Origin of the sequence: Streptomyces sp. NPDC051310 (genome assembly GCF_044455245.1) — a bacterium.
Lineage (GTDB): Bacteria > Actinomycetota > Actinomycetes > Streptomycetales > Streptomycetaceae > Streptomyces.
Genome location: NZ_JBITEO010000016.1, coordinates 115,344 through 166,634 on the forward strand (window position 1 = coordinate 115,344; position 51,291 = coordinate 166,634).

General features: G+C 73.4%; 51 protein-coding genes (1 of these 51 cut by a window edge). 34 read left to right on the forward strand and 17 right to left on the reverse strand.

Annotated elements, in window-relative coordinates:
* The 13 genes from ACIA79_RS23015 to hypE all read left to right on the forward strand — a co-directional run.
* Window positions 1-1,133: the 3' portion of a nickel-dependent hydrogenase large subunit gene (locus ACIA79_RS23015; protein WP_399430215.1), read on the forward strand. It extends 649 nt beyond the left edge of the window; the window shows 1,133 of its 1,782 coding nt (coding positions 650-1,782); its start codon lies beyond the left edge, outside the window; its stop codon occupies window positions 1,131-1,133.
* On the forward strand, window positions 1,130-1,735 hold the full coding sequence (locus ACIA79_RS23020) for a hypothetical protein (RefSeq protein WP_399430216.1): 606 nt from the start codon (window positions 1,130-1,132) through the stop codon (window positions 1,733-1,735). The genes ACIA79_RS23015 and ACIA79_RS23020 overlap by 4 nt, the downstream gene beginning before the upstream one ends.
* Before the next feature lie 98 nt (window positions 1,736-1,833).
* Window positions 1,834-2,493 (forward strand): DUF5947 family protein, encoded by a 660-nt coding sequence (locus ACIA79_RS23025; protein WP_399430269.1) that lies wholly within the window; start codon window positions 1,834-1,836, stop codon window positions 2,491-2,493.
* Window positions 2,490-3,128, forward strand: coding sequence for a DUF6084 family protein (locus tag ACIA79_RS23030; RefSeq protein ID WP_399430217.1), 639 nt, complete (start codon window positions 2,490-2,492; stop codon window positions 3,126-3,128). The genes ACIA79_RS23025 and ACIA79_RS23030 overlap by 4 nt, the downstream gene beginning before the upstream one ends.
* Window positions 3,125-4,558 carry a hypothetical protein gene (locus ACIA79_RS23035; RefSeq protein ID WP_399430218.1) on the forward strand — a complete coding sequence of 478 codons (1,434 nt, stop codon included), beginning with the start codon at window positions 3,125-3,127 and terminating at the stop codon, window positions 4,556-4,558. The genes ACIA79_RS23030 and ACIA79_RS23035 overlap by 4 nt, the downstream gene beginning before the upstream one ends.
* Window positions 4,558-5,085 carry a hydrogenase maturation protease gene (locus ACIA79_RS23040; protein ID WP_399430219.1) on the forward strand — a complete coding sequence of 176 codons (528 nt, stop codon included), beginning with the start codon at window positions 4,558-4,560 and terminating at the stop codon, window positions 5,083-5,085. Before ACIA79_RS23035 ends, ACIA79_RS23040 begins: the two co-directional genes overlap by 1 nt.
* A 45-nt stretch (window positions 5,086-5,130) precedes the next feature.
* Window positions 5,131-5,250: a DUF6893 family small protein gene (locus ACIA79_RS23045; RefSeq protein WP_399430220.1), complete on the forward strand. Its 120-nt coding sequence runs from the start codon at window positions 5,131-5,133 to the stop codon at window positions 5,248-5,250.
* A gap of 143 nt (window positions 5,251-5,393) precedes the next feature.
* Window positions 5,394-5,798: a hydrogenase maturation nickel metallochaperone HypA gene (locus tag ACIA79_RS23050; protein WP_399430221.1), complete on the forward strand. Its 405-nt coding sequence runs from the start codon at window positions 5,394-5,396 to the stop codon at window positions 5,796-5,798.
* A 2-nt stretch (window positions 5,799-5,800) separates the two neighbouring features.
* Complete coding sequence (gene hypB, locus ACIA79_RS23055) at window positions 5,801-6,496, forward strand: hydrogenase nickel incorporation protein HypB (RefSeq protein WP_399430222.1); 696 nt, start codon at window positions 5,801-5,803, stop codon at window positions 6,494-6,496.
* Window positions 6,493-8,907: a carbamoyltransferase HypF gene (gene hypF / locus ACIA79_RS23060; protein ID WP_399430223.1), complete on the forward strand. Its 2,415-nt coding sequence runs from the start codon at window positions 6,493-6,495 to the stop codon at window positions 8,905-8,907. Before hypB ends, hypF begins: the two co-directional genes overlap by 4 nt.
* A gap of 10 nt (window positions 8,908-8,917) precedes the next feature.
* On the forward strand, window positions 8,918-9,244 hold the full coding sequence (locus ACIA79_RS23065; protein WP_399430224.1) for a HypC/HybG/HupF family hydrogenase formation chaperone: 327 nt from the start codon (window positions 8,918-8,920) through the stop codon (window positions 9,242-9,244).
* Entirely contained in the window at window positions 9,241-10,401 is a 1,161-nt protein-coding gene (gene hypD, locus ACIA79_RS23070) for a hydrogenase formation protein HypD (RefSeq protein WP_399430225.1), read from the forward strand. The genes ACIA79_RS23065 and hypD overlap by 4 nt, the downstream gene beginning before the upstream one ends.
* A 70-nt stretch (window positions 10,402-10,471) precedes the next feature.
* Entirely contained in the window at window positions 10,472-11,461 is a 990-nt protein-coding gene (gene hypE / locus ACIA79_RS23075; RefSeq protein ID WP_399430270.1) for a hydrogenase expression/formation protein HypE, read from the forward strand.
* 85 nt (window positions 11,462-11,546) lie between these two features.
* Here hypE and ACIA79_RS23080 read toward each other — a convergent pair whose 3' ends face one another.
* Both ACIA79_RS23080 and ACIA79_RS23085 read right to left on the reverse strand, forming a co-directional pair.
* On the reverse strand, window positions 11,547-11,777 hold the full coding sequence (locus ACIA79_RS23080; RefSeq protein WP_344424072.1) for a hypothetical protein: 231 nt from the start codon (window positions 11,775-11,777) through the stop codon (window positions 11,547-11,549).
* On the reverse strand, window positions 11,761-12,012 hold the full coding sequence (locus tag ACIA79_RS23085; protein WP_399430226.1) for a DUF6400 family protein: 252 nt from the start codon (window positions 12,010-12,012) through the stop codon (window positions 11,761-11,763). Before ACIA79_RS23085 ends, ACIA79_RS23080 begins: the two co-directional genes overlap by 17 nt.
* Window positions 12,013-12,731: 719 nt before the next feature.
* Here ACIA79_RS23085 and ACIA79_RS23090 point away from each other — a divergent pair.
* Entirely contained in the window at window positions 12,732-12,938 is a 207-nt protein-coding gene (locus ACIA79_RS23090) for a hypothetical protein (RefSeq protein ID WP_399430227.1), read from the forward strand.
* Window positions 12,939-13,343: 405 nt separating this feature from the next.
* A complete protein-coding gene (locus ACIA79_RS23095) occupies window positions 13,344-14,702 on the forward strand; it encodes an MFS transporter (RefSeq protein WP_399430228.1) in 1,359 nt (452 codons plus the stop codon).
* Window positions 14,703-14,799: 97 nt separating this feature from the next.
* Here the strand turns inward: ACIA79_RS23095 and ACIA79_RS23100 are convergent, their stop codons facing one another.
* Together ACIA79_RS23100 and ACIA79_RS23105 are read right to left on the reverse strand one after the other, a co-directional pair.
* A complete protein-coding gene (locus tag ACIA79_RS23100) occupies window positions 14,800-15,102 on the reverse strand; it encodes a hypothetical protein (RefSeq protein ID WP_399430229.1) in 303 nt (100 codons plus the stop codon).
* Between the two features lie 344 nt (window positions 15,103-15,446).
* The gene (locus tag ACIA79_RS23105) at window positions 15,447-16,052 is read right to left on the reverse strand and encodes a YrhB domain-containing protein (RefSeq protein ID WP_399430230.1); all 606 of its coding nucleotides are present in this window, start codon (window positions 16,050-16,052) and stop codon (window positions 15,447-15,449) included.
* Between the two features lie 558 nt (window positions 16,053-16,610).
* Here ACIA79_RS23105 and ACIA79_RS23110 point away from each other — a divergent pair.
* Together ACIA79_RS23110 and ACIA79_RS23115 are read left to right on the forward strand one after the other, a co-directional pair.
* On the forward strand, window positions 16,611-17,168 hold the full coding sequence (locus tag ACIA79_RS23110) for a DUF3291 domain-containing protein (protein WP_399430231.1): 558 nt from the start codon (window positions 16,611-16,613) through the stop codon (window positions 17,166-17,168).
* Between the two features lie 44 nt (window positions 17,169-17,212).
* Complete coding sequence (locus ACIA79_RS23115) at window positions 17,213-17,764, forward strand: hypothetical protein (protein ID WP_399430271.1); 552 nt, start codon at window positions 17,213-17,215, stop codon at window positions 17,762-17,764.
* A gap of 199 nt (window positions 17,765-17,963) precedes the next feature.
* On the opposite strand, the gene ACIA79_RS23120 is transcribed toward ACIA79_RS23115, so the two are convergent.
* On the reverse strand, window positions 17,964-18,503 hold the full coding sequence (locus ACIA79_RS23120; protein WP_399430232.1) for a hypothetical protein: 540 nt from the start codon (window positions 18,501-18,503) through the stop codon (window positions 17,964-17,966).
* 209 nt (window positions 18,504-18,712) lie between these two features.
* Between ACIA79_RS23120 and ACIA79_RS23125 the strand changes: the two genes are divergently transcribed.
* Together ACIA79_RS23125 and ACIA79_RS23130 are read left to right on the forward strand one after the other, a co-directional pair.
* Complete coding sequence (locus tag ACIA79_RS23125) at window positions 18,713-19,342, forward strand: hypothetical protein (protein ID WP_399430233.1); 630 nt, start codon at window positions 18,713-18,715, stop codon at window positions 19,340-19,342.
* A 603-nt stretch (window positions 19,343-19,945) separates the two neighbouring features.
* Complete coding sequence (locus ACIA79_RS23130) at window positions 19,946-20,122, forward strand: hypothetical protein (protein WP_399430234.1); 177 nt, start codon at window positions 19,946-19,948, stop codon at window positions 20,120-20,122.
* 296 nt (window positions 20,123-20,418) lie between these two features.
* Here the strand turns inward: ACIA79_RS23130 and ACIA79_RS23135 are convergent, their stop codons facing one another.
* From ACIA79_RS23135 to lnt, 5 genes are all read right to left on the reverse strand, one after another.
* The gene (locus ACIA79_RS23135; RefSeq protein ID WP_399430235.1) at window positions 20,419-20,907 is read right to left on the reverse strand and encodes a DUF5959 family protein; all 489 of its coding nucleotides are present in this window, start codon (window positions 20,905-20,907) and stop codon (window positions 20,419-20,421) included.
* A 77-nt stretch (window positions 20,908-20,984) separates the two neighbouring features.
* Window positions 20,985-22,955, reverse strand: a complete 1,971-nt coding sequence (locus ACIA79_RS23140; RefSeq protein WP_399430236.1) for a helix-turn-helix domain-containing protein — start codon at window positions 22,953-22,955, stop codon at window positions 20,985-20,987.
* A 154-nt stretch (window positions 22,956-23,109) separates the two neighbouring features.
* Window positions 23,110-23,907, reverse strand: a complete 798-nt coding sequence (locus ACIA79_RS23145; RefSeq protein WP_399430237.1) for a 3-hydroxybutyrate dehydrogenase — start codon at window positions 23,905-23,907, stop codon at window positions 23,110-23,112.
* 60 nt (window positions 23,908-23,967) lie between these two features.
* On the reverse strand, window positions 23,968-24,447 hold the full coding sequence (locus ACIA79_RS23150; protein ID WP_399430238.1) for an NUDIX hydrolase: 480 nt from the start codon (window positions 24,445-24,447) through the stop codon (window positions 23,968-23,970).
* A gap of 10 nt (window positions 24,448-24,457) precedes the next feature.
* Window positions 24,458-26,080, reverse strand: a complete 1,623-nt coding sequence (lnt, locus tag ACIA79_RS23155) for an apolipoprotein N-acyltransferase (protein WP_399430239.1) — start codon at window positions 26,078-26,080, stop codon at window positions 24,458-24,460.
* A 552-nt stretch (window positions 26,081-26,632) separates the two neighbouring features.
* On the opposite strand from lnt, the gene ACIA79_RS23160 reads away from it, so the two are divergent.
* Window positions 26,633-27,697: an O-antigen ligase family protein gene (locus tag ACIA79_RS23160; RefSeq protein WP_399430240.1), complete on the forward strand. Its 1,065-nt coding sequence runs from the start codon at window positions 26,633-26,635 to the stop codon at window positions 27,695-27,697.
* Window positions 27,698-27,733: 36 nt separating this feature from the next.
* Here ACIA79_RS23160 and ACIA79_RS23165 read toward each other — a convergent pair whose 3' ends face one another.
* The gene (locus ACIA79_RS23165) at window positions 27,734-28,291 is read right to left on the reverse strand and encodes a hypothetical protein (protein ID WP_399430241.1); all 558 of its coding nucleotides are present in this window, start codon (window positions 28,289-28,291) and stop codon (window positions 27,734-27,736) included.
* Between the two features lie 132 nt (window positions 28,292-28,423).
* Window positions 28,424-29,209 (reverse strand): glutamate racemase, encoded by a 786-nt coding sequence (locus ACIA79_RS23170; RefSeq protein ID WP_399430242.1) that lies wholly within the window; start codon window positions 29,207-29,209, stop codon window positions 28,424-28,426.
* A 58-nt stretch (window positions 29,210-29,267) separates the two neighbouring features.
* Between ACIA79_RS23170 and ACIA79_RS23175 the strand changes: the two genes are divergently transcribed.
* Window positions 29,268-30,659, forward strand: coding sequence for a glycosyltransferase (locus ACIA79_RS23175; RefSeq protein WP_399430243.1), 1,392 nt, complete (start codon window positions 29,268-29,270; stop codon window positions 30,657-30,659).
* 12 nt (window positions 30,660-30,671) lie between these two features.
* On the opposite strand, the gene ACIA79_RS23180 is transcribed toward ACIA79_RS23175, so the two are convergent.
* Window positions 30,672-32,072: a TerD family protein gene (locus ACIA79_RS23180; protein ID WP_399430244.1), complete on the reverse strand. Its 1,401-nt coding sequence runs from the start codon at window positions 32,070-32,072 to the stop codon at window positions 30,672-30,674.
* Between the two features lie 294 nt (window positions 32,073-32,366).
* Between ACIA79_RS23180 and ACIA79_RS23185 the strand changes: the two genes are divergently transcribed.
* The 4 genes from ACIA79_RS23185 to ACIA79_RS23200 all read left to right on the forward strand — a co-directional run bounded on the left by ACIA79_RS23185 (window position 32,367) and on the right by ACIA79_RS23200 (window position 36,946).
* Window positions 32,367-32,843, forward strand: a complete 477-nt coding sequence (locus ACIA79_RS23185) for a DUF6643 family protein (protein WP_399430245.1) — start codon at window positions 32,367-32,369, stop codon at window positions 32,841-32,843.
* A gap of 44 nt (window positions 32,844-32,887) precedes the next feature.
* Complete coding sequence (locus ACIA79_RS23190; RefSeq protein WP_399430246.1) at window positions 32,888-33,721, forward strand: MOSC domain-containing protein; 834 nt, start codon at window positions 32,888-32,890, stop codon at window positions 33,719-33,721.
* A 103-nt stretch (window positions 33,722-33,824) separates the two neighbouring features.
* Window positions 33,825-34,421: a hypothetical protein gene (locus ACIA79_RS23195; protein ID WP_399430247.1), complete on the forward strand. Its 597-nt coding sequence runs from the start codon at window positions 33,825-33,827 to the stop codon at window positions 34,419-34,421.
* Between the two features lie 86 nt (window positions 34,422-34,507).
* The gene (locus ACIA79_RS23200) at window positions 34,508-36,946 is read left to right on the forward strand and encodes a right-handed parallel beta-helix repeat-containing protein (protein ID WP_399430248.1); all 2,439 of its coding nucleotides are present in this window, start codon (window positions 34,508-34,510) and stop codon (window positions 36,944-36,946) included.
* A gap of 96 nt (window positions 36,947-37,042) precedes the next feature.
* Here the strand turns inward: ACIA79_RS23200 and ACIA79_RS23205 are convergent, their stop codons facing one another.
* Window positions 37,043-39,412, reverse strand: coding sequence for a hypothetical protein (locus tag ACIA79_RS23205; protein ID WP_399430249.1), 2,370 nt, complete (start codon window positions 39,410-39,412; stop codon window positions 37,043-37,045).
* 227 nt (window positions 39,413-39,639) lie between these two features.
* Between ACIA79_RS23205 and ACIA79_RS23210 the strand changes: the two genes are divergently transcribed.
* Window positions 39,640-40,467 carry a DeoR/GlpR family DNA-binding transcription regulator gene (locus ACIA79_RS23210; protein ID WP_399430250.1) on the forward strand — a complete coding sequence of 276 codons (828 nt, stop codon included), beginning with the start codon at window positions 39,640-39,642 and terminating at the stop codon, window positions 40,465-40,467.
* A 10-nt stretch (window positions 40,468-40,477) separates the two neighbouring features.
* Window positions 40,478-40,945, forward strand: a complete 468-nt coding sequence (locus ACIA79_RS23215) for an SRPBCC family protein (protein WP_399430251.1) — start codon at window positions 40,478-40,480, stop codon at window positions 40,943-40,945.
* A gap of 226 nt (window positions 40,946-41,171) precedes the next feature.
* On the opposite strand, the gene ACIA79_RS23220 is transcribed toward ACIA79_RS23215, so the two are convergent.
* Window positions 41,172-42,305 (reverse strand): PLP-dependent cysteine synthase family protein, encoded by a 1,134-nt coding sequence (locus tag ACIA79_RS23220; protein ID WP_399430252.1) that lies wholly within the window; start codon window positions 42,303-42,305, stop codon window positions 41,172-41,174.
* A 190-nt stretch (window positions 42,306-42,495) separates the two neighbouring features.
* Between ACIA79_RS23220 and ACIA79_RS23225 the strand changes: the two genes are divergently transcribed.
* Window positions 42,496-42,822 (forward strand): hypothetical protein, encoded by a 327-nt coding sequence (locus ACIA79_RS23225; RefSeq protein ID WP_399430253.1) that lies wholly within the window; start codon window positions 42,496-42,498, stop codon window positions 42,820-42,822.
* A 411-nt stretch (window positions 42,823-43,233) separates the two neighbouring features.
* Window positions 43,234-43,773, forward strand: a complete 540-nt coding sequence (locus ACIA79_RS23230; protein WP_399430254.1) for an ATP-binding protein — start codon at window positions 43,234-43,236, stop codon at window positions 43,771-43,773.
* Between the two features lie 279 nt (window positions 43,774-44,052).
* On the opposite strand, the gene ACIA79_RS23235 is transcribed toward ACIA79_RS23230, so the two are convergent.
* Window positions 44,053-45,294 (reverse strand): ROK family protein, encoded by a 1,242-nt coding sequence (locus tag ACIA79_RS23235; RefSeq protein ID WP_399430255.1) that lies wholly within the window; start codon window positions 45,292-45,294, stop codon window positions 44,053-44,055.
* 320 nt (window positions 45,295-45,614) lie between these two features.
* On the opposite strand from ACIA79_RS23235, the gene ACIA79_RS23240 reads away from it, so the two are divergent.
* The 4 genes from ACIA79_RS23240 (at window position 45,615) to ACIA79_RS23255 (ending at window position 49,065) form a co-directional block, all read left to right on the forward strand.
* The gene (locus ACIA79_RS23240) at window positions 45,615-46,289 is read left to right on the forward strand and encodes an endonuclease (protein WP_399430256.1); all 675 of its coding nucleotides are present in this window, start codon (window positions 45,615-45,617) and stop codon (window positions 46,287-46,289) included.
* Window positions 46,286-46,510 (forward strand): hypothetical protein, encoded by a 225-nt coding sequence (locus ACIA79_RS23245; protein WP_399430257.1) that lies wholly within the window; start codon window positions 46,286-46,288, stop codon window positions 46,508-46,510. The genes ACIA79_RS23240 and ACIA79_RS23245 overlap by 4 nt, the downstream gene beginning before the upstream one ends.
* A gap of 316 nt (window positions 46,511-46,826) precedes the next feature.
* Window positions 46,827-48,050, forward strand: a complete 1,224-nt coding sequence (locus ACIA79_RS23250) for an MFS transporter (protein ID WP_399430258.1) — start codon at window positions 46,827-46,829, stop codon at window positions 48,048-48,050.
* A 229-nt stretch (window positions 48,051-48,279) separates the two neighbouring features.
* Window positions 48,280-49,065: a maleylpyruvate isomerase family mycothiol-dependent enzyme gene (locus ACIA79_RS23255; RefSeq protein ID WP_399430259.1), complete on the forward strand. Its 786-nt coding sequence runs from the start codon at window positions 48,280-48,282 to the stop codon at window positions 49,063-49,065.
* Window positions 49,066-49,103: 38 nt separating this feature from the next.
* On the opposite strand, the gene ACIA79_RS23260 is transcribed toward ACIA79_RS23255, so the two are convergent.
* On the reverse strand, window positions 49,104-49,529 hold the full coding sequence (locus ACIA79_RS23260) for a MarR family winged helix-turn-helix transcriptional regulator (protein WP_399430260.1): 426 nt from the start codon (window positions 49,527-49,529) through the stop codon (window positions 49,104-49,106).
* Between the two features lie 87 nt (window positions 49,530-49,616).
* Here ACIA79_RS23260 and ACIA79_RS23265 point away from each other — a divergent pair, with 87 nt between their 5' ends.
* Window positions 49,617-51,170, forward strand: coding sequence for an MFS transporter (locus ACIA79_RS23265; RefSeq protein WP_399430261.1), 1,554 nt, complete (start codon window positions 49,617-49,619; stop codon window positions 51,168-51,170).
* Window positions 51,171-51,291 lie beyond the last annotated feature (121 nt).

A 51,291-nucleotide genomic window follows, 5' to 3' on the forward strand; every position in this document is an offset into this window, starting at 1 on the left:
TCACGGACTACATGACCCGGCTCATGCGGTACGTGGAGTTCATGAAGCGGGTCGTGCCGCTGCACGACGATCTGTTCGACTTCTTCTACGAGGCCCTGCCGGGCTACGAGGAGGTCGGCCGCCGGCGCGTGCTGCTCGGCTGCTGGGGGGCGTTCAACGACCCCGAGTACTGCGACTTCACGTACGCCAACATGTCGGACTGGGGCCGGCGCATGTTCGTCACCCCCGGTGTGATCGTGGACGGCAAGCTCGTCACCAACGACCTCACCGAGATCAACCTCGGCATCCGGATCCTGCTGGGCAGCTCCTACTACGAGGACTGGGCGGGCCAGGAGCAGTTCGTCACCCACGACCCGCTCGGCAACCCGGTCGATCCCCGCCACCCCTGGAACCAGCACACCATCCCGGCCCCGCAGAAGCGGGACTTCAACGACAAGTACAGCTGGGTGATGTCCCCGCGCTGGTACGACGGCAAGGACTACCTGCCGCTGGACACGGGCGGCGGCCCCATCGCCCGCCTGTGGTCGACCGCTCTGTCCGGGCTCGTCGACATCGGGTACGTGAAGGCCACCGGCCACAGCGTCGTCATCAACCTGCCCCGCACGCTCACCAAGCCGGAGACCACCTTCGAGTGGAAGATCCCCCGCTGGAGCAACGCGCTGGAGCGCAACCGCGCCCGCACCTACTTCCAGGCGTACGCCGCCGCCGTGGCGCTGCACTCCGCGGAGATGGGCCTCGCGGAGGTGCGCGCCGGACGCACCCAGACCTGGGAGAAGTTCGAGGTGCCGGACGAGTCCATCGGGGTCGGTTTCACCGAGGCGGTACGCGGTGTCCTGTCGCACCACATGGTCATCCGGGACGGCAAGATCGCCAACTACCACCCGTACCCGCCGACGCCCTGGAACGCCTCCACCCGCGACACCTACGGGACGCCGGGGCCGTACGAGGACGCCGTGCAGAACACGCCCATCTTCGAGGAGAACCCGCCGGAGAACTTCAAGGGCATCGACATCATGCGCGCCGTGCGCAGCTTCGACCCGTGTCTGCCCTGCGGTGTGCACATGTACGTCGGTGACGGCAGGACCGTGAAGTCCATGCACGTCCCCACCGGCCTGAGCGGTCTGTCCGGATGAGCGGCGGCACCAGCGCGGGCGCCGCGCCCGGTGTGACCCCCGCGTCCGACGCGGTGAGCGCGGAGAGGGCCGGCCGGCTGGTCGAGGAGGTCCTCGACCGGCTGGCGGACTCCGGCGACCGCGCGGCGTGCGAGGCCGCCGAGGAACTCGTGCGGGTCCTCATGGAGTTCTACGGGGCCGGTCTCGCCCGCGCGGTCGAGCTGATCGGACGCCACCCCGACGCCACGGCCCGGGACACCCTCGCCGCCCTGCTCGGCGACGAACTCGTCGCGGGCCTGCTGGTCCTGCACGGGCTGCACCCGGACGACGTGCGCCGCCGCATCGACCTGGCCCTCGACGGCCTCCCCCACCCGGTCGAGACCGTCGGCTTCGACGCCGCGACCGGCGTGCTGCGCCTCCGGCTCACCGGGTCGGCGGGCTGCGGCTGCGCCGGCACCCGGGAGGGCATCGAGCAGGCGGCTCAGGCCGCCCTCGCATGCTTCGCGCCCGAGGTGACGGCGGTGGAACTGCAGGAGGCCCCCCGGGAACCCGCCCTCCTCCAGATCGGCGCCGGCCCGCCGCGCGCCGTCGACGGCCGCCGCTCACCGGCCACGGCGCCATGAGCGCGCCCGGGGCCCGGACGGCCCGGACGGAGCCGCCCGGGTCGGACACGACGTCCCACCCGGGCGCGCCCCAGCCGGGCACCGCCGCTCACCCGGGCATGCCCGCGCTGGGGGCGGCGCGCGCGGGGCGGGATCCCCGGCCGCGGGGGCTGCGCCGCTTCGTGGCCCCGCCCCCTCCCCGCGAGGAGCGGTGCGAGCTGTGCGCCGTGCCTCTGGCCGGCGAGCGTCACCGGCACCTCGTCGACACCGAGAAGCGGGCGCTGGCGTGCGCCTGTGGCCCCTGCGCCCAGGTGCTTGACGGCTCCGGCGGGGTTCAGGGCCGCTTCCGTGCGGTCCCCGGCCGCTACCTGAGCGACCCCGGGCACGGCATCGACGAACAGGCCTGGGAACACCTGCGCATCCCCGTCGGCGTCGCGTTCTTCTTCCGCAACTCGGCGCTCGACCGGCTCGTCGCGCTCTACCCGAGCCCGGCCGGGGCGACCGAGAGCGAACTGGACCCGGCGTCCTGGCAGGCCGTCCTGGCAGGCTCACCACTGGCGGGGCTCCTCGAACCCGACGTGGAGGCACTGCTGCTGCGGCGCCACCAGGGCACGGTCGAGTGCTTCCTGGTGCCCGTCGACATCTGTTACGAACTGGTGGGCCGGATGCGCCTGCGGTGGCAGGGCTTCGACGGTGGCGCGGAGGCCCGCGCCGACCTGGACGCCTTCTTCGCCCACGTACGCGACCGTGCCCGTGACGTCCGAGGGAGCGGGTCGTGACCGACTTCGCCTTCACCTGCACCGGGGTGCGCGCCGATCCGTACGCGGCGGGCCCCACCCTGGTGTTCCGGCTGCGCATCGCCGCCTCCGGCCAGGCCCGCGTACACGCGCTTGCCCTGCGCTGCCAGATCCGCATCGAGCCCGTCCGGCGCGGCTACGGCGACGCCGAGGCCGAGCGGCTGACCGACCTGTTCGGGGAGCGGTCACGCTGGGGCAGCACCCTCAACCCGGTGCAGTTCGCCCAGGTCTCGGTGATGGTTCCAGGCTTCACCGGTGAGGTGGAGACCGACCTGGTGGTGCCGTGCACCTACGACATGGACATCGCGTCCACCCGTTACTTCCACGCACTGGAGGAAGGCGAGATTCCGCTGCTGATGCTGTTCTCCGGCACCGCATTCACCGGCGAGCGCGGCTTCCGCGTGGAACCCGTCCCCTGGGACAAGGAGGCCGCCTTCCGCATGCCGGTGAAGACCTGGCGGGAGATGGTCGACCAGCACTTCCCGGGCTCCGGCTGGATCCGGCTGCCCCGGGACACCATGGACGCGCTGCTCGCCCACCGGTCGCGGCGCGCCCTGCCCTCCTGGGAGGCGACCGTCGAGGCGCTCCTCCATGCGGCCGGGGGGACGGCGCGATGACGGCCACGACGACGTTCACCCACGAGACCGAGGCCCGGCTCGCCGTCGCACGCCAGGTCGCCGACGCCGTGCTCTTCGAGGGGTACGTGCTCTACCCGTACCGCGCGTCGGCCGCCAAGAACCGTCTGCGCTGGCAGTTCGGGGTGCTCGTACCACCGGCCTGGACGGCGAGGGCCGAGGAGCACGACTTCCAGCACACCGAACTGCTGATGGAACCCAAGCGGGGGGCCACGCTCGCCGTCGAGGTCCGCTTCCTGCACACACAGCGGCGCACCGTGCAACGGGTGTGCCCGGACGGCACCTTCGAGACGGTGGGCGAACTGCGCCTGGACGACCAGGTGATCGTCCCGTGGGACGAGGGCCACGAACAGGCCGTCCGGCTCACCGTTCCCGTGGACACCCTGGCGGGCGAGGGCATCGTCGTCCCGTTCACCCGCCCCGCCGCCGAGGAGACCGAACCGGTCCCGGACTCCACCGGGCAGGTGGTGGGCCGGCTCGTGCGCCGCCGCGAGGAGGTCACCGGTGCGCTGCGGCTGTCGACGAGCGAGCTGGAAGGCCCGTACCGCACGCATCGCCTGAGCCTGGTCGTGGAGAACACCAGCGACTGGACACCGGGCGGCGACGCCGACCGCGACGCGGCCCTGCCCCGGTCCCTGGTCGCCAGTCATGCGCTGCTGTGCCTGGACTCCGGGCGGTTCCTGTCGATGACGGACCCGCCGGAGTGGGCACGGGGAGCCACCGCCGCGTGCCGCAACCTGCACACCTGGCCGGTGATGGCCGGCGAGCCGGGCCGCGGTGACCTGGTGCTCTCCTCACCGATCATCCTGGAGGACCACCCGGCGATCGCGCCCGAGAGCCCCGGCGTGCTGTACGACGCGACGGAGATCGACGAGATCCTGGCGCTGCGGACCGCCGCCCTCACCGACGAGGAGAAGCGCGAGGCCCGGGGTACGGACGCGCGGGCGGCGGCCGTCATCGAGCTGGCCGACTCCATGCCACCGGACGTCCTGGAGCGCCTGCACGGCGCCGTACGCGGCCTCCGCGAGGTGACCGCCCCGGCCGTCCCGGCGACCGTCGCCGTACCGTCCGACCCCTTCCGGCAGAGCGGGGTCACGCGGCCGGACACCCCCTGGTGGGACCCGGGCGCGGACGCGTCCGTGGACCCGGCCACCGACCACGTCCTCGTCGGCGGACGGCCGGTACGGGCCGGCAGCCGCGTCGTGCTGCGTCCCCGGCTGCGCCGCACCGATGCCCAGGACCTGTTCCTCACCGGCCGGCTCGCCCTGGTGGAAGCGGTCCTGCACGACGTGGACGGCGGCGTGCACATCGCGGTCACCGTCGACGACGACCCGGGCGCCGACATCCGCCGTGAGCAGGGCCGTTTCCTCTACTTCCAGCCCGACGAGGTCGACGTCCCGGAGGAGGCGTGATGGTGTCCTCACAGACCGGCCCGCGCACCCTGGTGGCCGGGGCGGGCAACATCTTCCTCGGCGACGACGGCTTCGGCGTCGAGGCGGCTCGCGTGCTGGCCCGTCAGGACCTGCCCGCCGGTGTCGAGGTCGCCGACATCGGCATCCGCGGCGTCCACCTGGCCTACCAACTCCTCGACGGGTACGACACCCTCGTCCTCCTGGACGCCACGGCACGGGGCGGTGAGCCGGGCACGCTGTACGTGATCGACGCCACCGAGCCGGGCTCCCGGCAGCCGGCCGAGGGCGTCCCCCTCGACGGCCACCGCATGTCCCCCGACGCCGTACTGGCGCTGCTGGACAGCCTGTGCGCGGGTACCGGCGCCACACCGCCGGGACGCACCCTGGTGGTGGGCTGCGAGCCCGCCACCGTCGAGGAGGGCATCGGGCTCAGCCCGCCCGTGGCCGCCGCCGTCCCGCAGGCGGTGCGCCTGGTGACCGAACTGGTGACGGAACCGCTGCGCGACGAAGCCGTCGTCCGAGACTGACCCACCCCGCACGACACCCCCACACCGACCTTCACGGAGAGCACCATGAACAAGCGCCTCATCGGCGGTGCGGCCGCCGCCACCGCCGCCGCCACCGCGCTCGCGGCCATCGTCGCGAACGTCCTGCCCGACGTCCGGCGCTACCTGCGCATCCGCCGGATGTGACCCACCGGCCGCCGCCCGGTGCCGTCCCAGGGGACCGAACGGCCTACGCAGCCGTGTGACCCCGGCGCGCCGGTCGGCGCGCCGCCGGGCCCCAGTCGTGTAATGGGCGCCGGAGAGACATCCCCGGGCCCGGACGGAGACCGATGCACGAGATGTCCGTCGCCCTGTCCGTGGTGGACCAGGTCGAGCAGGCGGCACGGTCCCGCGGCGCGCGGGGCGTCCAGCATGTGCACCTCGACATCGGCGAGCTGGCCGGAGTGGTCTCCGATTCGCTCCGCTTCTGCTTCGGACTCGCCTGTGCCGGGACCGTCCTGGAAGGCTCCGAGCTCGTCACCCGTTCCGTCCCCGGCAGTGCGCGGTGCGCGCCGTGCGGGCGGACCTGGGACACCGGGATGCCACCGGACATGCTCTGCCCGGACTGCCGCGCGGCCGCCACCGAGCTGGTGGCGGGCCGCGAACTGCGCATCACCGAAGTGCGCTGGGCCGCGGACACCGCTGCTCCCGACTCCCCCGGCGCAACCCCCGCAACCATCCTCGAGGAGAGCTGACGATGTGCCGTGTGGTCGACCTCCAGCAGGCGGTGCTCGCCAAGAACACGATGGCGGCCGGCATCCTGCGCAGTGAACTGACGGCCAGGGGCACGACCGTGGTGAACCTCCTGTCCAGCCCCGGCAGCGGCAAGACGGCCCTGCTGGAGCGGGAGCTGACGATCGCCCGGGAACGCGGCGTCCCGGCGGCCGCCCTGACGGCGGACCTCGCGACGGAGAACGACGCGGTACGCCTGAGCCGTTCCGGCATGCCGGTCAAACAGGTGCTCACGGACGGGCTGTGCCATCTGGAGGCGGACATGCTCGCCGGGCACCTGCACAACTGGCTTCCGGAGGACACCCGTCTGCTGTTCGTGGAGAACGTGGGCAACCTCGTGTGCCCGGCGTCGTACGACCTCGGCGAGACGCTGCGCGTCGTCCTCGCCTCGGTCACCGAGGGCGAGGACAAGCCGCTGAAGTACCCCACCGCGTTCGGCCTCGCGCACCTGGTGATCGTCACCAAGGCCGACCTGGCCGGTCCCGCCGAGTTCGACGAGGCCGCCTTCCGGGCCCATGTGCAGCAGGTCAACCCCGGCGTGGAGGTCGCCCTCAGCTCCGTACGGAGTCGGCAAGGCGCCGGTCTGCTGGTCGAGCGGGCCCTGGCGGCGGCCGAGGGGGCAGAGGTGCACGCGCCGGTGATGGCACAGGCCCGGGCGTGAACGCGACGCCCGAGGTGGCCGCGCCACGACAGGTGGTGACCGCGCCGCCCGTGCGGCGCGTGCGGGCCGTCGTGCGCGGGGTGGTGCAGGGGGTGGGCTTCCGGCCGTATCTGTACGGCCTGGCGTCGGAGCTGCGACTCGCCGGCCATGTCACCAACACCGGCGACGGTGTGGTCGTGGAGGTCGAGGGCGAGGCGGTGGACGTCGACCGGTTCTGCGCGCGCATCGCGCCCGAGGCCCCGCCGCTGGCCGTCGTGGAGTCCGTGGACACCACCGACCTGCCCCCCACCGGCGGCAGCGGTTTCGGCATCGTCCCCTCCCGCACGTCCGGTCCCGTGCGCACGCTGGTCGCACCCGACACCGCCACCTGCGGCGACTGCCTGGCCGAACTCGCCGATCCCGCCGACCGCCGCCACCGCCACCCCTTCGTCACCTGCACGCACTGCGGACCGCGGTTCACCATCGTCACCGGCCTGCCGTACGACCGCGAGCACACCACGATGGCGGGTTTCCCGCTGTGCGCCGCCTGTGACCGCGAGTACCACGATCCGGCCGACCGCCGCTTCCACGCGCAGCCCGTGGCGTGCCCCGCGTGCGGCCCGCGCCTGCGGCTCGTCACGGCCGCCCCGCACCCGCGGCCGGAGGGCGAGGACCCCGTCGACGCGGCGCGCGCGCTGCTCGCCGCGGGGGCGATCGTCGCCGTCAAGGGCATCGGCGGGTACCACCTGGCCTGCGACGCCACCCAGGCGCGCGCGGTCGGCGAGCTGCGCCGCCGCAAGGCACGCGGTGGGAAACCCTTCGCGCTGATGGCCCGGGACGTGGCCGATGTGGGGCACCTCGTGCACATCGGCCCTGCCGAGCGGGAGTTGCTCACCGGCCGTGTCCGCCCCATCGTGCTGTTGCGGCGGCGCGCCGGTGCCACGGACGCACCGGCGGCCCTGGTGCCGGCCGACGCCGTCGCGCCCGGCAGTCCCGACCTCGGGGTGATGCTGCCGTACACACCGGTGCACCATCTGCTGCTCGGCCCGGGCGGGCCCCGGCTGCTGGTGATGACCAGCGGCAACCTCTCGGGCGAACCCATCGTCACCGACGACGACGAGGCCCTGGAACGGCTGTCCGGCCTGGCCGACGCCTGGCTCGGGCACGACCGGCCCATCCACGTACCGTGCGACGACTCGGTGGTGCGCGTCTGCGACGGCGAGCCGCTCGTACTGCGGCGCTCCCGCGGCTACGCCCCGCTGCCGCTCACCCTGCCCGTGCCGGTGGTTCCCTCCCTCGCGGTCGGCGGCGACGTGAAGAACGCCTTCTGCCTCGCCGAGGGCCACAAGGCATGGCTGTCCGCCCACGTCGGGGACATGGACGACCTCGCCACCCAGCGCGCGTTCGACCGCGCCGAACGGCAGCTGGAGTCCATCACGGGCGTACGCCCCGAGCTGCTCGTCACCGACACGCACCCCGCGTACCGCTCGGGCGCCTGGGCGCGCAGGCACGCCGGGGGGCGCCCGGTGGTGCGGGTCCAGCACCATCACGCGCACGTCGCCGCCGTCATGGCCGAACACGGCGTGGCCGAGGGCGACCGGGTGATCGGGGTGGCGTTCGACGGCACGGGCCACGGGGACGACGGGGCCGTGTGGGGCGGGGAGTTCCTGCTCGCCGACTACGAGGGTCACAACCGGTTCGCGCACCTGGCCTACGCACCGCTCCCCGGGGCTGACGCGGCCGTCCGTCGGCCGTACCGCATGGCGCTGGCGCATCTGTGGGCGGCGGGCATCGCGCTGGAAGCGGACCTGCCGTGCGTCGCCGCCTGTCCGCCGGAGGAACGGGCGGTGCTGGAGAAGCAGTTGGAGCGCGGGCTGAACTGCGTGCCGACGTCCAGCATCGGGCGGCTCTTCGACGCGGTCTCGTCCCTGGCGGGCGTCTGCCACCACGCCGAGTACGAGGCACGGGCCGCGATCGAGCTGGAGGCGGCCGCCGTCGCTGCGGGGCACGAGGACGAGGACCCGCGTTACGTCTTCCGCCTGACCGGACGGGACGGGAACGGCGCGTCGCCGGTGTCCGCCGATCCGGCGCCTTTGCTGGCCGCGGTCGTCGAGGACGTACGGCTGGGCGTCCCCGCACCGGTCGTCGCGGCCCGCTTCCACGCGGCGGTGGCCCGGCTGGTGCGCACGGTCTGCGGGCTGGCCCGCGAGTCGTCCGGCCTGGAGACCGTCGCCCTGTCCGGCGGGGTGTTCTCCAACGCGCTGCTGTCGTCGGCCTGCGCCCGGGGTCTGCGCGGGGACGGCTTCACCGTGCTGCGCCACCACAGGATCCCGCCCAACGACGGGGGGCTGGCCCTCGGCCAGCTCGTCGTGGCCGCCCGCGCCACGGCCCGTACCGGATCGGCGGACACGGACCGCGCGGCGCGAGAGTGAGGAGACACATATGTGCTTGGCGGTACCAGGGAAGGTACTGGAAGTCGAGGAACGGAACGGCACCCGCATGGCCAGCGTCGACTTCGGCGGTGTGGTCAAGGAGGTGTGCCTGGAGTACCTGCCGGACCTTCAGGTCGGTGAGTACGCGATCGTCCACGTCGGTTTCGCCCTGCAACGGCTGGACGAGGAGTCGGCCCGCCGGACGCTGGAGCTGTTCGAGAACCTCGGCCTGCTCCAGGAGGAGTTCGGCGACCCGTGGGAGCAGGCCGCCGCGGAGGCGGGCGGGGACGGACACGGGACGGACGGCGCCGCCGCGGCCGGGGAGGCGCTGCGGTGAAGTACATCGACGAGTTCCAGAACCCGGAGCTGGCGGCACGTCTGCTCGACGAGATCAGGGCCACCGTGACCAGGCCCTGGGCTCTGATGGAGGTGTGCGGCGGTCAGACGCACACCATCATCCGCCACGGCATCGACCAACTCCTGCCGGAGCAAGTGGAGTTGATCCACGGCCCGGGCTGTCCGGTGTGTGTGACCCCGCTCGAGGTGATCGACAAGGCTCTGGAGATCGCCTCGCGTCCCGAGGTGATCTTCTGCTCCTTCGGTGACATGCTGCGGGTGCCGGGCACCGGGCGTGACCTGTTCCAGGTACGCGGAGAGGGCGGCGATGTCCGGGTGGTGTACTCGCCGCTGGACGCGCTGCGGATCGCGGAGGAGAACCCGGACCGGGAGGTCGTCTTCTTCGGCATCGGCTTCGAGACCACCGCGCCGCCCAACGCGATGGCCGTCCATCAGGCGCGCAAGCGCGGCGTCGGCAACTTCAGCCTGCTGGTGTCGCACGTCCGGGTCCCGCCCGCGATCGAAGCGATCATGCAATCGCCCGACTGCCGCGTCCAGGGTTTCCTCGCGGCCGGTCACGTGTGCAGCGTGATGGGGACGGAGGAGTACCCCGGTCTCGCCCGACGATTCGGGGTGCCCATCGTGGTCACCGGCTTCGAGCCGCTCGACATCCTCGAAGGCGTACGGCGCACCGTGCGCCAGTTGGAGCGGGGCGAGCACGCGGTGGAGAACGCCTACGAGCGTGCCGTCCGGCCGGAGGGCAACCCCGTCGCGCGCGCCATGCTGGACGACGTCTTCGAGGTGACCGACCGGGCCTGGCGCGGCATCGGCGTCATCCCCGCCAGTGGGTGGCGGCTGTCCGCGCGCTACCGGGACCACGACGCCGAGCACCGCTTCCAGGTGGGCGACATCACCACCCGTGAGCCGGCCGAGTGCCGCAGCGGAGAGGTGTTGCAAGGGCTGCTGAAGCCGCACGAGTGCGAGGCGTTCGGCACCACGTGCACGCCGCGCACCCCGCTCGGGGCCACCATGGTCTCCAGCGAGGGCGCGTGCGCGGCCTACTACCTGTACCGGCGGCTCGACCTGCCGGCCCGCCCGGTGCCGGTCACGGCCCCGGCGACCACCGCCCACACCCTGGAGGGCAGCCCCGTTGTCTGACACGTACACAGGGCCGGACGTCCTGTCCTGGACCTGCCCCGCCCCGCTGCGGGACCGGCCGCGGGTGGTGATGGGCCACGGCGGAGGCGGCGCGATGTCCGCCGAGCTGGTGGAGCAGGTCTTCCTTCCCGCCCTGGCGGGCCCGGCGCCCGGTGGGCTGACCGACTCGGCCACGGTGGAGCTCGGCGGGGCGCGGCTCGCCTTCTCCACCGACTCGTTCGTGGTGCGGCCCTTGTTCTTCCCGGGTGGCAGCATCGGTGACCTCGCCGTCAACGGCACGGTCAACGATCTCGCGATGAGCGGGGCCCGGGCCGCCTACCTGTCGTGCGGCGTCATCCTGGAGGAGGGCGTCGAGATCGCCACCGTGGGCCGGGTGGCCGAGGCGCTGGGGGCCGCCGCCCGCACCGCCGGTGTGCGGGTGGTGACGGGCGACACCAAGGTCGTGGAGGCCGGTCACGGCGACGGCGTCTACATCAACACCGCCGGTATCGGGCTGGTGCCGCCCGGTGTCGACCTGCGTCCGGAGCGGGTGGTACCCGGTGACGTGGTCATCGTCAGCGGGGCCATCGGCCTCCACGGCGTGGCCATCCTGAGCGAGCGGGAGAACCTGCGGTTCGAGGCCGATGTCGAGAGCGACTGCGCGGCGCTCGGCGGCCTGGTCGAGGCGATGCTCGCCGTCACCCCGGATCTCCATGTGCTGCGCGACCCCACCCGCGGGGGTCTGGCCGCGTCGCTCAACGAGATCGCTGCGGCCTCGGGCGCCGGGGTCGTCGTCCAGGAGCGTGCCGTCCCGGTGCCGCCGCCGGTGGCCGGCGCCTGCGCATTCCTGGGCCTGGACCCGATGTACGTGGCCAACGAGGGCAAGCTCGTGGCGTTCGTGCCCCGGGACCACGCCGACGCGGTCCTCGCCGCGATGAGGGCGCACCCCCTGGGCGCCGAGGCGGCGGTCATCGGTGAGGCGGTGGCCGAGCACCCGGGGATGGTCGTGGCCCGGACGGGCCTGGGCGGGACGCGGGTGGTGGACATGCCGCTCGGGGAACAGCTTCCACGGATCTGCTGAACGGCGCCCGCCGCCGGGCCCGCCGTCATCGGTGCCTCCTGGACCGGTGGGCCCGGCTCCCGCCGGAATCCGCACGCCCGTGGGCTCAGGCGGTCGGGCCCCGCCTGCCGGGGCGGGTGTCCAGGGTCCAGGTGTGGGTGCAGCCGGGGCACTGGAGATGGACCCGCGCGCCCTCGTTGGCTATGAGGTAGCGCCAGTGGTCGGAGCAGTTGCGCCGTTCCGCGCAGGTGACGCAGTCCCGGGCGTCGTCGCATCCCGGACACGGGACCCAGGCGCGGCGGGCCCGGTCCGCCTGCGGATCAATGGGAAGCCGCATCGCCCGCGTCCCGTCCGGGCAGCACGCCGGCCTCGACCAGCATGGCGTACGTACGCTCCTGCTCGGCGTCCAGACCCGAGTACAGCAGGCGGTGCGCCTCGTCCTCCGAGCGGAGCACGGCCAGGGGGTCCCAGTCGTCAGCGAGGGCGGCCACCACCGCGGCGCGCCGGCGGGACTCCTCCAGGGTGAGGTCGAGCGAGAAGGCCACAGGGTCGGGGCCGGGGCTGTCGTTCATGCGCGGAGCACTTTCACACGGGATGTCACTGGTCCCAGCCACCTGTACCAGCGGGGGTCTCCGTGCCGGAAGGCATTGTGACGGACCTCATCCGGGGTGGAGCCGGGCGACGCACGGCCGGGATGCCGTCCGTCGGCTGTTTCGCGGGCGGGTGCGACGACCCACGCGGCCCGGCCGATTCCTTCGCCGGTGGCCTCGCTCCCACGCCCCGTGGTGACCCGCGCCTGCCCGCGGGGGTGCGACGCCCTCCTGACGCCCTGGCCTGTCGCCAAGGCGATCGGCACGCACACGGAAATCTCGACGCTGTGACGCGTGCACGTCATTCGACGGTGGGGCTTGCCGTCGACAGGGAGAGGCGCGGCGTCACGCCGCGTGCCGGCTCCTTGCGAACGCCGCCTCGGTCGCCGCTGTCTGCGAAGAAGACCGTGCAGGCCGAGGCGACAACTCCAAGGACAAGGCCGAGGCGGCCGAGGCCACGGCGGTCGCGCGCAAGGATGACGCGGTCGGGCCCGCGACAAGGCCGCGGATCTCAGCGCCGTCGTGTGGGACGCGGCACAGAAGGCGGACGCGGCCCGTGCCTAGGCGGACGGCCAAGGAGGCGTACGCGCAGGCTCACGAGTCCGACAGCAACGCCCAGGAGTCGCGGGCGGCGGCCGACGCGGCCGACGCGCACGCGGCCAGCGCCGAGGCAACCGCGGGCCGGGCCCGAGCGGCGGCGGATGCGGCACGGCGAGGCGGCGGCCGAGGCAGATGCCGCGGCCACTCGTGCCGAGGCGGCTGCCGAGCGGTCGCGTGCGCACGCGGATGCCGCTCAGGCCGGCGAGGCCCGCTACGAGCGCTACCTGGCGCTCGGGGACGAGCTGGGCCTCGGCGAGGACGTCGTCGACGACATGGATTTCAACGTCTGGACGGACTTGGCGGACTGACGCGCGCCGCTACGACAGCGACGTCCGATTCAGGACACACGGGCGCCCTTCGCACACAGGGGCGCCCGTCGTCACGGAGCGCACGACCCGGCCGAGGTCTCTCCGCGCCCTGTGCCTGAATCGTGTCATGGCCCCCGGTCTCACCGTGAGAGTCCACCTCGTGTGGCCGTGGTCCACGCGATCAGTGCTTCAGCCAGCGAGACCCCCCGGGGGGGACTGCTCTGCGACAGCCTTCTCGGCAGTCTCGACGAGGCCGGTGCGGAGAGCCCGTCACCGCCTCCATGGTGGCCCCGCGCACACCCACACCAAGAACTATGGTGTCCCACCACATACGCGTCTGACCTGCGCGTTCCTACGGTGTGGCGACACGGAATCGTCCCCGCCAACTGTCCGGAAGTGGTGTTCATGGCCGCCCCCGCATCCGCTCCACCAGCCCCGTCCAGCCTCAAGCGCATCGTCGCCGCGAGTCTCATCGGCACCACCATCGAGTGGTACGACTTCTTCCTCTACGGGTCCGCCGCCGCGCTGGTGTTCAACAAGCTGTTCTTCCCCGGCTCCGACCCGCTCGTCGGCACCTTGCTGTCGTTCCTGACGTACGCCGTCGGCTTCGCCGCGCGGCCGCTCGGAGCGCTGGTGTTCGGGCACTACGGCGACCGGCTCGGGCGGAAGAAGCTGCTCGTCCTCAGCCTGCTGCTGATGGGCGGGGCGACCTTCGCCATCGGGCTGCTGCCGACGCACGCGACGATCGGTTCCGCCGCCCCCGTACTGCTCACCGTGTTGCGGCTGGTGCAGGGGTTTGCGCTGGGTGGTGAGTGGGGCGGGGCCGTACTGCTGGTGTCGGAGCACGGGGACGCCCGGCGGCGCGGGTTCTGGGCGTCCTGGCCGCAGACCGGGGCGCCGGCCGGGCAGTTGCTGGCCACCGGTGTGCTGTCGGCGCTCACCGCCCTGCTGTCGGACGCCGCCTTCACCTCGTGGGGCTGGCGCATCCCGTTCCTGCTGTCCGGTGTGCTGGTGATCGTCGGCCTGTGGATCCGGCTGTCCGTGGACGAGTCGCCCGTCTTCAAGGCCGCGCTGGCCCGGGCGGAGGCCCGCACGGCCGAGACCGGGCAGCTGGAGAAGATGCCGCTCGTGGCCGTGCTGCGGTACCACTGGCGCGACGTGCTGGTGGCGATGGGCGCCCGGATGGCGGAGAACATCAGCTACTACGTGATCACCGCGTTCATCCTGGTGTACGCGACCACGTCGGCGGGCCTGAGCAAGCAGACCGCCCTCAACGCCGTCCTCATCGCCTCCGCCGTGCACTTCGCGGTGATCCCCGCGTGGGGCGCCCTGTCCGACCGCATCGGGCGGCGCCCGGTGTACCTGATCGGGGCGATCGGCGTCGGGGCCTGGATGTTCCCCTTCTTCGCGCTGATCGACAGCAAGAGCTTCGGCAGCCTGCTGCTCGCCGTGACCGTCGGTCTGGTGCTGCACGGGGCGATGTACGCACCGCAGGCGGCCTTCTTCTCCGAGATGTTCGCGACGCGCATGCGGTACTCGGGCGCCTCCATCGGTGCGCAGTTCTCCTCGGTGGCCGCCGGTGCGCCCGCTCCCCTCATCGCCACCGCGCTGCTGGCCGACTACGACAGCTCCACGCCGATCGCGCTGTACGTCATCGCCGCGGCGCTGCTCACCGTGGTCGCCATCGGGTGCGCGCGGGAGACGCGCAGCCGCGACCTGGCGGAGGACGCCGCCGAGGATGAGCAGGCGGTGGCGGTTCGCTGAGGCTGTACGGGCCGAAGAGGCCGCTTCATCTGGCGGTGGCGGTCGTCGGTCCGGCGCACAGGTCGTCGGGGAAGCCGGCTCACCGCCCATGGGTCGGTCATTCGGGGCAGGCGTTCGACCGTGCGGCGCCTCCGAGGAAGGCTGAGGGACGTCCCGCACGGACGTAGTCCCTGTATTCGGCGCCGGCAACGCCTTCGTTGACCCACCTGCTGCGGTCGGCGCCGATCTTCCCTTCCGCGATGGCCAAGGCCGCGTGAGCGCCGACAACCACCGCGAGCTGGAGTCCGAAGTCCTCCTCGCGGACTGGCTGCCCCGGAGTGTCGGTAGGTCCGAGAAACTGCTCGATCGACCGCCCGCGTTCGAGGGCACCGAGGGCGAAGGGTTCGACCAGGAACCGCATGGGGGCAGCGTAAGCGTCGCGCACGGGAAAAGGTTCTGGCTCAGCTTCCGTGCAGCGGCCACGGTGAGTGACGGATGAGCGCCTCCGGGCCCGATTCGAAGTCGCCCACGCGTTGACGCGCACTGCACCACGGCTGGCGCCGCTCGCCCGGGATGTGGGGCCTGGTCGACCGGGTGCACAGCTCCTCTCCACGCTTCCCCGCCGACGTACCGAGCGCCGGACGAAGGGTGGTGGTTCAGCTGCGAGTTCGGATCCTAACGGTCAAGCATCAGATGTTTGGCCGCGCCAACTTCTCGCTCTTGCGTAAGCGAGTTCTCCTCGCTTCGTGAGGGCAAGTGCTGCGGTCAGGCACCTCGACGGTTCTCGACTCCGCGGATGGTCACCACGGACGAAAACGGGTCAGTAGGCGGCACCAGCTCTCTGGAGGAGGCCTCTACAAGGTGCGCCGGAGCATCGCCATGTTGCAAGGCGGTCACGTACTCGATGATCTGAGCGTGGGAGAGCACTGGCACCTTTTGGCGCAGGGCGTGCATGGCATGAACCCTCCCGCGAGCGGCTGCCACCGCCCGGAGCTCATCGTGCAGATCGTCCACTGCGGTCCGCATGACCTGCCTTCGAATACGGACTCGGTAGTCCGCCTCCCACGCGTCCGTCACTGCGGAGACGACACCGATCTGGTGCAGGCTTCCGTCGACGCGATCAACAAGGTACGGCCCATTCCCGGCCAGCGCGAAGTCTGGATTCCGGGTGCGCAGATACTCCTCGGATGTCCAGGAAACGATCCATACCAGCTCATGCCGCTCTACATGCGACACAGCCATGCGCATCGGGTCAAGCCCGACCGACAGCTCCCGCTGGTAGTCGCGTTCCAGCTCTTCCTCAACGATCTGAACTGCGGCATCTCGCTCAATCACTTTGTCAGCATCCCGTACGCCCTGGATGGCTACCACCAGGTTTCCCGCTCGCTTCACGGCTTGGCAGACCACGGTGGACGCACGTGAACGGCACCAACAGGCACTGCTGATTCTCCGAGCGACGGGGTAACGACGATCACCTACGGTGACCCGCCCAAGCCGGCTCGGCATCGCCCGCCTGCACCACTTTCTCCAGGCCGCATAGGCAGACCGCCGCCCCGGCTGCTGTGCATGCGCCAACACCTCAGCAGACCCGTACGGGACAGCCCTCGGGTGAATCGAAGCCATCCACCTGAGCCTGACCTTTCCCCGCACCGGGCAAGCCGGCGCCGCCCGTCTCACGCAGCGGACCACGGCCGACCCTGGAAAAGGCCTGTGCGCAAAGCCACTTGAGCAGGGAAATTGCAACTTCGACATGATGCGAAGAGGCAGCTACCTTCATCTGGTCTTCGGTGGTCATCCACGGTCGCACGGGGGTTCCTTCAGGCTGAGCCAGCCGCGACGGGATGAGTGGGCCACGCCCCGCGAACCCTCGCCCCCATGCGTAAGCCACCGAACCGGATCCCGCCAGGCAGCCCAACCAGGGAGAGACGCATGCCCCATCTTGCTCTGTACACATTCGGCGTCCTGAAGTCACCTCTCGCCGATCCCGCACCTCTTACGCGCGAGTTCTACGACATTGGTGAGGCCGTCTACCAAAAGTTCAGTCAGCACCCCGGATACCTCGCGCGTGCTGAAGCGGCAGACATTGACCAGGGCGCGCTCTTCGAGGCGGACTGGGGTGCATGGGGAGAGCTCGCCGTACCGACCTGGTACGGCAAGGGCCGTACGGTGGAAACCACCGCCCTGGCCACGACCCTCTCACTCTGGACCGACCTGCGCCCCGCTTTCGACGCCGTCTACACCGGTCTGCACCGTGAGGCGCTGAACAGGCGTTACGACTGGTTCGAGAGGACTGGGCACCCGAATCACGTGTTCTGGTGGGTCTCGGACGGCGTGATACCCACCTGGCAGGACGGGGTTTCCAGGCTGGAGCACCTCCACGATCACGGCTCCGGGCCGTGCGCCTTCACGTTCCACCACTCGTTCGCCCCGGACGGAACGGCGACCAGAAGTAAAGTCATCGGGCCGAAGAGCGACCAGGTTCGCTGACATGGAAGCCGGAACGATTGGATTCGCTGTCCAGGGGGGGCGAACTGGTGCGCCCAGTGCTGTTGGTGGATGTGGACGGACCGCTGAACCCGTACGCCGCCAAGCCGCATCGGCGGCCTGAGGGCTATGAGACGCACCGGTTGCTGACGCCTCGGTGGGAAGCTGCCGAGCGGCGCCGGCTGACCGAGTGGGGGCTGCCGAACCGGCCCGTGAAGCCGCTGCGGGTGTGGCTCAACCCGGATCACGGCCCGGCGCTGACTGCACTTCCCTTCGACCTGGTGTGGGCGACGACGTGGGAGGAGGAAGCCAACGCCTTCGTCGCGCCACTCCTGGGATTGCCCGAACTGCCCTTCATCCCCTGGCCGTCGCCGCGGGCCGAGCCCGGGGACGGGGTGTTCTGGAAGACGCCCGAGATCGTCGCGTGGGCGAAAGGCCGTGCCTTCGCCTGGGTTGACGACGACATCACCGAAGCGGATCGCACCTGGGTGAAGAACCACCATGACGGTCCTGCCCTACTGCACCGGGTCGACCCCCGATACGGCCTTGCCGTCGACGACTTCGCCCTGCTGGCGGCATGGGCAACCGGCCTGGACTGACCCCGCAGCCGGCCGCCAGCCGGCTGCGGCGCCGTCATGCGTGATCGTTACGAGGCAGCCCTAGCCGCTGCTGTTCGATGTCGGCGAGCCGGGACAGCCCTTGAGACTGTCCTGGAGCATGGGGCAGCGGATGCATGCCTCTCGGCACTTCGCTCTGAAGCCGGTCGGTGAGGGTGGCTTGATCGCTGGGAACTGATGGTCAAGGAAGGAGCTGTCGAGTTGTGGTCCAGGCGACCAGTCGCTCACGGGCTGGGCCAGGAGCCAGGTAACCGACCAGGCTTTCCAGGTGGGCGGTCAGGTTCTTGTGCCGCCGCAGCTCGCGGATCAGCTCGATGGGCAGGTCGCGCCAGCCCTCGGCGAGATCAGCGGCTTGTGCGGGCGTGAAGGTCAGTGCGTGGAGCGTGTCGGACGCCAGCGCCTCGGGACTCCAGTCGGGGTCCGTGCCGTCGGGGCCGAGCCGGTCGATCACCCACATGCGAAGCATGAAGTCTTGCTGGGCCACCCGCGCGGAGCGTCCCTCGGCGTGGTCGAACGTGCGCCGGTTCGCGAGCAGCGACAGCTTCGCCCACTGGCGCCGGCCTTCCGGAGGATGGCTGGAGTTGTATGCCTGGCCCTGGGCGGCGACGCGTGCCGTCTCAAGTTGCCGGCCGCGGGCGTGGTGGATGAACGTATCCAGCTGGTCGAGCGTCCATGTGCTCAGACCGCGGCCAGGATCTTCTCGGCATGCGTCGCTCTTCACGGCCCCCGCTCCTGGTCGTGGCATGCCGAGGCGGATGGTGGCCTTCCTGGACCGCCTGTCGATCCGGGCGAGCTTAGCTTGTTCTTCATCTACCGGTGTCTCGTCTCACTGAAGTTCGGTTACGTCTCATCGAAGTTTGAGCGAGTACTCCTGCGCACGTGAGTACGACTACTCACGTGCGAGGGGCGGCATGATCACAGACTTGGCGCATGAGACGAACCCCTGCCCTGACGAGCACGGTTACCCGCTTTCCGCGCCGCCCACGGCACACGCTCGTGATCACAGCTTTTGCCGCTCTGGCGCTCGCCGCCTGCGGCACCCAGAAGACAAGCGCCGACGGACTGCAAATCGAGCCCGCTAACACCGCCGAGGCCCGGCCCGGTCTCACGGAGATACTGGACAGGGTCGAGCAGTCGTGTCCCCCGAGCGCCCCGCCGGAGCCGCCGCCGAGCGGTCCGGCACTGCCACTGCCGCCCGGTGCGGTGGAGACACCGCCGGACGTCGAGCCCATCGCCCCCACGGCGGGGCCGGAAGTGGAGTTGAACGCTCGTGACTGGTGCGCGAGCAATCTCCATGAGGAGCGCATCGTCCAGGCGCTCTGGGATCTGGTGGATCCCACCCCCGCCAAAGTCAGGACGATTCTGAACGACCTCGGCTATGTCGACGAACGCATTCACGACCTGAAGCAGTCGGGTGCGACCACACGGTTCTTCCTCGACCTGCGTGACAAGGGCGGACGGCTCTGCTTGGAGGGCTCTGCGGCCGGCGAGGAGACCGTCGTCGACAAGTGTGTAGCCCCCGTGTCCGGCCCGTTCACGTCAGGAAAGCGGAATCAGTGAGTACCTGCTTGGCGTGATCGGAGCCCGGCGCCGCAGTCACTCGAACTCGGTGCGACGGACTGTGATCGGTCAGTCTTCGGTGAGATGCGCTCAAGGTTTGGTACGACAGGACAACCGGCCTCGAACAGCGTCTCGAACTGAGTCGCTCACCTGGGGATTTGCCGGACGTGGGGGCGGCCTTCATCTGATCATGTGCTCCTACGAAGGTGCACTGACCACGACGAAGGCCGTCAGGGTGAGTCTCCTGCCTGATGCTGTCCGGAGGGAAGCGTTCGTGGAGGCGTCACGCTTCCGGGGCGCGTTCTACGAGTGTCTGACCGCTCGGCGCGACGAGTCGTTCGAGCTGTCGGCGTACTCCTGAAAATGCGCACCTGGGTACGGATGAACGTGCTCAGGCCCTAACGATTCAACGGAAGGCGTCGGCGTTCTCCGAAGTTCACTGCCGGAACGGGCGAGCCGGGGGCACGTTCATCCGTACTCGGCTGTGCACGTTCACATGTACGCCGACACGAGCTGGTCGACGCGGTGCTGTGTGCGGACGGGGCGGTGAAGCCTCCGGTGGACTTGACGCTGTTGCCCGAGCATCGTCGTGGGCACGGAGCGATGTACGGCGGCCTGAACCACGGCCGGATCGACGTGCACCGTCCGGTCGATCTGGCGTCCTCGGCCAGCCGGGTCATCGCCTGGCGGACCGTGAACAGCTCCCGGCCCGGCAGGGCCGCCGACTCGTCGTTCCACGAGCGCATCGGCTCGATCTCCAGGGCCGGTCGCCGATCGTGAACTGGCTCTGGGTCTGCTGTTCGACGACCTGCCGCAGCTCGGCCACGATCTCTTCGTAGCGGGACTGGCTGAGGGCTCCGGCTTTCTCGGTTTCCTCGGACATGGTTGTCACCATCCCAAGTGCGGGCCGGGGCACGGCGCTTCAGGCCGTGACGGGACAACGTCCGTTCCCAGCTCATTGCGCCGCTCGAGGCCGTTCCGCCGCCTGCGGATCCGCCGGGAGATCCCGCGGCGACACCCACGAAGCCTTCCTGACCCTCGGATGCGCACTCATCCGCTTCCGGCGACGTGTCTCCCTACCCTGACAGCATCGGAACCCAGTGATCCATCACCTGGCGCAGACGCCGGCGATGGTCGGCAATCCAGTCGTCCGGCGGGACGAGCGGGACCCGCACGGTGACCATGGACCCGGACTCGTCCTCCACGACAACCTCCGGACAGCCGCGCTCGCCCGTGAGCTGGATGAAGAGGGACGGCCCGCTGCTCCTCTCCATCCAGGCCACGTCTTCGCCGGCGTCAAGCCGGTCCAGTGCGTCGGCCCAGTTCTCCAACCTCGCGACGTACAGCGCCAAGTCGATGCGGCCGGACACGAAGGGCGTCTTGACGACGATCTCCGCGTCGAGCCCGGCGGTCCACCTGGGACTGCGTCCCAGAACGCTGACCGAGACGCTGTTGCCCTCGTCATCAGCGAGCGAGATGAGCTCCCTCGGAGGACTGTCGCCCACGGCTGCCCTTTCGTCGGTGAGTACCGAGCGATCCTCGCCCGACCTGCGGCCATCCTTCATCTCATTTTGTTGGAGCCCTCAGCCATAGAGCGACGTGTGAACGGCCGGTCGTCCCCACGCGCGGGCGGGCGGCGGTTTCAGCGTGCGACCGCGGCCGACATGAAGTGGAGCCGCAGCGCCAGCTGCACCTCCAGGGCGCGGGCCGGGGACTGCCAGTCGGGGCCCAGGAGCCGGGCGATCCGGTCCAGGCGCTGGGCCACGGTGTTGACGTGGACGTGGAGCGCGTCCTTGGTGCGGACGGGGCTCATCCCACTGGCGAAGTACGCGTCCAGCGTGCGGAGCAGGTCGGTGCCACGGCGCCGGTCGTACGCGACGACCTGGCCGATCGTGCGGTCGACGAAGCCGGCGATGTCGCGCGAGTCCGCCAGCAGCAGCCCGAGGAAGCCCAGGTCCTGGGCCGCGGCGCCCTCGCCCGAGCGCCCGAGCAGCCGGAGTGCCTCCAGGCAGCGGCGGGCCTCGGCGTACGCCGGGGATATCGCGCCCGGCCGGGCGGCGGGCGCGTCGACCGGTGAGGAGGCGCCGACGGTGACCGGTTCGCGCAGGGTTCCGCCGAGGTGCTTGGCCACATGGCGGGCCAGGCCGGCTGCGGTGTCGCCCGGGCCCAGCGGAAGCAGCAGGACGGTGCCGCCGTCGCGCGCGGAGGCCAGCCCGTGCCGGGTCGCCGCCAGATGGGACGCGGCCGACCACAGGCGCTGCCGGTCGGCGCTCTCCCGTACGGCGGCGTCCTCCGGCGGGGTGCCGTGACCCGGCGCCCCGTCCCGACCCGTCGCGCTCCGTCCTCCGGTGTCCCGCTCGGGGGCGGACCCCTCGGCCGTGGCCGGCGCCGACCGGTCGATCCGGGCGGCCAGCACCACGTGCGGGGCATCGAAGTCGGTACGGAGGCGGGCGGCGCGCTCCCTCAGCAGCCGCCGGTCACGCTCCGGCGCGTCCAGCAGGTCGTCGAGCAGTTCGCCGCGCACCCGCTGCTCCGCCTCGCCCGCCGAGCGGCGCGCGAGCAGCAGCAGGGAGGTGACCATGGCGGCGCGCTCCAGGGTGCGCCGGTCGACCGGGTCGAGGTCCGGGTGGCCCCGCAGGACCAGTGCCCCGAGGACCTCGCCGCCCGCCGAGACGGCCGCGACCCAGTCGTCCCCGTGCCGCACGGCCCGGCCGTCGCCGTACGCCGGGCCGGGGAGCGGGCCTTCGGTGAACCCGACGGTTCCGCCGAGGACTTCGGAGAGGGCGGCGGCCACGTCATGGACGCCGCCCCCGCGCAGCACCAGTTCCGTCAGGCGGTCGTGGACCTCGGAGGCGCGCTCGATGACTCCGCTGTGGGCGCGGATGATCCCGTTGGCCCGCTCCAGCTCGGCCAGCGCCGACCGGGTCTCGGCGAGCAGGTTGGCCGTGTCGATGGCCACGGCGGCGTGCGCCGCGAACGAGCCCAGCAGCGCGACCTGTTCGCGCTCGAAGACGCGGGCGCGGCGGTCCGCGGCGAAGAGCACGCCGATGACCTGGCTCCCCAGCGTCAGCGGCACGCCGAGGATCGCCACGAGCCCTTCGTCGCGGACGCCCGAGTCGATGGTGCGGGTGTGGCGGAACCGTTCGTCGTCGAAGTAGCTCTCCGTCACGTACGGCCGGGCGGTCTGGGCGACGAGCCCGCCGAGCCCCTCCCCCATGCCCAGGCGCAGTTGCTGGAAGCGGGCGGACACCGAGCCTTCGGTGACCCGCATGTAGGTGTCGCCGGCGACCGGATCGTTGAGGCTCAGGTAGGCGACCTCCGTTCCGAGCAGGGAACGCGCGCGCTGGACGATCGCGCGCAGCACGGCGTCCAGGTCGCGCAGTCCGGCCAGGTCGTGTGCCGTCTCGAACAGCGCGGACAGCTCCGCCTCCCGGCGCCGCCGTCCCTCCAGCTCCGCCCGCACGCGCAGCGCGAGCTGCTTGGCCTGCTCCAGCGCGGCCAGCGCCTCGGGGCCGGCGCCGCTGGCACGGGCGAGCAGCGCGGGCCGGTCGTAGGCCTCGGCGGCGGCCCCGCGGGCGAGGAGCTCCAGGTAGGAGAGCTGTTCGTCGGACATGGTCACAGGGATACCTGCCGTACGGGGGGTCGCACCAGCCCTGTGGAAAACCCGGCGGCGGGCCGGTCGGCGGGGCGGCGGACCCCCGGGGCCTTTGGCCGCGCCGCGCACGCCAGTGCCGGCCGTGCCGCCCCCGCCCGTGCCGTGACCGTGCTCAGTGTGCGGTCCAGCCGCCGTCGAGGACGAGCGACGTTCCGGTGATGAACGACGCCTGCGGCGCGCAGAGGTAGGCGACGGCCTCGGCGACCTCCTCGGGCTCGATGAGCCGCTTGAGCGCCGCGTCCTTCAGCAGCACGTCGGAGACGACCCGCCCGGCCGGGATGCCGTGGGCGGCCGCCTGGTCGGCGATCTGCGCCTCCACGAGCGGGGTGCGGACGTAGCCGGGGTTGACGCAGTTGGAGGTGACCCCGCGCGGAGCGCCTTCGAGGGCGGCTGTCTTGGACAGCCCCTCCAGGCCGTGTTTGGCGGCCACATAGGCGGACTTGTAGGCAGAGGCGCGCAGCCCATGGACGGAGGAGATGTTGACGATACGGCCCCACTCCTGCCCGTACATGTGCGGCAGCGCTCCCCGGATCAGCCGGAACGGTGCCTCCAGCATCACGGCCAGGACCGTGCGGAAGACCTCGGGCGGGAAGTCCTCGATCGGGCTCACGCGCTGCAGCCCTGCGTTGTTGACGAGGATGTCGGTGCCCGCTGCGGTCTCCTCGGCGGCGTCGAGGTCCGTGAGGTCGAGGACCTGGGGTTCCACCGCACCGGACAGTCCCCGGGACGCCTCGGCAAGCGCCGCGAGTGCGGCGAGGCCGTCGGCGTCCCGGTCGACGGCCTTGACCTTGGCCCCCGCGGCCGCGAGCCGCAGCGCGCAGGCCCGGCCGATGCCGCTCGCGGCACCGGTGACGAGCGCGGTGCGGCCGCCGAGGTCGAGGGAGGTGACGGTGGGCTGGGGTGCGGTCATGTTCCGCACCTTATGGAGCCGTGCCACCCCGACGTATGTGTTCCGGCTCCATACTTCCGCTTATCGCGCAGTGGTGGCGAACCACGTGGGCTCGTCGGCCAGGGCCTGCTTGATCCGGAAGAGATCGCCTTCCCGCAGCGGCGGCAGCGCGTCGAGGGGGAACCAGCCGACGTCGAGCGACTCGTCGTCGTTGACACGCGCCTCCCCCGCGACGGCGCGGCAGCGGAATGTGGTGTCCATGTACTGGCACCGGTCGCCGTTGGGGTACGTCACCGGTTCCGGCAGCGCCTCGACCAGGACGACCCGCTCCACCACGCACTCGACGGCGGTCTCCTCGTACACCTCGCGCACGACGGCGAGCGCCGGCTGCTCCCCCGGCTCGGGAATGCCGGTGATGAGCGTCCACCGACCGTTGTCGGCCCGTCTGCCCAGCAGCACCTGCCCTTCGTCGTCGAAGACGACGGCGGAGACGCCCGGCAGGAAGAGCAGCTGGTGTCCGGCCGTGGCCCGGACGGCCCGGATGAAGTCAGGGATCGCCATGCCCACGACCTTAGGCGGAGACCTGCCCGGTCCGGGCGGCGCGCCGGCTGCGGAGCGCCCCGGCCGCGGCCCAGCCGAGCCCGGCCGCGGCGAGCGCCACCAGGGCGGCCTCCGGGAGGGTGCCCAGCCGGGTGGCCGGCGTCAGGGACGAGCGCAGCGGCACCTCGGCCACCAGGGCGTCCGGGGTGAACATGCGGGTCTCCTGGGCGACGGTGCCGTCCGGCCGGATGACCGCGCTGACACCGCTGGTCACCGGGACGACAACGGCGCGGCTGTGCTCGACCGCCCGTACGCGCGACATGGCGAGCTGCTGGTAGGTCATCTCGCTGCGCCCGAAGGTGGCGTTGTTGCTCGGTACGTCGATGAGCTGGGCGCCGTGCGTGACGGTGTCGCGCACGGCCCAGTCGAAGGCCGCCTCGTAACAGGTGGCGAGGCCGACCCGGGTGCCGGCGAGGTCGAAGACGCCCACCTCCCGGCCGGGCCCGAAGTCCCGGCTGACGCGGTCGACGTCACTGTTGAAGAGGCGCACGAAGGACCGCATCGGGATGTACTCGCCGAACGGCTGCACATGGCGCTTGTCGTACGTGTCGGCGGGGCCGCGCTGCGGGTCCCAGGCGATGAGCGTGTTGCGCAGCGGGCCCGTCTCGGGGGTGAGCACGGCGCCGATGACGGTGGGCGCGCCGATGGCGCCGACCGCGCGGTCGATCACGGCGCGTGCGTCGCCGTTGCGGTAGGGGTCGAGGTCGGAGGAGTTCTCCGGCCACAGCACGAAGTCCGGCCGGGCGACCTTGCCGGCGGCCACGTCGGCGGCGAGCTGCTCCGTGCGGCGCGCGTGGTTGTCGAGCACGGCGCGGCGCTGGGCGTTGAAGTCCAGCCCCAGCCGCGGCACGTTGCCCTGGATGGCGGCGACGGTGGCGGTGCCGTCCTCCGCCGTGTCCGACACGAGCGGCAGCGCGGCGAGGGCGGCGGTGACCGGCACGAAGACGGACAGCAGGGCCGTGGCGAGCGGGCCGCGCGGGACGGAGCGGGCCGCCCGGTACGCGCGCAGCGCGCGGACCGCCTCGTACAGGCCGAAGCCGCAGAGCGCGACCGCGAAACCGAGCACGGGCGTACCGCCGACCGCGGCCAGTGGGAGGAACATGCCGTCCGCCTGACCGAAGGCGATCTTCCCCCAGGGGAAGCCGCCGAAGGGGACGCGCGCGCGTGCCGCCTCGCCGAGGATCCACACGGCGGCGGCGAGGACGGGCCAGGCCGGCAGGCGCGACACCGCCGCGACACCGAGGCCGGCGACACCGATGAAGAGCGACTCCGCAGCGACGAGCGCGAGCCACGGCACCGCGCCGACCTCCTCGCCCGTCCAGACGAGCAGCGGGAGGAGGAAGCCCAGTCCGGCCAGGTAGCCGAGGCCGAAGCCGGCCCTGAGGCGGCGGCCGCGCAGGGTCGCGCCCAGCAGGGCGAAGGCGGGCAGGGCGAGCCACCAGAGCGGGCGGGGCGGGAAGCTGAGGTACAGCAGGACCCCGGACAGGACCGCCGCTCCCGGCCTCATCAGCCGTCGCAGGAGCCGTGCGCTCCGCCGGTGCTCGGCGGCGTCGGGCGGAGGTGCGTCGTCGACAGGGGTCACGGTGGCGCTCACGTGCGGAGTCTACGGCGGCGCCCGCGGCGGACGGGAGGGCGGTCCGACGCGCGGGCGGCACCGGGAGCGGGCAGGCGGCTCGGGCAGCGGGCGCGTGGCCCCGGAGGCGGGAGGCCCCCGCAGCGGGGCGGCGGGCGGCTCCGGCAGGCGGGCGGGAGGGGCGGCCCCGACGGCGCGCGGGCGGCTCCGGTAGGCGGGCGGGAGGGGCGGCCCCGACGGCGCGCGGGCGGCTCCGGCAGCCGGCGCGAGGTCCCGACGGCGCGCGGGCAGTCCCGGCGGCGCGTGGTCCCGGCGCCGCGCGAGAGAGGCGGTCCCGGCGCCGGGACGAAAGCGCCTCGGCGGCTGAAGATCGTTTCTGCACAGCCCCTCCACACTTCGGGCCGGCTGCCGCTACGGTGAGCGCCGGTCCTGTCCCACCAGGGACCCGTCAGTCGGGGGGTCGACGGGATGATCACTGCGCCGAAACCTGTGCCGGAGCCTGGGCCGGACTCCTGGGCGAGCTGCGGGGCGGACTCCGGGGCGAAGTCCGCGCCCGTATCCCTGCCGGAGCCCGTGCCCGCGTCCGTCGCGGAGCCTGCCGCCGAGCGCGGCCGGACGGCCGATGTCGTGGGCGCCGCGCTGCTGGCCGGCTGCGCGGTCTCGGCGCTGGTCAGCGCTGCCGGCCGGGACGCCCGCCCGGAGGGGGTGCTGCTCGCGGTGCTCGCCCTCGCGGCGGGGTACGCGTGCGGGCGGATCGCCGGGGCGCTGCTGCCGGTCGCGGCCGGGGCGGCCGCGGCCCTGGCGGTCCTGGGCCTGATGACCGCCGCGCGGACGGGGCTGTCCGGTCTGCCGGGTGCCACGGCCGTCGGCGGTCCGCTGCCCGGCGACGCCGGTGCGTACGCGGCGCTGGCCGCGCTGGCCTCGGGGGCCGCCTGCTGCGCGGCCGCGGCGGCCCGGCGCCCGCCGCTGCGCTCGGCGCTGCGGCTGGTGGCGCTCGGTGTGGCCGGCACGTCCCTCGCTCTGGGTTCGGTCGCCGGGTGCCTGGCGGGCGCGGCGGTGCTCCTCAGTTCCCTGGCCGCGGCACGGGTCCGGCGGCGGGGTCCCGTGCTGGCGGGCTTGGCGCTCTGCGTGGGGCTGGTGGTCTGCGGGTCGTGGGCGGTGGCCGAGGACGTCCTCGCGCCGGGGGCGGCCGGTCCCGTCGAGGGCACGCTGACCTCGTACCGGGTGCAGCTGTGGCGGGACGCGAGGGACGTCGTCCACCGGGAGCCGCTGCTGGGGGCGGGTCCGGGCCGGTTCGGCGAGCTGAGCACCACGGCCCGGCAGTCGCCGCGGTCCAGCGGCTCCAGCGGCTCCAGCGGCTCCAGCGGCTCCAGCGGCTCCAGCGGCAGGCCGCACTCGGCACCCCTCCAGCAGGCGGCCGAACAGGGCGTGGTGGGCATCGCCGTGATGAGCGGGGTGTGGGGCTGGCTGCTGTACGGCCTGTGGCGCTCGCCGAGACCGACGCCGGTGGTGCTGTCGGCCGCCGCGGCGCTCACCGCGCTCGCGGTACTGGCCGCCGTCGGCAACGCGCTGAGCTTCACTCCGGTGACGACGGCCGCCGGGCTGCTGGCCGGTTTCGCGACGGCGCGTTCCCGCTGACGGCCGACGGCGGGCCGGGCCGGCAGCCGCCCCCGGTCAGTCGCCGTGGTGACGGTGCCGGTGGAGGAGGCGGTGGCGGATGAAGTGGACCGCGCCCTCCGCGTTGTCGACCGTCACCGTGAAGCTGCGGCCGTCGCCCAGGGTGAGGACCAGGGCCTCGCCCCGGCGGACGACGACCGCCGTGCCCAGCTCGGGACGCCAGCGGTAGCCCCAGCCTCCCCACTGGCGCGGGGTGACGGACGGGGCGAACTCGGCGCCCACCACGTGCTCCAGCGGGATGCGGCGGCGCGGTACGCCCATGTGGCCGCAGCGCACTTCCAGGGCGTGGTGGTCGACCGTGATCTCGACATGGACGAAGGCGAGCGTGCCGAAGAGCACCAGCAGCCCCGCGGACACGCACCCGACCACCGCCATCAGCAGCGCCGGGACGCCCGAGGTCCACGGGGAGGCCACGGCCAGCTGGATGCCGAGGGCCACGCAGGCGGCTCCCGCGGCGGCGAGCAGCCACTGGACGCGGTTGGTCGCGCGGCCCGTCCAGGTCTCGTGCCCGGGGTGGGTGGGGGCCGGCTCGCCGCGGGGGTGGTGGTCCCTCATGCGTAGCAGCGTACTCACGTTCCGCTTCCGCGGCCCTTCGTGCCGGAGCCCGGCCGGCGCACCGCCGGGGCACGGCCAGGGCAGGGTGCCTGCGGCCTCGGGCAGGGCCGCGGAAGATCCGTCGGTCGGCTGTCAGCCGGTGGGTGCGACGGTGGCCAGCAGGCGGCCCTCCGCGTAGGTGAGCGCCGCGTCCGGGAGCCGGGAGGGGCGGCCGCTGAGCAGCACGGCGAGGGAGGTGCTGGGGGTGGCGGCCGGTGCGGGTGCGGCACCGATCCGGCGCAGCGCCTGGGCGGCCACGGCACCGGCGGAGCCGTGCAGCACGACGGGCGGCAGGCCGGCCGGCTGGACGGCGGCACGGATGCGCTCGGCGACGAGTTCGTAATGCGTGCAGCCCAGGACGACGGCCCTCACATCGTCCGGGGTGAGGGCGGCGGCCGCCGCGATCGCCCGGTCGACGGCGTCCTCGTCGGCGTGCTGCACGGCGTCGGCGAGACCCGGGCACGGCACCTCGGTGACGTCGACCGACCCGGCGAACTCCCGGATCAGGTTCCGCTGGTACGGGCTGCCGGTGGTGGCCGGGGTCGCCCAGATGGCCACGGGGCCGCCCCCGGCGGCCGCGGGCTTGATGGCGGGAACGGTGCCGACCACCGGAATCCCGGGCTCCAGCTCCGCGCGCAGCGCTGGCAGCGCGTGGACGGAGGCGGTGTTGCAGGCCACGATCAGCGCGTCGGGGCGGTGCGCGGCGGCGGCCCGGGCGGCGCCGAGGGCGTGCTCGGTGACGTACTCGGGCGTACGGGGTCCCCAGGGCATGCCGTCGGGGTCGGAGGAGAGCACCAGATCGGCGTCCGGCCGCAGCCGGCGCACCACGGCGGCCGCCGCCAGCAGGCCGATTCCGGAGTCCATGAGCGCGATCTTCACCCGGTCACCCTAGCCGACGGCCCTTGCGCTCCCGTCGTTGTGGGGCAGACTGCGACGAATGAGCACCATTGCGTGGATCGCGCTGGGGTCGCTGGTGGCGTGGGCCTGGCTGCTGCTCGGGCAGGGCTTCTTCTGGCGGACGGACCAGCGGCTGCCCCGCCGTGAGGACCCGGCCCGCTGGCCGTCCGTCGCCGTGGTGGTACCCGCGCGGGACGAGGCGGAGGTCCTGCCGGTGAGCCTGCCCTCGCTGCTGGCGCAGGACTACCCGGGGGCGGCGTGGATCGTGCTGGTCGACGACGGCAGCAAGGACGGGACGGGCGATCTCGCCCGCGCGCTGTCCGCGCGGTACGGGGGGCTGCCGCTGACGGTGGCCTCGCCCGGCCCGCCGGAGCCCGGGTGGACGGGGAAGCTGTGGGCCGTGCGCCACGGGATCGCGGTGGCATGCGGGCGGCCGGCGGCGGGCGCCCCGGAAGCCGCGCGCGGCCACGGAGCGGTGGGGCGCCCCGAGGCGGCCGGCGACTACGGAGCGGTGGGCAGCCCCGAGGCGGCGGGCGGCGGGCCGGACGCGGTGGGCGGCCACGGAGCGGAAGGGCGCTCGGAGGCGGCCGGCGACTACGGAGCGGAGGGGCGCCCCGAGGCGGCGGGCGGCGGGCCGGACGCGGTGGGCGGGCCCGAATACCTTCTCCTGACCGACGCGGACATCGCCCATGAGCCCGACAGCCTCCGGGAGCTCGTCGCCGCGGCCACGAGCAACCGCCTCGACCTGGTCTCGCAGATGGCACGGCTGCGGGTGGCCGGCGGCTGGGAGCGGCTGGTGGTGCCGGCCTTCGTGTACTTCTTCGCGAAGCTGTATCCGTTCCGGTGGACCAACGAGCACGGCGCGCGGACGGCCGCCGCGGCGGGGGGCTGCATGCTGCTGCGCACGGAGATGGCGGACCGGGCGCGCCTGCCCGAGTCGATCCGGCAGGCGGTGATCGACGACGTGTCCCTGGCCCGGGCGGTGCGGCGGGCCGGCGGGCGGCTCTGGCTGGGCCTCGCCGAGCGGCTGGACAGTGTGCGCCCGTACCCGCGGCTGGCCGATCTGTGGGGGATGGTGTCCCGCACCGCGTACGCGCAGCTCCGCCACAACCCGCTGATCCTGGTGGGCACGGTGGGCGGGCTGCTGCTGGTGTACGTGGCACCGCCCGCCGCGCTGTGCGCGGGCGTGTTCGGGGGCGACGCGGCGGCGGGTGCGCTGGGCGGCGCGGCGTGGGCGGTCATGACGGGGACGTACATCCCGATGCTCCGCTATTACCGCCAGTCGCTGTGGACGGCGCTCCTGCTGCCGGTGACGGCGGCGCTCTACCTGGGCATGACGGTCGATTCCGCGGTGCAGCACCACCGGGGGCGCGGGGCCGCCTGGAAGGGCCGTACGTATCCGCGCCCGCAGGCGGTGCCGGAACGCCGGTAAGGGGCGCCCCGGTCAGTCCTTCCGGGCGGGGGTCCAGGTGAGGCCCCAGCCGTAGGTGGTGTCGACGGTCTCCTGGTGGGTGATGCCGGGCTGCGGGAGCAGGTAGCGGGCCTCCCGGCGGACGACGAGGTCGCCGTTGTCCTGCGTGATGAGGGCGAGTGCGCAGACGCGGGAGTTGACGGTGCAGGCGTCGAGGGAGAAGTCGACGGGGGCGCCGTGCTGCGGGTACAGGGTGACCGTCGCGTTCAGGCCGGCGAAGCTGGTGGCCCCGTCGTAGACGGTGACGAAGATGAGGATGCGGCGGAACCGGTCCTTGTGGTCGAGGTTGATGGTGAGGTTCTCGCCGGTGGCGACGGCTCCGGTGCGGTCATCGCCGTCGAGGTGGATGTACGGCGGCCGGTGCAGGGAGCCGAAGGAGTTGCCGAGCGCCTGGACGACGCCTTTGCTGCCGTCGGTGAGTTCGTACAGGGCTCCCAGGTCGAGGTCCACGTCGCCGGTGGCGAGCTTGGCGAACCAGCCCCGGCCCGAACCGGCGGAGCGGGCGGTCCAGTCGAGGTTGACGCGCATGGCGCCCGAGGTGCCGCCCTGCTTGGTGAGCGAGACGGAGGGGGCGCTCTTGGTGAGCGTCACCTTGGTCAGCGCGACCTTGCGGGCGGCGGGCGCCGGTCCGCCGGGTGCCGGACGCCCGGGTGCCTCGGTCCGCCGGTCGGCGGGCCCGTCCCGCCGCGCCGCGGGCGGAGGCGTGGTCGCGCGGCTCCGGGGCGCGGGCACCGACGGCCGGGACTCCGGGGCGGACGGCCGGGATGCGGGCATGGGGTTCCGGGCGGCGGGCGGGCGCGGCGCGGAGGGCGGAGAGGCGGACGGAGGGTGCGCCGGTGCCAGGTGCTGCGGCTCGTCGACGGTGATGCCGAAGTCCGTTGCCAGGCCGGCCAGTCCGCTGCCGTACCCCTGCCCGACCGCACGGAACTTCCACGCCCCCTGCCGCCGGTACAGCTCGCCCAGGATGAACGCCGTCTCCACGGTGGCGTCCTGGCTGTCGTACCGCGCCACCTCCGTACCGCCGGCCGCGTCCAGCACCCGTATGGACAGCCCCGGCACCCGTCCGAAGGGTCCGCCGTCCGCCGAGGCGGCGAGGACGAGCCTGTCCACCGCGGGCTCCACGCGAGCGAGGTCGACGGTGAGGGTGTCGGTCACCGCCGCGCCGGAGGTGCGCTTGCCTTCGTGGCGCACCGCGCCGGAGGCGTGCGCGGGCTGGTTGTAGAAGACGAAGTCCGCGTCGGAGCGCACCCGGCCCGCCACGAGCAGCAGAGCCGACGCGTCGACGTCCGGCACACCGGGGCCGGAACGCCAGCCCAATTCGACGCGGAGACTGCGCGTCGGCACGACGACATTGGCTCCTTTAATCATGGACATGACTACCCCTTCGCCGGTCCGACGCCTGGCGATTTATGTACCCGCCAACGTAATCGAGGAGACGCGGCCCTGTCCGCGGAAGCGACGGGAAGGCCCCCGGAGGCGGGAAGGGGGCCCATCCCGGGGGCCGTGCGCCCGACTGCCGGTAACCCCTCCTCAGCATGGGCTTTACCAGAAGGGGCGCCCCTTTTTGCCACCTTCGGTCACATTGGGGATCGGTCGCCTCTCCGTACACGTAAATCAACCCTCTTACCGGACTCCCCAAAAGCAGATCGTGGGCTTAACTTATGTGCCATGACCTCCCCCCGCTCCTACGGCGGCGCTTACTACGGCGCGCCGTCGTTCCCGGACACCCCGATCTACGACTCCCTCGTCGCGGAGCGGGGCACGCCTCAGATCGCCCCGATCCGAGTGCCTGCCGCGTACGACACCGGCAACAGCTACCTGCCGGCGCTGCCCGCGGCGCTCCCCGCCCTCCCGGCGGCCCCCTCCCAGCCCATCCCGTCCTACGGCGGCTCCTACGGCTACCCCCAGCCGGCCCAGATGCAGGCGCCGCAGCCCGCTCCGCTGCACCAGGCGCCCGCTCCCTACATCCCCCAGCAGGCGACGGCGCCGCGCGGCTACGCCGGCCCGCAGCCCCCGCAGTACCCGCGGCCGGTCGCCACGGGGTACGAGGCGATGCGCCCGGCGGCGCCGCGTCCCGCACCGGCGCCCGCGCCGGCCCCGTACGACGACCCGTACAACCGCCCGTACCAGGGCGGCGGATACTGACCGTACGGGCACCCGTGCCGGGGAGCGGCTGGCAGGATGAGGCCATGCCGACTGCAGAACTGAGCTCCCTGCACATCCATCCGGTCAAGTCGCTCGGCGGGTTCGCACCCGCCGAGGCGGTGGTCGAGCCGTGGGGGCTCGCCGGGGACCGCCGCTGGATGCTGATCGACGCCTCGGCGAAGACGGTCACCCAACGCCAGCACGCCCGGATGGCGTTGGCCTCCGCCGCGCTCGGGGAGGGCGGCGGGGTCACCGTCTCCGCGCCCGGGCGCGAGCCGCTGTCGGTGGCGGTGCCCTCCGGGGCCACCGGCACGGTCGTGACCGAGATCTTCGGGACGAAGGTGGAGGCCGTACCGGCCGGGGCCGCCGCCGACGCGTGGTTCAGCGCCTACCTCGGCGAGGACGTGCGGCTGGTGCACCTGGACGACCCTGCGCGCCGCCGCCCCATCGACCCCGACTACGCGCGGCCCGGCGAGACGGTCAGCTTCGCCGACGGCTTCCCGCTCCTGGTCACCACCACGGCCTCGCTGGACGCGCTGAACTCCCTCGTGGCCCAGGGCGACCACCCCGACGAGGGGCCGCTGCCCATGGAGCGCTTCCGCCCGACCGTCGTGGTCGACGGCACCGCGCCGTGGGACGAGGACCGCTGGGCGCGGATAGCGATCGGCGAGGTCACCTTCCGGGTCGCCAAGCCGTGCGGCCGCTGCGTCATCACCACCACCGACCAGAGCACCGCCCGGCGCGGCAAGGAGCCGCTGCGCACGCTCGCCCGGCACCGCCTCATCGACCGGCGGATGGTCTTCGGCCAGAACCTGGTGCCGGAGGGCACCGGCACCCTGCGCACCGGGGACCCGGTCGAGATCCTGGAGTACCGGTAGGGCGGGAGCGCCGGCGCATGGTGCGTACGGCGGAGGGAACCCGGAGGGTCCGTACGCGCGTTGACGGACACGGAAGGGGGTGCCGAATTCCGTGCATGCGGTCATGGGGCTCTGGCGCTGGCGGCACAACGCCCTGTGCCGGACCACCGATCTCGCCGAGGCGTGGGTGGCGTTCGCCGCCCTGGTACTGATCTGTCTGGTGGCCCCCGCCGCGGGCTGGCTCTCCGGCGCGGCGACCCTCGCGTCCCTCCAGGAGACGGCACGGCTGCAGCAGGCGCACCGCCATCCGGTCACCGCGGAGGTGCTGGGCCCCGCGCGGGGCGGCGACGGCGGGGCGCGGGAACCGGGGGCCTCGGCGGACCACCGGATACGCACGCCGGTACGGGCGGGCTGGACGGCGCCGGACGGCACCCTGCGGACCGGGACGGTCACCGTCGCGCGGCAGAGCGCGCAGCCGGGCGCCACGGTACGCATCTGGACGGACGGCCGGGGCCGCCCGGTGAACCCCCCGATGAACACGGCCACGGCCCGCGAGCACGCCGTGCTGGCCGGCGCCGGTGTCGCCGTCGCGTCGGCGGCGCTGGTCGAGGGCGTGCGGCGGTCGGTCGTACGGCAGCTGACACAACGGCGGTACGCGCGCCTGGACCGCGAGTGGGCCCGGACCGGTCCGGACTGGGGCAGGACGGGCGCGGGCAGCTGACCGGTCAACCGGCCCTCGCCGCGCGCGCTACGGTGGTGCGACCGTTTCGGGGAGCGACACGACGAGGTGGGGGGCTCAGCAGCACCATGGCACAGGGCACGGTCCAGGTGACGCACACCGGCACATCGCGGTGGCGGCGCCGCACGGGCGAGTACGCCTCTCTCGCCGCGGCCCTGGAGGCCGCCGGCGACGGCGACGTCCTGACCATCGCCCCCGGTACGTACCGGGAGAACCTGGTGCTGCGGCGGGCGGTCACCCTGCGCGGTGCGGACGGCGCGGCCGGTGCCGTACGGATCGCCCCGGCCGACGGCGTACCGCTGACCGTGCGCGCCTCGGCCACCGTGCAGGACCTGCACGTGGAGGGCCAGGACACCGCGGCGCCCGCACTGCTGGTGGAGGACGGCACCCCGGAACTGCTGGACCTGCGGATCGTGACCCGCTCGGCGTCCGGACTGGAGGTGCGCGGCGCGGCGCGGCCCACCGTACGGCGCTGCACCGTCGACAATCCGGCGGGTGTCGGGATCGGTGTACTGGACGGCGCGGGCGGTGTGTTCGAGGAGTGCGAGGTGGTCTCCGCCGGGCAGTCGGGCGTCACCGTGCGCGGCGGCGCGCACCCGCGGCTGGAGCGGTGCCGCGTCCACCACACCGGCGGCGCGGGCCTGTCCGTGACCGGCGAGGGCAGCGGCCTGGAGGCGATCGGCTGCGAGGTGTACGAGACCAAGGGCAGCGGTGTCCAGGTCAGTTCGCGGGCCGCCGCCCACCTGACGGACTCGCAGGTGCACCGCACGTCCGCCGACGGCATCACCCTCGACACGGACGCGGTGCTCACGCTCTCCGACTGCGACATCCACGACGTCCCGGAGAACGCCGTCGACCTGCGGTCGCGTGCCGTCCTGACGCTGACGCGCTCGACGGTGCGGCGCTTCGGGCGCAACGGCCTGTCGGTGTGGGACCCCGGCACCCGGGTGGACGCCAACCAGTGCGAGATCCACGACAGCACCGGTGACTACCCGGCGGTGTGGGTCTCCGACGGCGCGACGGCCGTCCTGGAGGCGTGCCGGGTGCACGACGTCCCCGATGCGCTGTTCGTGCTCGACCGCGGCTCGCGCGTGGACGTCGTCGACAGCGATCTGGCCCAGGTGCGCAACACGGCCGTGTCGGTCAGCGACGGTGCCACCGCGCAGCTGGACGACTGCCGCATCAGGGAGGCGTCGACCGGCGCCTGGTTCCGGGACCACGGCAGCGGCGGCACGCTCAACGGCTGCACCATGGACGCCGTGCAGACCGGCGTCATCGTCACCAAGGGCGCCGATCCGTCCGTGGAGCGGTGCACCGTCATCTCGCCCGCCGAGGCCGGGTTCTACGTCTCCGCGGAGGGCCGCGGCACGTTCCACGGCTGCCGGGTGACGGGCAGCGGCGGGTACGGCTTCCACGTCATGGACGGCTGCCGTACGACGCTGAGGCGGTGCCGCACCGAGCGGTGCGCGCGCGGCGGGTACGAGTTCGGCGAGGACCGTCCCGTGATGGAGGACTGCACCAGCGACGAGAGCGGGCTCACCGCCGCGCCCGCGGACGCCGTCCCGGCCGCGGCCCCCGCGGGCGTCATGACGGCGACGCAACCGGCCGGCGGGCTGCTGTCCGGCGGGCTGCTGGGGGCCGTCCCCGCGCAGGCACCTGCCGCGGCGGCCGGGCCGGTGCCCGCCGACGCCCCGGTGCGCGGCTCGCAGGAGGTCCTGGGCGAACTGGACGCCCTGGTGGGCCTCGACAGCGTCAAGCGGGAGGTCCGCACCCTCACCAACATGATCGAGGTCGGCCGCAAGCGCCAGGAGGCCGGGCTCAAGGCCGCGTCCGTACGCCGCCACCTGGTCTTCACCGGCTCCCCCGGCACCGGCAAGACGACCGTCGCCCGGCTGTACGGCGAGATCCTCGCCTCCCTCGGGGTGCTGGAGCGGGGTCATCTCGTCGAGGTGTCCCGGGTGGACCTGGTCGGCGAGCACATCGGATCCACCGCCATCCGCACCCAGGAGGCGTTCGACCGGGCACGCGGCGGGGTGCTGTTCATCGACGAGGCGTACGCGCTGGCCCCCGAGGACTCCGGGCGGGACTTCGGGCGCGAGGCGATCGACACGCTGGTGAAGCTGATGGAGGACCACCGGGACGCGGTGGTGGTGATCGTCGCCGGCTACACCGCGGAGATGGAACGGTTCCTGACCGTCAACCCCGGTGTGGCCTCCCGCTTCTCACGGACCATCGCCTTCCCCGACTACGCGCCGGCCGAGCTGGTGCGGATCGTCGAGCAGCAGGCCGAGGAGCACGAGTACCGGCTCGGCGCGGGAACGGGCGAGGCACTGCTGAAGTACTTCACGGAGCTGCCCAAGGGGCCCGCCTTCGGCAACGGCCGGACCGCGCGGCAGACGTTCGAGTCCATGGTGGAGCGGCACGCGGGCCGGGTCGCGGAGCTCACCGAGGTGAGCACCGACGACCTGAGCCTGCTCTTTCCGGAGGACCTGCCCGAGCTGCCGTAGGGTCCCGGCCTGCTGTGAGGTGCCGGGCTGCCGTAGGGGCCCTGGCTGCCGTGGGTGTCCCGGGCCGCCGTGCGGTCCCTGGCTGCCGGGGCGTTCTCAGCCGCCGTGGGGTTTTGGGCTGCCGTGGGGTTCCGTCTCCGCGCGCTGCTGCGGGAGCGGCAGCGGCAGTGCGGGCGGCAGCCGGTCGAGCAGGACCGCGCGCTCCTTGGCGAACACCGGGTCGGCCTGGTAGTCGGAGTGGCCCAGGACCGGCTCGGGCAGCGGGTGTTCGTGGGTGCGGCCGTACACCACCGGGTCCCGCAGCGCCCTGTGGTCGACCTCCGGCTTGTCCCCCTCCGCGGGCAGGTTCACCGGGCCGCCGATCGGGTCGGTCCGGCGCCACAGGTTGCGCCAGCAGTGCAGATCCCGGTGGAGGGCGCCCAGGGGCCCGGGGCCGAAGTAGGCGGGGAACCACCGGCCGTACAGCCGCTCCAGGGGCGATCCGTACGTGAGCAGGGCGACGCGGCAGCGGGTGGCGGCGGGGAGCTGCCAGACGGCGGCCGCGGCGAGCACGCTGCCCTGCGAGTGGCCGGAGATGACCAGGCGGCCGCCGGTGCGGCCCGTCCAGGACGACATCCGCCAGGCCAGGTCCGGCACGGCGCGCTCGGCGTAGCAGGGCGGCGCGAACGGGTGGGCGGCGCGCGGCCAGAACGTGCCGACGTCCCACAGGATGCCGATGGTGCGCCGGGCGGAGGCGTCCTTGTAGGCACGCCGGCCCCAGGTGACGAACAGTATGAAGCCGAATCCGACGAGCCAGGAGCCGAGGGCCTGCGCGGACTCGGCCACGCCCTCGACGAGCGGGTGCGTCCCGGCGAACGCCTTGCCGGGCACGGTGCCGCTCGCCCGGGAGCCGACGACGGCGAGCGCGCCCAGCAGCAGCGTGGCCCCGGAGACGAGGCCGACGAGGCCGGGGGCGGCGTCGGTGAGCGCGGCCCGCGCCCGGACGGCGGCGATGCGGCGGCTGCGGACGGGGTCGGGCCGCTCGCCGTCGTACTCGGCCTCCACGACGGGGACGAGACGGCGTGCGGTGAGCGCGGTGCGCAGGGCGAGGAGCAGCACCGGGACGAGCAGCAGGAGCAGCAGGACGGGGATCACGGACGCCTGCCAGCTCAGCAGCACGGGCGGGCCGACGATGGGGCCCTGTCCGGTGCCGGGCGTGGCGGGTCCGTCGAGCCAGTCGGCGACGCGCTGGGCGATCCCGCCGGTCATCACGCCGCCGAGCGCGCAGGCGAGCATGGCGACGGCCGGGCCGCCGAGCCCGTGGAGGACGGTGCGGGTGTGCGGCGCGCGGCGGTGCAGGCGCAGGGCGACGGCGGCGAGGGCCACCACGAGGAGGCCCTGGGCGAGGACGATGAAACTGAAGGCGGTGTCGCCGGGGAGGGTGCCGGTGGAGCGCCAGCCGGGGCGGGACCAGCCGGCGTACAGCAGGGTGAGGGCGAGGAGCGCGAGGGACACGCCGGGCAGCCAGGCGACCAGGACGCCGTCGAGGCGGTGGTCGAGCCGCCGCTCACTGCGGCCGCGGCGGCACACCACCGCGACCACGACCACCGCGCCGAGCAGCAGGGCCCCTTCGAGGGCCCAGCCGAGGGCCTCGCGGGTGGTGCTCGCGGCGCCGCGGTCGTGGCGCGCCGCGGCGGCACCGACGGCGGCGGCGACCGTGAGGAACCCGGCGGCGGTGTGCGCGGCGCGCAGCCGGGCGACGAGCCGGCGGCCGTACCAGAAGCCGGGGCGGCCGAGGGCGGGGCGCGGCCGGCGGCCCGGGGTGCCGTCGCCGTCCTGTTCGCCGCGGGGCGGGCGCTGGGCCTCGTACGCGCTCCAGGTGCGGTGGGACAGGTACCACAGCAGCCCGACGAGCGCGGCGGGCAGCAGCGCGGCGAGCGCGAGGCGGCGGCCCGGCTGCGACCACCAGCCGCCCTGGGACACGGACAGGAAGCCCAGCCAGGAGCGCTCGTCGGCGCAGCGTGCGGATCCGGCGCACTGCCAGGCCGCCAGGTCCAGCGCGACCTCGCAGGCGGCGGCGGTGAGCAGTACGGTGAGGCTGAGTGCGACCAGGCGGACGAGCACGCCGTAGAGCCGGACCGCGGTGGATTGCCCCTCGGCCGGGGGACGCATCCAGTGCGCCAGGTTGACGACCATGAACGGCAGGAGCAGCAGCCACAGGGCGCGCGATCCGTTGCCGGAGGTCAGGTTGCACCAGCAGTACGCCTCCTGGACCGGTCCGTGGCGGAACCGCTCCGGTTCGTTCTCGGCGTCCCGGTCGGCGGTGCGCCGGTGGATGGCGGCGGTCTCGTCACCGGTGACGCGGACGGTGCGGGGGTCGTCGAGCATCTCCGCAGGGGTGGTTCCGCCGACGCCGTGGACGAGGAGTTCGAGCGCGGCACCGGGGGCCGGTCCGGCGGGCTCCGTCTCCGTGGTGGCAGGGGGCACTTCAGTGGCTCGCTCTCTGCGGGACGAGGAGGGATGGCGGTGCGGGGTGGCGATGCGGGGGATGGGGGTGTGCGGGATGGTGGCGGTGCGCCCCACCAGGATCGTCCATCGGGGCCACGCCGCGCAGGCCCCTCGCGCAACCTCCCCGCCGTCCCGGGCGGAGCGGCCCGTGGCAGGATGAGGGGCCTTGCCAGCCTGTCGACGACCTGGAAGGACCGGCCCCTGCGGTGAGCGACCACCAGAATCTCCTCGCGGAGCAGCGGCGCGCCTTGATCCTGGACGAGGTGAGGCGGCGCGGCGGGGTGCGGGTGAACGAACTCACCCGCCGGCTGAACGTGTCCGACATGACCGTACGCCGGGATCTGGACGCGCTGGCGCGCCAGGGCGTGGTCGCCAAGGTGCACGGCGGTGCGGTGCCGGTGACGGAGGCGAGCACGCACGAGCCGGGCTTCGAGGCGAAGTCCTCGCTGGAGCAGAGCGCGAAGGAGGACATCGCGCGGGCGGCGGCCGCGATGGTGGGGCCGGGCAGCGCGGTGGCCCTGTCGGGCGGTACGACCACGTACGTCCTCGCGCAGCACCTGCTGGACGTGCCGGACCTGACGGTGGTGACCAACTCGGTGCGGGTGGCCGACGTGTTCCACGCGGCGCAGCACACCGCGCCGGGCGGCGCCCCGCGGCCGGGTGCGGCGACGGTGGTCCTCACCGGCGGGGTGCGTACGCCGTCGGACGCGCTGGTCGGCGCGGTGGCGGACCAGGCGATCCGCTCGCTCCACTTCGACGTGCTGTTCCTCGGCGTGCACGGCGTCTCGGTGGAGGCGGGGCTGTCCACGCCGAACCTCGCGGAGGCCGAGACCAACCGGCATCTGGTCCGCTCCGCGCGGCGTGTCGTGGTGGTCGCGGACCACACCAAGTGGGGCACGGTCGGGCTGAGTTCCTTCGCCCGGCTGGACGAGGTCGACCACCTGGTGACCGACCCGGGGCTCTCGCCCCGGGCGCGCGCCGAGATGGCGGAGCACCTGCCGGGGCTGATCGTGGCGGGCGAGGACGAGGCGTAAGGACGTTGCCATGGGTGTGTTCCGGGTCGAGCGGGAGACGCCGGCGGGCGTCGCGGAGGCGTGGCGACGGGTGACGGACTGGCGGGCGCACGCGCGGCTCGTGCCGTTGACGCGGGTCACGGCGGCGACGGCCGGGGAGACCCGCCCCGGGAGCCGCTTCACCGCGCGGACGGGGGTGGGGCGGTTCGGGTTCGACGACCCGATGGAGGTCGTGCGCTGGGAACCGCCGGAGCCCGGCCGGGCGGTGGGCCGCTGCCGGCTGGAGAAGCGCGGCCGCGTGGTCACCGGGTGGGCCGAGATCGCCGTCCGGGAGACGGCGGCGGGCGGGACGCGGGTGACGTGGACGGAGGACGTGCGGCTGCGCGGGCTGCCGCGGGCGGGCGACGCGCTGCTCGCACGGGCCGGGCGAGTGGTCTTCGGTCGGGCGCTGACCGGTCTGCTCCGTGGGCGTACGGGGAGCGGCGGGGCGGCCACCTGACGGGGCGGCGGCTGCGGCGGCCGGCGGCGCGCGCGACGGCACGCCGGGCCACGGCACGCGAGTTGCGCGTGGCGGACGCCGGCCGGCGGGCAACCGCGCCTGGGCTGCGGCGAGCGGGCAACGGCTCGGCGGGCCGGCGACGGCGACACGCGGCCGCGGCTCGCGCACAGGCCGGCCCGGTCGGCGGTCGTGGCGTCAGGTGGGCGGGCCGGCGCGGGGCGGGAGGTCAGTCGGGCCAGACGCCGGTGCGCAGGAACTCGTCGATGGTGGCGCTGTACGGGGCGATGTCCAGGCCCTGTCCGGCCAGCCAGTCGTCGGAGTAGTACTTGTCCAGATAGCGCTCGCCGGGGTCGCAGATCAGCGTGACGACGCTGCCGGTGCGGCCCTGTGCCACCATCTCGGCGACGATCTTCAGCGCGCTCCACAGGCCCGTGCCCGTGGAACCGCCGGCCTTGCGGCCGATGGCGTCCTCCAGCGCGCGTACGGCGGCGACGCTCGCCGCGTCGGGCACCTTCATCATGCGGTCGATGGCGCCGGGCACGAAGCTCGGCTCCATCCGGGGCCGGCCGATGCCCTCGATCCGGGAGCCGCAGTCGCTGGAGGCCAGCGCGTTGCCGGTGGTCCACCCCTCGAAGAAACAGGAGTTCTCCGGGTCCGGGACGCAGATGCGGGTGTCGAACTGCATGTAGTGCACGTAGCGGGCGATGGTCGCCGATGTGCCGCCCGTGCCGGCGGTGGCGACGATCCAGGCAGGCTCCGGATAGCGTTCCAGGCGCAGTTGCTGGTAGATGGACTCGGCGATGTTGTTGTTGCCGCGCCAGTCGGTGGCGCGCTCCGCGTACGTGAACTGGTCCATGTAGTGGCCGCCGGTCTGCGCGGCGAGCGCCGCGGCCTCCTCGTACATCTTGCGCGAGTCGTCGACGAAGTGGCACCGGCCGCCCTGGAATTCGATGAGGCGGATCTTCTCGGCGCTGGTGGTGCGCGGCATGACGGCGATGAACGGCACGCCGACGAGCCTCGCGAAGTACGCCTCGGAGACGGCGGTCGAGCCGCTGGAGGCCTCGATGACGGGCTTGTCGGGGCGGATCCATCCGTTGCACAGGCCGTAGAGGAACAGCGAGCGCGCCAGGCGGTGCTTGAGGCTGCCGGTGGGGTGGGTGGACTCGTCCTTCAGGTAGAGGTCGATGCCCCACTGCTCGGGCAGCGGGAAGTGCAGGAGGTGCGTGTCGGCGGACCGGTTGGCGTCGGCCTGGACCTTGCGTACGGCGTCCTTCAGCCAGGACCGGTACGCGGGGTCGCTGCGGTCCACGTCGATGGTCCCGGCCGCCCCGGCCGGCTCAGCTTGCTCAACGGTGCTCACGCGCGCCACTCCTCGGTTTCCGCCACTGCCGCCCCTTCCTCGAACATACCCTCCCCACCTGCGCAAACGATGACTTTGATGCCCTATAGGGCGGGCTTGGGGACCGTGCTCCCTACGCGCCCTGGTGTACAGGCGGGTCGTTGTGCAGACTGACCGGACCGGCAAGCTGCGCGAAGGGGGCGGCAGAGTCATGGCTGAGCCTGATTTCAGCGCCACGGGCGTACGGATCGAGCGGTGGCCGCGTTCGCTGACGACGGCGGGCGAGGTCCTGATCAAGGACGGCAAGCTGGCGCTGCTGACCAGTTACGGGCGGGTGATCGACAGTGCGCCGGTGCGCGCCGTCCGGGCGGGCAGGCCGTGGTTCGCGGGCCGGGACGGAACCACGGTGGCCATGCTCAACGGCCACCGGTACCGGCTCACCATGGGGCAGCGCAGCCGCAGGCCGGACGGCACCGCGACAGCGCTCGCCGGGCGTTTCCTGGAGGCGGTCCGCAGGGCCGGCACCGGCCGGGGCTGACGCGGCCGGACGGGCGGCCCGGCGTCGGGGGCCCGGGGGACGGCCGAGCACGGCGCAGCACGACGAGTGCGATGAGCTCGACGAGTGCGATGAGTGCGAGCGGCATGTGCGACGAGTGCGAGCGACGTGTGCGAGCGACGTGTGCGACGTGTGCGACGAAAACGACAAGCGCGATGGCGAGCGGGACCGGCGCGGGAGCCGGATCCCGTGCGGCGGGCGCGACGGCAGGGGCCGAGGTGCAGTCAGTGGCCGCGAGTTGCGCGGCGGTCACCCTTGGGCCACGCTGGTTTGACATCACTACTCAGGGTGCACCGGCGGTGACGCTGCGATCCAGCCCGCCGGATCAACAGCCAGCCATCAACTGGATCCGATCTCCGTCTTCTTCCGGACCTATTTCGGGGAGTCGCAGCCGTGATCAGCCAGGCAAGCAGGCAGTGCACGGTAGAGCTCCAAGCCCTGCCGTCGCGGATCGGTCAGGTCCGCAGAATCGTGTCGGCGCAATTGCGCTACTGGAACCTCGACAGTCTGATCGAGAAAGCCGCACTCGGTGTCACCGAGCTGCTGACCAACGTTCACCAGCACGCCGAGCCGGACAAGGTCTGCACCGTCGAGCTCGAACTGCTCCTCGACCGGCTGACGGTCTCGGTCCACGACCACGACCCCCGCCTCCCGGTACCCAAGGCCAACCCCTCGGACGCGCTCGCGACGTCGGGGCGCGGACTGGCGTTGATAGAGGCGTTCAGCGAGAGCTGGGGCGCCCGCCCGCAGGGCGATGCGGGGAAGGTCGTGTGGTTCACCCTCCCGGCGCCTTCGGCCACGCCGATCGCGATCCCCGCACTCCCCGTGTACGGAGCCGCCACCAGCGGTCCGTTCACGGAGCCGGTGCCTTTCGAGCCGGTCGACACCGTCCTCGAGCGGCCCGCGGTCGCCCGGTCCGCGGTGCCGGGCTGACCCGGCGACGGTACGGGCGGCGCGGTACGCGGGACGCGGTACCGAGTCCGAGTGCGCGCGGTACGCGGTACCGGGTGCGCGCGGTACGCGGCAGCGAGTGCGTGCGGTGCCTCCGTCCGGGATGGCGGTGCGGTGCGCGGTACCGCGTGGGTCCGGTGCTCCGGAGGGCGGTGCGGCAGTGCGGCGGCACGGGCGGTCACGTCCGGCCGCCCGTATTGCGGCCCGGCCGGAGAGCAACGCCGTCCGCCCGCCGGGCCGAGGGCCCCGTACGGACACCGCCTAAGAGGCGTCCAGCGGGGCCGGGGGACGGCCCAGCGCGGCGAGCGGGTCGTCGAGGACCGGCTGCCAGGCCAGTTCGGCCGCACCGGCGAGACTGTTGTGGTCCAGGGTGCAGCCCAGGATCGGCACGCCGCCGCTGCGCCCCCACAGACTGCGGTCGGCGACCACCGCACGGAGCCGTTCCGGATCGGCGGCCAGGAGTTCGCGGTGCAGGCCGCCGAGGATGATCCGGTCCGGGTTGAGGATGTTGACCAGGCCCGCCAGGCCCAGACCGAGCCGGTCGATGAGCTCCTCCGTGGCGGCCCGTACCGCCGGGTCGCCGCCCTCCGTACGGAGCAGGTCCCGGGCCTGCTGCAGGAGCGACACCTCGGGGCCGGGCTCGCGCCCGGCGGCGGTGAGGAAGGCGAGCGGGTCGGCCTCGACGTCGAGGCAGCCGCGGCTGCCGCAGTAGCAGGGGCGGCCTTCGGGGTTGACCGTGAGGTGTCCGACTTCGAGGGCGAGGCCCGAGCTTCCGGTGTGCAGGCGCCCGTCGAGGACCAGGGCACCGCCCACGCCCCGGTGCCCGGTGGCGACGCACAGCAGGTGCTGCGCCCCGCGTCCGGCGCCGTGCCGGTGCTCGGCCAGGGCGGCCAGGTTGACGTCGTTGCCCGTGAAGGCGGGCCCCTCGATCCCCGCCGCGCGCACCTGCTCCGCGAAGATGTCCCGGACCGGGGCCCCGGCGGGCCAGGCGACGTGCAGCGGGTTGAGGGCGGTGCCTTCCGGTTCGGCCACCGCCGACGGCACGGCGAGCCCGGCGCCCACGCAGCGGCGCCCGCTCTCGCGCAGCAGCCCGGCGCCCGCCTCGACGACGGCCGCGAGCACCTGGGCGGGGTCCGCGGTGACGGTCACGCAGCCGGGCGCGGTGGCGACGATGCGTCCGCCGAGACCCACGAGGGCGGCGCGGAAACCGTCGGCGTGGACCTGGGCGGCGAGGGCGACCGGGCCGTTCTCGTCGACGGTGAGCCGGTGCGAGGGACGGCCCTGGGAACCGGCGGCGGCACCGGGGCGGGAGTCGACCCGGATGAGCCCCAGCGCCTCCAGCTCGGCGGCGACGGCACCGGCAGTGGCACGGGTGACGCCGAGCTCGGCCGTGAGCACGGCACGCGTGGGCGCGCGCCCGGTGTGCACCAGCTCCAGCGCGGGGCCGAGCGCGCTGCGGCCCCGGTCCAGCCGTGATCGGGTCATGGTCGCCTTGCCGTTCATGGGGGCGAGTCTCCCATGGTCCGGCATGCGGACGGTCCTGCCCGTCCTGACCGGTCGCCGGTCCCTCTCGCGGCCCCTCTCACGGCTCCTACGTGATCCTCCCGTCGCCCTTTCGCCGCCCGCCCCGATCCGCCCGCGGCCCCTTTCCCGTCCGTCCCGCCCCGATCCGCCCACGGCCCCTTTCCCCGCCGGCCTCGGCCCGCCCGAGGTCCTCTCCCGGTCCGCGCCGGCCCTTCTCGCGGCGCGAGCCGACCAGGCCGCTGTTTCGGGTGGTCGTGGACGGGTACTGCGGGTGGCTGACGCAAGGTGCGGGAGGTTTCATGTCACGGACCGACACCGAAGCGACGGTGCGGGCCCTGCTCGACGGGCGGGGGCGTACCTACGCGGAGGAGGCCGGGATCCGCCTCAAGGACACCCCGCAGCCGCTGTACGAGCTGCTGGTACTGGCCCTGCTGCTGAGCGCGCGCATCCGCGCGGACACCGCGGTCGCGGCGGCGCGCGCCCTGTTCGCCGCCGGGATGCGGGACGCACGGCACATGCGTGACGCCGGCTGGCAGCAGCGCGTGGACGCGCTCGGCGAGGGCGGCTACCGGCGGTACGACGAGCGCACGGCCACCCAGTTGGGCCGGGCCGCCGAGCTGGTCCTCGACGCGTACGGCGGCGATCTGCGCCGGATGCGCGAGAAGTCCGGCGGCGACCCGGAGCGCCTGCGCGCGCTGCTGCAGGAGGTGCCGGGCATCGGGCCCGCCGGCGCCGACATCTTCCTGCGGGAGGCGCAGGGCGTCTGGCCGGAGCTGGCGCCGTACCTGGACGACAGGACGCTCGACGGGGCCGAGCGGCTGGGCCTGCCGACGGACCGCGAGGAGCTGGCGGGCCTGGTCGGGAGGATGGAGCTGCCCGCGCTGGCGGCGGCGCTCGTGCGCGCCGCGCTGGACCGGCACGTCGTCGACGACGTCCGCGAGACCGTCACCGAGACCCAGGGAGGATCCGGATGAGCACCGCCGACCGCGGCGAACTTCCGCTGCCCGATTACGACGAGCTGTCCGTCGGAACGCTGGAGCACCGCATCCGCGAGCTGAGCGCCGAGGATCTCACGCAGTTGTTGCACTACGAGCACGAGCACGCCGACCGCCCGATGGTCGTCCAGGTCATCACGGCCCGGAAGCACCTGCTGGACCAGGGGGTCACCCCGTCCGGCGGTGACCCGGGGGCATGACGTCCGGAGGGTCTGGGTGAGGACCGGGCGGTTCACCCGTACCCGCCGGTCCTCGCCCAGCCCCTCCCCCGGCCCATGAGCCGCCACCGCACGGCACACCGGGCCGAGCGGCAGGCCGAAGGGCACCAGGGGGCGCGCCTCTGACGCCGGGTCACGCCTCTGACAGTGCGGGGCTGGCGCACACCTTGCGGGCGGTGATGGCCCCGAGCCGGATCGGGTGGGGCGGTGTGAGGACCCCGAGCCGGATGGCCTGTCCGGCCAGGGGCCCGGGGGCCGGTGGTTGTACGAGGTCGTCGCGTACCCCTATCCTGAGTTTGTGCCGCTACTAAACAAACTCCGGACGGCCGTCCCGGGGACACCCGGCGGAGACCCCGCCGCACGCTCCCTTTCCCGCCTCCGCACCGCCCTGACCTTGTTCTTCGCACTCGACGGTTTTCTCTTCGCCGGCTGGGTGGTCCGCATCCCGGCCATCAAGGAGCAGACGGGTTCGTCCCCGAGCGACCTCGGGCTCGCCCTGCTCGGCGTGTCCGCCGGAGCCGTCGTGACGATGACGCTCACCGGCCGGCTGTGCCGCCGCTTCGGCAGCCATCCGGTCACCGTGGCCGCGGCGGTGCTGCTCTCCCTGAGCATCGCGCTCCCGCCGCTCACCCATTCGGCGCTCACGCTGGGACTGGTCCTGCTGGTGTTCGGCACGGCGTACGGCGGCATCAACGTGGCGATGAACAGCGCCGCCGTCGATCTCGTCGCCGCGCTGCGCCGGCCGGTCATGCCGAGCTTCCACGCCGCCTTCAGCCTCGGCGGCATGCTCGGCGCCGGACTCGGCGCGCTGGTCGCCGGCGGCCTGTCCCCCACCGCTCACCTGCTCGGCCTCACGGTCGCCGGCCTGCTGCTGACCGCGGCGGCCGGTCCCGTACTGCTGCGACACCCGTGTCCCGCTCCGCCCGAGGCGCTGCCCGCCGACACGGCGCCCGCGGAGCGGCGCCTCGACCGGCGGGCGCGCGGCGCGGTCGCGGTCTTCGGCGTGATCGCGCTCTGCACGGCGTACGGCGAGGGCGCGATGGCGGACTGGGGCGCGCTGCATCTGGAGCAGGACCTCGCCGCCCATCCGGGTGCGGCGGCGGCCGGATACTCGCTCTTCGCGCTCGCGATGACCGCCGGACGGCTTTCCGGCACGGCGCTGCTCCAGCGGCTCGGGCAGACCAGGACCCTGGTGGCGGGCGGCGCGACGGCGGCTGTGGGCATGCTGCTGGGCGCGCTCGCGCCGACGGTGTGGCTCGCACTGGTCGGCTTCGCCGTGACGGGCCTCGGCCTGGCGAACATCTTCCCGGTGGCGGTGGCCCGCGCCGGAGCCCTCGCCGGTCCCGGCGGCGTGGCCGCCGCGTCCACCCTCGGCTACGGCGGAATGCTGCTCGGGCCCCCCGCGATCGGCTTCCTGGCGGACTGGTTCTCGCTGCCGGTCGCCCTGACGACGGTGGCGGCGCTCGCGGGCGGCGCGGCGCTGATCGGTTACGCGGCACGGAACGCCACGGCCGTACGGTGACCCGCGACCCGGGCGGTGCGCGGGCGCGGTCCACGCGGGTGGTCCGGGGACGCGGTCCGCAAGGGCGGTCGGGGGCGTAGTCCACGGGGGCGCCGCGCTCTCGGCGAGCCGTCCGGGCGAGCCGTCCGGGCGAGCCGTCCGGGCGAGCGGTCCAAGCGGGCGGGCGGCGCCGCGTCCGCATGCCGGTCCGGGCGGACGGAAGTCCGGCCGCCGCTGTCAGAATCCGGGCATGGAGATCACTGCTCACATCGAATTCCTCGCCCGCGAGGGCGAGTTGCTGGCCGAGGCGGCCGAGAAGGCCGGCCCCGGCGCACCGGTGCCCACCTGCCCCGGGTGGCAGGTGCGGGACCTGCTGCGACACACCGGGATGGTGCACCGCTGGGCCACCGCCTTCGTGGTGGAGGGGCACACGTCGTACCACCCCGACGGCGGCGAGCCCGACCTGGACGGCGATGCGCTGCTGGAGTGGTTCCGGAAGGGCCACCGGTTGCTCGTCGCGGCGCTGACCGAGGCGCCCGACACCCTGGAGTGCTGGACCTTCATGCCCGCGCCCTCGCCGCGCGCCTTCTGGGCCCGGCGCCAGGCGCACGAGACGACCATCCACCGCGTGGACGCCCAGTGCGCGCTCGGGACGGCGGCGGCGCCCGGTGCCGTGAGCACGCGGACGGCCGCGGCAGTGGCCGCGGAGGTGGCCCCGGAGATGGCCGCGGACGGGATCGACGAGCTCCTCCGCGGCTTCCACGCCCGGGAGAAGAGCCGGGTGCGTACACCGGAGCCGGGCGTGCTGCGCGTACGGGCGACCGACACGGATGACGTGTGGACCGTCCGGCTGTCGGCCGGGCCGCCGCGCGCGACGCGGGGCGCCGAGGGGGCGGCGGACTGCGAGCTCCGCGGAACGGCCGAGCAGCTCTACCTGACGCTGTGGAACCGGCTTCCGGCCGGGAGGGTGACCGTGACGGGCGACGAGCGGCTGGCCGGCCTGTGGCGCGAGAACTCCGCCGTCACCTGGTCCTAGAGCTTGCCGCCGTCACCTGGTCGTAGCGCTGGTCGCCGTCACCTGGCGGCAGAGCTTGTCTCGGACCGCGCACCGTCCGCCAGCACCCGGCTGAGCACGGCACGCTGCAGGGGCCGCACCTCGGCGTGCCGGGCGCGGCCCTGGTCCGTCAGCGCCACCCGCACGCCGCGCCGGTCCTCGCTGCACATGCCGCGCGTCACGAGCCCGTCCTTCTCCAGGCGGGCCACGAGCCGGGACAGGGCGCTCTGGCTGAGGTGCACCCGGGACGCGAGTTCCTGGACGCGGTAGGAGCAGCCACCGTCCTGCGGCGATCCCTCGGCGAGCACGTCGAGGACCTCGAAGTCGCTGGCGCCGAGACCGTACGGGTGGAGCTCGCGGTCGAGTTCGGACGTCGTACGGGCGTGCAGCGCGCGCACGTCGTGCCACTGCTCCACGAGCGCACGCTCGGACTTCATCGCTGCCATGGACCCAAGTTAGCAGAGACGACGCCCTTTGTTGCATCGGAATTAAATGCACTTGCATTCAATGCATGTGCATGTACTGTCTCCCTCATGACTTCTCCGCTCACCGTTTCCTCCCCCGCGCCGCAGGAGCGCTGGAGCCCGCGGCTGTGGGGCACCTTGCTGGTCCTGTGCGCCGCGATGTTCCTCGACGCCCTCGACGTATCGATGGTCGGTGTCGCCCTGCCGTCCATCGGGGCCGATCTCGGCCTCTCCACCGCCACCCTGCAGTGGATCGTCAGCGGCTACATCCTCGGCTACGGCGGTCTGCTGCTGCTCGGCGGCCGCGCCGCCGACCTGCTCGGCCGCCGCCGGGTCTTCCTCATAGCCCTCGCGGTCTTCGCGCTCGCCTCGCTGCTGGGCGGTCTCGTCGACTCCGGCCCGCTGCTGATCGCCAGCCGCTTCATCAAGGGCCTGAGCGCCGCGTTCACCGCGCCGGCCGGCCTGTCGATCATCACCACCACGTTCAAGGAGGGGCCGCAGCGCAACCGGGCCCTGTCGATCTACACCACCTGCGCCGCGACCGGCTTCTCCATGGGCCTGGTGCTGTCCGGTCTCCTGACCGAGCTGAGCTGGCGCTGGACCATGCTGCTGCCCGCGCCGGTCGCCCTGATCGCCCTGGCCGTCGGCATCAAGCTGATCCCGCGCAGCCCGCGTGACGACGCCCGCGGCGGCTACGACCTGCCGGGCGCCGTCACCGGTACGGCCGCGATGCTGCTGCTGGTCTTCACGGTCGTCGAGGCGCCCGAGGCAGGCTGGGCCTCGCCCCGCACCCTGCTGTCGTTCCTCGCGTCCGCCGTCCTGCTCGCCGTCTTCGTGACCGTCGAGCGGCGCACCGCGAGCCCGCTGCTGCGGCTCGGCGTACTGCGCTCCGGTACGCAGCTGCGGGCGCAACTGGGCGCCGCCGCCTTCTTCGGCTCGTACGTCGCCTTCCAGTTCATCGTGACGCAGTACATGCAGTCGCTGCTCGGCTGGAGCGCCCTGCAGACGGCGCTCGCGTTCCTCCCGGCCGGTGTGCTGGTGGCCCTCTCCTCCACCAAGATCGGCGACGTGGTGGACCGGTTCGGCACGCCCCGCGTGATCGCCACCGGCTTCGCGCTCCTCGTCGTCGCGTACGCGATCTTCCTCCAGGTGGACCTGACGCCGCGGTACGCCGCCGTCATCCTGCCGTCGATGCTGCTGCTGGGCGCGGCCTGCGCGCTGACCTTCCCGTCGCTCAACATCCAGGCCACGAGCGGCGTGGACGACCACGAACAGGGCATGGTGTCGGGGCTGCTGAACACCTCGGTCCAGGTGGGCGGCGCCCTCTTCCTCGCCGTGGTGACCGCCGTCATCACCGCCGGCGGCGCCGAGGGCGGCTCCAAGCAGGAGGTACTGGACAGCTTCCGGCCCGGCCTCACCGTGGTGACCGCCATCGCGCTCGCCGGCCTGCTGATCACCCTGACCGGTCTGCGCCGGCGACGTGACGGGCAGCCGTCGGTGGTGGTCGCGAAGTCCTCCCCCACTGCCGCGGGCGAGCACGAGCGGCACGGCCACGGCCACGACCACCAGCAGCCGGACGCGCTGCACGAGCAGCAGGTCGAAGCCGTCGCCGCACGCGACTGACGCACCACTTGCGTGATACGCCGCCGGGGGGGGGGGGGGGGGGGGGGGGGGGGGGGGGGGGGGGGGGGGGGGGGGGGCGGCCGGGGCGGGGGGGGGGCGGGCGCGGCCGGGGGGGCTCGCA

What these genes read in the sequence shown, in the direction of transcription:
- ACIA79_RS23020 (WP_399430216.1), top strand. Translation starts at nt 1,130, where the DNA reads ATGAGCGGCGGCACCAGCGCGGGCGCCGCGCCCGGTGTGACCCCCGCG.
- ACIA79_RS23025 (WP_399430269.1), top strand. Translation starts at nt 1,834, where the DNA reads ATGCCCGCGCTGGGGGCGGCGCGCGCGGGGCGGGATCCCCGGCCGCGG.
- ACIA79_RS23035 (WP_399430218.1), top strand. Translation starts at nt 3,125, where the DNA reads ATGACGGCCACGACGACGTTCACCCACGAGACCGAGGCCCGGCTCGCC.
- ACIA79_RS23040 (WP_399430219.1), top strand. Translation starts at nt 4,558, where the DNA reads ATGGTGTCCTCACAGACCGGCCCGCGCACCCTGGTGGCCGGGGCGGGC.
- ACIA79_RS23045 (WP_399430220.1), top strand. Translation starts at nt 5,131, where the DNA reads ATGAACAAGCGCCTCATCGGCGGTGCGGCCGCCGCCACCGCCGCCGCC.
- ACIA79_RS23050 (WP_399430221.1), top strand. Translation starts at nt 5,394, where the DNA reads ATGCACGAGATGTCCGTCGCCCTGTCCGTGGTGGACCAGGTCGAGCAG.
- hypB (WP_399430222.1), top strand. Translation starts at nt 5,801, where the DNA reads ATGTGCCGTGTGGTCGACCTCCAGCAGGCGGTGCTCGCCAAGAACACG.
- ACIA79_RS23065 (WP_399430224.1), top strand. Translation starts at nt 8,918, where the DNA reads ATGTGCTTGGCGGTACCAGGGAAGGTACTGGAAGTCGAGGAACGGAAC.
- hypE (WP_399430270.1), top strand. Translation starts at nt 10,472, where the DNA reads ATGGGCCACGGCGGAGGCGGCGCGATGTCCGCCGAGCTGGTGGAGCAG.
- ACIA79_RS23080 (WP_344424072.1), bottom strand. Translation starts at nt 11,777, where the DNA reads ATGCGGCTTCCCATTGATCCGCAGGCGGACCGGGCCCGCCGCGCCTGG.
- ACIA79_RS23085 (WP_399430226.1), bottom strand. Translation starts at nt 12,012, where the DNA reads ATGAACGACAGCCCCGGCCCCGACCCTGTGGCCTTCTCGCTCGACCTC.
- ACIA79_RS23090 (WP_399430227.1), top strand. Translation starts at nt 12,732, where the DNA reads ATGCGGCACGGCGAGGCGGCGGCCGAGGCAGATGCCGCGGCCACTCGT.
- ACIA79_RS23095 (WP_399430228.1), top strand. Translation starts at nt 13,344, where the DNA reads ATGGCCGCCCCCGCATCCGCTCCACCAGCCCCGTCCAGCCTCAAGCGC.
- ACIA79_RS23100 (WP_399430229.1), bottom strand. Translation starts at nt 15,102, where the DNA reads ATGCGGTTCCTGGTCGAACCCTTCGCCCTCGGTGCCCTCGAACGCGGG.
- ACIA79_RS23110 (WP_399430231.1), top strand. Translation starts at nt 16,611, where the DNA reads ATGCCCCATCTTGCTCTGTACACATTCGGCGTCCTGAAGTCACCTCTC.
- ACIA79_RS23125 (WP_399430233.1), top strand. Translation starts at nt 18,713, where the DNA reads ATGAGACGAACCCCTGCCCTGACGAGCACGGTTACCCGCTTTCCGCGC.
- ACIA79_RS23130 (WP_399430234.1), top strand. Translation starts at nt 19,946, where the DNA reads ATGTACGGCGGCCTGAACCACGGCCGGATCGACGTGCACCGTCCGGTC.
- ACIA79_RS23135 (WP_399430235.1), bottom strand. Translation starts at nt 20,907, where the DNA reads ATGAAGGATGGCCGCAGGTCGGGCGAGGATCGCTCGGTACTCACCGAC.
- ACIA79_RS23140 (WP_399430236.1), bottom strand. Translation starts at nt 22,955, where the DNA reads ATGTCCGACGAACAGCTCTCCTACCTGGAGCTCCTCGCCCGCGGGGCC.
- ACIA79_RS23145 (WP_399430237.1), bottom strand. Translation starts at nt 23,907, where the DNA reads ATGACCGCACCCCAGCCCACCGTCACCTCCCTCGACCTCGGCGGCCGC.
- ACIA79_RS23150 (WP_399430238.1), bottom strand. Translation starts at nt 24,447, where the DNA reads ATGGCGATCCCTGACTTCATCCGGGCCGTCCGGGCCACGGCCGGACAC.
- ACIA79_RS23165 (WP_399430241.1), bottom strand. Translation starts at nt 28,291, where the DNA reads ATGAGGGACCACCACCCCCGCGGCGAGCCGGCCCCCACCCACCCCGGG.
- ACIA79_RS23175 (WP_399430243.1), top strand. Translation starts at nt 29,268, where the DNA reads ATGAGCACCATTGCGTGGATCGCGCTGGGGTCGCTGGTGGCGTGGGCC.
- ACIA79_RS23180 (WP_399430244.1), bottom strand. Translation starts at nt 32,072, where the DNA reads ATGTCCATGATTAAAGGAGCCAATGTCGTCGTGCCGACGCGCAGTCTC.
- ACIA79_RS23185 (WP_399430245.1), top strand. Translation starts at nt 32,367, where the DNA reads ATGACCTCCCCCCGCTCCTACGGCGGCGCTTACTACGGCGCGCCGTCG.
- ACIA79_RS23190 (WP_399430246.1), top strand. Translation starts at nt 32,888, where the DNA reads ATGCCGACTGCAGAACTGAGCTCCCTGCACATCCATCCGGTCAAGTCG.
- ACIA79_RS23195 (WP_399430247.1), top strand. Translation starts at nt 33,825, where the DNA reads ATGGGGCTCTGGCGCTGGCGGCACAACGCCCTGTGCCGGACCACCGAT.
- ACIA79_RS23200 (WP_399430248.1), top strand. Translation starts at nt 34,508, where the DNA reads ATGGCACAGGGCACGGTCCAGGTGACGCACACCGGCACATCGCGGTGG.
- ACIA79_RS23215 (WP_399430251.1), top strand. Translation starts at nt 40,478, where the DNA reads ATGGGTGTGTTCCGGGTCGAGCGGGAGACGCCGGCGGGCGTCGCGGAG.
- ACIA79_RS23225 (WP_399430253.1), top strand. Translation starts at nt 42,496, where the DNA reads ATGGCTGAGCCTGATTTCAGCGCCACGGGCGTACGGATCGAGCGGTGG.
- ACIA79_RS23235 (WP_399430255.1), bottom strand. Translation starts at nt 45,294, where the DNA reads ATGAACGGCAAGGCGACCATGACCCGATCACGGCTGGACCGGGGCCGC.
- ACIA79_RS23240 (WP_399430256.1), top strand. Translation starts at nt 45,615, where the DNA reads ATGTCACGGACCGACACCGAAGCGACGGTGCGGGCCCTGCTCGACGGG.
- ACIA79_RS23245 (WP_399430257.1), top strand. Translation starts at nt 46,286, where the DNA reads ATGAGCACCGCCGACCGCGGCGAACTTCCGCTGCCCGATTACGACGAG.
- ACIA79_RS23255 (WP_399430259.1), top strand. Translation starts at nt 48,280, where the DNA reads ATGGAGATCACTGCTCACATCGAATTCCTCGCCCGCGAGGGCGAGTTG.
- ACIA79_RS23260 (WP_399430260.1), bottom strand. Translation starts at nt 49,529, where the DNA reads ATGGCAGCGATGAAGTCCGAGCGTGCGCTCGTGGAGCAGTGGCACGAC.
- ACIA79_RS23265 (WP_399430261.1), top strand. Translation starts at nt 49,617, where the DNA reads ATGACTTCTCCGCTCACCGTTTCCTCCCCCGCGCCGCAGGAGCGCTGG.